The organism is Streptomyces sp. DT224 (assembly GCF_049844595.1).
Taxonomy (GTDB): domain Bacteria; phylum Actinomycetota; class Actinomycetes; order Streptomycetales; family Streptomycetaceae; genus Streptomyces.
Genome location: NZ_JBNCLI010000013.1, coordinates 238,088 through 293,616 on the forward strand (window position 1 = coordinate 238,088; position 55,529 = coordinate 293,616).

The 55,529-nt window shown below is 73.4% G+C and carries 50 protein-coding genes and 2 pseudogenes (1 of these 52 cut by a window edge); 13 read left to right on the top strand and 39 right to left on the bottom strand.

Annotated features, from left to right (window positions below; translation table 11 throughout):
- Positions 1–99 precede the first annotated feature (99 nt).
- From ACLQ2N_RS30520 to ACLQ2N_RS30540, 5 genes are all read right to left on the bottom strand, one after another.
- Positions 100–1,458, bottom strand: coding sequence for an ABC transporter ATP-binding protein (locus tag ACLQ2N_RS30520; RefSeq protein ID WP_425818059.1), 1,359 nt, complete (start codon positions 1,456–1,458; stop codon positions 100–102).
- A gap of 140 nt (positions 1,459–1,598) precedes the next feature.
- Entirely contained in the window at positions 1,599–2,216 is a 618-nt protein-coding gene (locus tag ACLQ2N_RS30525) for a TetR family transcriptional regulator (RefSeq protein WP_425818185.1), read from the bottom strand.
- Between the two features lie 64 nt (positions 2,217–2,280).
- Positions 2,281–3,591, bottom strand: a complete 1,311-nt coding sequence (locus ACLQ2N_RS30530) for a hypothetical protein (protein ID WP_425818061.1) — start codon at positions 3,589–3,591, stop codon at positions 2,281–2,283.
- Positions 3,588–4,385 carry a hypothetical protein gene (locus tag ACLQ2N_RS30535; protein ID WP_425818063.1) on the bottom strand — a complete coding sequence of 266 codons (798 nt, stop codon included), beginning with the start codon at positions 4,383–4,385 and terminating at the stop codon, positions 3,588–3,590. Before ACLQ2N_RS30535 ends, ACLQ2N_RS30530 begins: the two co-directional genes overlap by 4 nt.
- Complete coding sequence (locus tag ACLQ2N_RS30540; RefSeq protein WP_425818065.1) at positions 4,382–6,511, bottom strand: right-handed parallel beta-helix repeat-containing protein; 2,130 nt, start codon at positions 6,509–6,511, stop codon at positions 4,382–4,384. Before ACLQ2N_RS30540 ends, ACLQ2N_RS30535 begins: the two co-directional genes overlap by 4 nt.
- A gap of 119 nt (positions 6,512–6,630) precedes the next feature.
- Between ACLQ2N_RS30540 and hmgA the strand changes: the two genes are divergently transcribed.
- The 3 genes from hmgA to ACLQ2N_RS30555 are packed head-to-tail and all read left to right on the top strand — an operon-like array spanning position 6,631 to position 10,114.
- On the top strand, positions 6,631–7,959 hold the full coding sequence (hmgA, locus tag ACLQ2N_RS30545; RefSeq protein ID WP_425818067.1) for a homogentisate 1,2-dioxygenase: 1,329 nt from the start codon (positions 6,631–6,633) through the stop codon (positions 7,957–7,959).
- Positions 7,960–7,987: 28 nt separating this feature from the next.
- Positions 7,988–8,788, top strand: coding sequence for a GntR family transcriptional regulator (locus ACLQ2N_RS30550; RefSeq protein WP_425818069.1), 801 nt, complete (start codon positions 7,988–7,990; stop codon positions 8,786–8,788).
- Positions 8,789–8,833: 45 nt separating this feature from the next.
- Positions 8,834–10,114, top strand: coding sequence for a type ISP restriction/modification enzyme (locus ACLQ2N_RS30555; RefSeq protein WP_425818071.1), 1,281 nt, complete (start codon positions 8,834–8,836; stop codon positions 10,112–10,114).
- A 231-nt stretch (positions 10,115–10,345) separates the two neighbouring features.
- Here the strand turns inward: ACLQ2N_RS30555 and ACLQ2N_RS30560 are convergent, their stop codons facing one another.
- From ACLQ2N_RS30560 to ACLQ2N_RS30575, 4 genes are all read right to left on the bottom strand, one after another.
- Entirely contained in the window at positions 10,346–10,954 is a 609-nt protein-coding gene (locus tag ACLQ2N_RS30560) for a TetR/AcrR family transcriptional regulator (RefSeq protein WP_425818073.1), read from the bottom strand.
- Between the two features lie 166 nt (positions 10,955–11,120).
- Complete coding sequence (locus tag ACLQ2N_RS30565) at positions 11,121–11,384, bottom strand: hypothetical protein (RefSeq protein ID WP_425818075.1); 264 nt, start codon at positions 11,382–11,384, stop codon at positions 11,121–11,123.
- Between the two features lie 158 nt (positions 11,385–11,542).
- Positions 11,543–12,325 carry an SGNH/GDSL hydrolase family protein gene (locus tag ACLQ2N_RS30570; RefSeq protein WP_425818186.1) on the bottom strand — a complete coding sequence of 261 codons (783 nt, stop codon included), beginning with the start codon at positions 12,323–12,325 and terminating at the stop codon, positions 11,543–11,545.
- Positions 12,326–12,550: 225 nt separating this feature from the next.
- A complete protein-coding gene (locus ACLQ2N_RS30575; RefSeq protein ID WP_425818077.1) occupies positions 12,551–12,925 on the bottom strand; it encodes a GntR family transcriptional regulator in 375 nt (124 codons plus the stop codon).
- A 126-nt stretch (positions 12,926–13,051) separates the two neighbouring features.
- Here ACLQ2N_RS30575 and ACLQ2N_RS30580 point away from each other — a divergent pair.
- Positions 13,052–13,294: pseudogene (locus ACLQ2N_RS30580) on the top strand (GNAT family N-acetyltransferase); the annotation flags it as partial.
- Entirely contained in the window at positions 13,275–13,772 is a 498-nt protein-coding gene (locus tag ACLQ2N_RS30585) for a DUF402 domain-containing protein (protein ID WP_425818079.1), read from the top strand. The pseudogene ACLQ2N_RS30580 and the gene ACLQ2N_RS30585, both read left to right, overlap by 20 nt.
- Positions 13,773–13,788: 16 nt before the next feature.
- On the opposite strand, the pseudogene ACLQ2N_RS30590 reads toward ACLQ2N_RS30585, so the two are convergent.
- The 4 genes and pseudogenes from ACLQ2N_RS30590 to ACLQ2N_RS30605 form a co-directional block, all read right to left on the bottom strand.
- Positions 13,789–14,874: pseudogene (locus ACLQ2N_RS30590) on the bottom strand (methyltransferase domain-containing protein); the annotation flags it as partial.
- A gap of 81 nt (positions 14,875–14,955) precedes the next feature.
- The gene (locus ACLQ2N_RS30595; protein ID WP_425818081.1) at positions 14,956–15,846 is read right to left on the bottom strand and encodes an esterase/lipase family protein; all 891 of its coding nucleotides are present in this window, start codon (positions 15,844–15,846) and stop codon (positions 14,956–14,958) included.
- A 227-nt stretch (positions 15,847–16,073) separates the two neighbouring features.
- Complete coding sequence (locus tag ACLQ2N_RS30600; protein ID WP_425818083.1) at positions 16,074–17,084, bottom strand: DNA polymerase Y family protein; 1,011 nt, start codon at positions 17,082–17,084, stop codon at positions 16,074–16,076.
- Positions 17,081–20,542 carry a DNA polymerase III subunit alpha gene (locus ACLQ2N_RS30605; RefSeq protein ID WP_425818085.1) on the bottom strand — a complete coding sequence of 1,154 codons (3,462 nt, stop codon included), beginning with the start codon at positions 20,540–20,542 and terminating at the stop codon, positions 17,081–17,083. The genes ACLQ2N_RS30600 and ACLQ2N_RS30605 overlap by 4 nt, the downstream gene beginning before the upstream one ends.
- A gap of 184 nt (positions 20,543–20,726) precedes the next feature.
- On the opposite strand from ACLQ2N_RS30605, the gene ACLQ2N_RS30610 reads away from it, so the two are divergent.
- The 3 genes from ACLQ2N_RS30610 (at position 20,727) to ACLQ2N_RS30620 (ending at position 23,035) form a co-directional block, all read left to right on the top strand.
- Positions 20,727–21,749 carry a DUF3533 domain-containing protein gene (locus ACLQ2N_RS30610; protein ID WP_425818087.1) on the top strand — a complete coding sequence of 341 codons (1,023 nt, stop codon included), beginning with the start codon at positions 20,727–20,729 and terminating at the stop codon, positions 21,747–21,749.
- Between the two features lie 114 nt (positions 21,750–21,863).
- Positions 21,864–22,415 (top strand): hypothetical protein, encoded by a 552-nt coding sequence (locus tag ACLQ2N_RS30615; RefSeq protein WP_425818089.1) that lies wholly within the window; start codon positions 21,864–21,866, stop codon positions 22,413–22,415.
- 137 nt (positions 22,416–22,552) lie between these two features.
- Positions 22,553–23,035 (top strand): phospholipase, encoded by a 483-nt coding sequence (locus ACLQ2N_RS30620; protein WP_425818091.1) that lies wholly within the window; start codon positions 22,553–22,555, stop codon positions 23,033–23,035.
- Positions 23,036–23,109: 74 nt separating this feature from the next.
- Here the strand turns inward: ACLQ2N_RS30620 and ACLQ2N_RS30625 are convergent, their stop codons facing one another.
- The 5 genes from ACLQ2N_RS30625 to ACLQ2N_RS30645 all read right to left on the bottom strand — a co-directional run bounded on the left by ACLQ2N_RS30625 (position 23,110) and on the right by ACLQ2N_RS30645 (position 28,544).
- On the bottom strand, positions 23,110–24,009 hold the full coding sequence (locus tag ACLQ2N_RS30625) for a S1 family peptidase (protein ID WP_425818093.1): 900 nt from the start codon (positions 24,007–24,009) through the stop codon (positions 23,110–23,112).
- Between the two features lie 189 nt (positions 24,010–24,198).
- Positions 24,199–24,999: a DUF1684 domain-containing protein gene (locus ACLQ2N_RS30630; protein WP_425818095.1), complete on the bottom strand. Its 801-nt coding sequence runs from the start codon at positions 24,997–24,999 to the stop codon at positions 24,199–24,201.
- A gap of 5 nt (positions 25,000–25,004) precedes the next feature.
- A complete protein-coding gene (locus ACLQ2N_RS30635; protein ID WP_425818097.1) occupies positions 25,005–25,919 on the bottom strand; it encodes an LLM class flavin-dependent oxidoreductase in 915 nt (304 codons plus the stop codon).
- Positions 25,916–26,890: an LLM class flavin-dependent oxidoreductase gene (locus ACLQ2N_RS30640; RefSeq protein WP_425818099.1), complete on the bottom strand. Its 975-nt coding sequence runs from the start codon at positions 26,888–26,890 to the stop codon at positions 25,916–25,918. Before ACLQ2N_RS30640 ends, ACLQ2N_RS30635 begins: the two co-directional genes overlap by 4 nt.
- A gap of 430 nt (positions 26,891–27,320) precedes the next feature.
- Positions 27,321–28,544, bottom strand: coding sequence for a DUF5685 family protein (locus ACLQ2N_RS30645; protein WP_425818101.1), 1,224 nt, complete (start codon positions 28,542–28,544; stop codon positions 27,321–27,323).
- 307 nt (positions 28,545–28,851) lie between these two features.
- On the opposite strand from ACLQ2N_RS30645, the gene ACLQ2N_RS30650 reads away from it, so the two are divergent.
- Positions 28,852–29,295, top strand: a complete 444-nt coding sequence (locus ACLQ2N_RS30650) for a cell division protein SepF (RefSeq protein WP_425818103.1) — start codon at positions 28,852–28,854, stop codon at positions 29,293–29,295.
- Between the two features lie 15 nt (positions 29,296–29,310).
- Here the strand turns inward: ACLQ2N_RS30650 and ACLQ2N_RS30655 are convergent, their stop codons facing one another.
- A complete protein-coding gene (locus ACLQ2N_RS30655) occupies positions 29,311–30,522 on the bottom strand; it encodes an acyl-CoA dehydrogenase family protein (RefSeq protein WP_425818105.1) in 1,212 nt (403 codons plus the stop codon).
- 40 nt (positions 30,523–30,562) lie between these two features.
- A complete protein-coding gene (locus ACLQ2N_RS30660) occupies positions 30,563–32,287 on the bottom strand; it encodes an MFS transporter (protein ID WP_425818107.1) in 1,725 nt (574 codons plus the stop codon).
- A 466-nt stretch (positions 32,288–32,753) separates the two neighbouring features.
- Here ACLQ2N_RS30660 and ACLQ2N_RS30665 point away from each other — a divergent pair, with 466 nt between their 5' ends.
- Positions 32,754–33,779, top strand: a complete 1,026-nt coding sequence (locus ACLQ2N_RS30665) for a phosphatase PAP2 family protein (RefSeq protein WP_425818109.1) — start codon at positions 32,754–32,756, stop codon at positions 33,777–33,779.
- Positions 33,780–33,848: 69 nt separating this feature from the next.
- On the opposite strand, the gene ACLQ2N_RS30670 is transcribed toward ACLQ2N_RS30665, so the two are convergent.
- Positions 33,849–34,064 (bottom strand): I78 family peptidase inhibitor, encoded by a 216-nt coding sequence (locus ACLQ2N_RS30670; protein WP_425818111.1) that lies wholly within the window; start codon positions 34,062–34,064, stop codon positions 33,849–33,851.
- A gap of 622 nt (positions 34,065–34,686) precedes the next feature.
- Here ACLQ2N_RS30670 and ACLQ2N_RS30675 point away from each other — a divergent pair.
- Both ACLQ2N_RS30675 and ACLQ2N_RS30680 read left to right on the top strand, forming a co-directional pair.
- Entirely contained in the window at positions 34,687–35,469 is a 783-nt protein-coding gene (locus ACLQ2N_RS30675) for a hypothetical protein (protein ID WP_425818113.1), read from the top strand.
- 152 nt (positions 35,470–35,621) lie between these two features.
- Positions 35,622–35,957: a hypothetical protein gene (locus ACLQ2N_RS30680; protein ID WP_425818115.1), complete on the top strand. Its 336-nt coding sequence runs from the start codon at positions 35,622–35,624 to the stop codon at positions 35,955–35,957.
- 84 nt (positions 35,958–36,041) lie between these two features.
- Here ACLQ2N_RS30680 and der read toward each other — a convergent pair whose 3' ends face one another.
- The 5 genes from der to aroH form a co-directional block, all read right to left on the bottom strand.
- Positions 36,042–37,511 carry a ribosome biogenesis GTPase Der gene (gene der, locus ACLQ2N_RS30685; RefSeq protein ID WP_425818117.1) on the bottom strand — a complete coding sequence of 490 codons (1,470 nt, stop codon included), beginning with the start codon at positions 37,509–37,511 and terminating at the stop codon, positions 36,042–36,044.
- 64 nt (positions 37,512–37,575) lie between these two features.
- Entirely contained in the window at positions 37,576–38,238 is a 663-nt protein-coding gene (locus ACLQ2N_RS30690; protein ID WP_425818119.1) for a lysophospholipid acyltransferase family protein, read from the bottom strand.
- Positions 38,235–38,951 (bottom strand): (d)CMP kinase, encoded by a 717-nt coding sequence (gene cmk, locus ACLQ2N_RS30695; RefSeq protein ID WP_164400931.1) that lies wholly within the window; start codon positions 38,949–38,951, stop codon positions 38,235–38,237. The genes ACLQ2N_RS30690 and cmk overlap by 4 nt, the downstream gene beginning before the upstream one ends.
- Positions 38,952–39,076: 125 nt before the next feature.
- Positions 39,077–40,162 (bottom strand): prephenate dehydrogenase, encoded by a 1,086-nt coding sequence (locus ACLQ2N_RS30700; protein ID WP_425818121.1) that lies wholly within the window; start codon positions 40,160–40,162, stop codon positions 39,077–39,079.
- Complete coding sequence (aroH, locus tag ACLQ2N_RS30705; RefSeq protein WP_425818123.1) at positions 40,159–40,521, bottom strand: chorismate mutase; 363 nt, start codon at positions 40,519–40,521, stop codon at positions 40,159–40,161. The genes ACLQ2N_RS30700 and aroH overlap by 4 nt, the downstream gene beginning before the upstream one ends.
- Before the next feature lie 142 nt (positions 40,522–40,663).
- Between aroH and ACLQ2N_RS30710 the strand changes: the two genes are divergently transcribed.
- Positions 40,664–41,365, top strand: coding sequence for a nucleotidyltransferase domain-containing protein (locus ACLQ2N_RS30710; RefSeq protein ID WP_425818125.1), 702 nt, complete (start codon positions 40,664–40,666; stop codon positions 41,363–41,365).
- A 7-nt stretch (positions 41,366–41,372) separates the two neighbouring features.
- On the opposite strand, the gene ACLQ2N_RS30715 is transcribed toward ACLQ2N_RS30710, so the two are convergent.
- From ACLQ2N_RS30715 to ACLQ2N_RS30775, 13 genes are all read right to left on the bottom strand, one after another.
- Positions 41,373–42,389, bottom strand: a complete 1,017-nt coding sequence (locus ACLQ2N_RS30715) for an ADP-ribosylglycohydrolase family protein (protein WP_425818127.1) — start codon at positions 42,387–42,389, stop codon at positions 41,373–41,375.
- Positions 42,386–43,120 carry an NUDIX hydrolase gene (locus ACLQ2N_RS30720; protein WP_425818129.1) on the bottom strand — a complete coding sequence of 245 codons (735 nt, stop codon included), beginning with the start codon at positions 43,118–43,120 and terminating at the stop codon, positions 42,386–42,388. The genes ACLQ2N_RS30715 and ACLQ2N_RS30720 overlap by 4 nt, the downstream gene beginning before the upstream one ends.
- Positions 43,117–44,196, bottom strand: coding sequence for an AAA family ATPase (locus tag ACLQ2N_RS30725; RefSeq protein ID WP_425818131.1), 1,080 nt, complete (start codon positions 44,194–44,196; stop codon positions 43,117–43,119). The genes ACLQ2N_RS30720 and ACLQ2N_RS30725 overlap by 4 nt, the downstream gene beginning before the upstream one ends.
- Entirely contained in the window at positions 44,193–44,840 is a 648-nt protein-coding gene (pnuC, locus tag ACLQ2N_RS30730) for a nicotinamide riboside transporter PnuC (protein WP_425818133.1), read from the bottom strand. The genes ACLQ2N_RS30725 and pnuC overlap by 4 nt, the downstream gene beginning before the upstream one ends.
- 125 nt (positions 44,841–44,965) lie before the next feature.
- Entirely contained in the window at positions 44,966–46,123 is a 1,158-nt protein-coding gene (locus ACLQ2N_RS30735; RefSeq protein ID WP_425818135.1) for a pseudouridine synthase, read from the bottom strand.
- Positions 46,123–46,764 (bottom strand): SMC-Scp complex subunit ScpB, encoded by a 642-nt coding sequence (gene scpB / locus ACLQ2N_RS30740; RefSeq protein ID WP_425818137.1) that lies wholly within the window; start codon positions 46,762–46,764, stop codon positions 46,123–46,125. The genes ACLQ2N_RS30735 and scpB overlap by 1 nt, the downstream gene beginning before the upstream one ends.
- Positions 46,761–47,717 (bottom strand): segregation and condensation protein A, encoded by a 957-nt coding sequence (locus ACLQ2N_RS30745; RefSeq protein ID WP_425818139.1) that lies wholly within the window; start codon positions 47,715–47,717, stop codon positions 46,761–46,763. Before ACLQ2N_RS30745 ends, scpB begins: the two co-directional genes overlap by 4 nt.
- Positions 47,718–47,830: 113 nt before the next feature.
- Positions 47,831–48,415, bottom strand: a complete 585-nt coding sequence (locus tag ACLQ2N_RS30750) for a hypothetical protein (protein WP_425818141.1) — start codon at positions 48,413–48,415, stop codon at positions 47,831–47,833.
- Positions 48,412–49,530 (bottom strand): ParA family protein, encoded by a 1,119-nt coding sequence (locus ACLQ2N_RS30755; protein WP_328899509.1) that lies wholly within the window; start codon positions 49,528–49,530, stop codon positions 48,412–48,414. Before ACLQ2N_RS30755 ends, ACLQ2N_RS30750 begins: the two co-directional genes overlap by 4 nt.
- Before the next feature lie 369 nt (positions 49,531–49,899).
- Complete coding sequence (gene ald, locus ACLQ2N_RS30760) at positions 49,900–51,015, bottom strand: alanine dehydrogenase (RefSeq protein ID WP_425818143.1); 1,116 nt, start codon at positions 51,013–51,015, stop codon at positions 49,900–49,902.
- 142 nt (positions 51,016–51,157) lie between these two features.
- Entirely contained in the window at positions 51,158–53,224 is a 2,067-nt protein-coding gene (locus ACLQ2N_RS30765; RefSeq protein WP_425818145.1) for a tetratricopeptide repeat protein, read from the bottom strand.
- A 231-nt stretch (positions 53,225–53,455) separates the two neighbouring features.
- Positions 53,456–54,082 carry an NUDIX domain-containing protein gene (locus ACLQ2N_RS30770; protein WP_425818147.1) on the bottom strand — a complete coding sequence of 209 codons (627 nt, stop codon included), beginning with the start codon at positions 54,080–54,082 and terminating at the stop codon, positions 53,456–53,458.
- Between the two features lie 91 nt (positions 54,083–54,173).
- Positions 54,174–55,529: the 3' portion of a CTP synthase gene (locus ACLQ2N_RS30775; RefSeq protein WP_425818149.1), read on the bottom strand. The gene runs 315 nt beyond the window's last position; 1,356 of the gene's 1,671 nt are visible here — the last part of the coding sequence; its start codon lies off the right edge, out of view — the gene reads right to left on this strand; the stop codon is at positions 54,174–54,176.

Below are 55,529 nucleotides of genomic sequence, written 5' to 3' on the forward strand. Positions count from 1 at the left end.
TGACGGACGGGATCGTCCGGAGCCCAAACTAGCGCTGTTAGTTTTCCGGCGCCAGAGACCCTCCGGAGACCCCCGTCACGTGCCGTGCCCGGCGGCGTCCTACATGTCCAGGCCCGGGACGTCCTTCGGCAGCGGGCAGATGCGGCGGCCCTGGTGGTCGAAGACGTACAGGTGCGCGAGGTCGACCAGGAGGGGCACCTGGCCGCCGGTGCGCAGCATCATGTCGGGCCCGGTCCGCACGACGAGGTCGCTGGCGGTGACGGCGGGGCGGTCCGGGCTGTGCATGCCCGGCGGCAGGTCGTCGGCCTCCGGCGCGTCCAGGACGGCGACGGACCCGCCGACGTAGGAGGTGGCGCGCTCCTTGATCCGCTCCAGCATCCCCGCACCGCCCTGGCCTCCCCGGCGCCTGCGCACGGGGCCCCGGTCGGTGCGGGCCGACTCCAGCTCGGGGACCACGGCGGGCCGGGAGCCGGTGTTGAGGTGGACCAGCGCCTCGTGGCCCTGGTACTCGACGTGCTCCACGATGCCGCTGAGCGCGACCTCGCCGGGGCGGGCGTGGCTGGGCGGGGCGATCCGGACCGCCTCAGAGCGGAGGCCGACGATGATCGGGCGGCCCTGCTGGATGCGCAGGAGCTGGTGGTCGTGGCTGAGCGGTTCGGACAGCGGGAGCCGCTGGCGGCCCAGGTCGATGGACATCCGGCCGTCCAGGGGCGCGTGCACCACGGCCTGGAGCAGGTTGATCCGGGGCGTCCCGATGAAGGCGGCGACGAACACGTTCTCCGGCAGGGCGTATACCTCGCGCGGCGGGCTGACCTGCTGGAGGATCCCACCGCGCATGACGGCGACCCGGTGGCCGAGCGACATGGCCTCGGCCTGGTCGTGGGTCACGTACACGGTGGTGACGCCGAGTTCCTTGGTGAGCTGGGCTATCTCGGCGCGCAGGTGGTTGCGGAGTTTCGCGTCGAGGTTGGACAGCGGCTCGTCCATGAGGAAGGCGGAGGGCTGGCGCGAGATGGCCCGCCCCATGGCGACCCGCTGGCGCTCGCCGCCGGAGAGCTGGCCGGGGAGCCGGTCCAGGATGCGCTCGATCCCGAGCATCCTGGCCGTGTTCTCGATGCGTTCGTTGTGGTCCGCGCGCGGGTTCTCCAGCTTCAGCGGGAAGCCGATGTTGGCCCGGTTGGTCATGGTCGGGTACAGCGCGAAGTTCTGGAAGACCATGGACATCCCGCGTTCGCGCGGGGTGAGGTGTGTGGCCGGTTCGCCGTCGAGCAGGATCTCGCCCTCGGTGATGTCCTCCAGACCGGCGATCATGCGGAGCACGGTCGACTTGCCGCAGCCCGAGGGGCCCAGCAGGACGACGAATTCGCCCGGGTCTATGGAGAGCGAGAGCTGGTCGACGGCGCGCTGGGACCGTCCGTATGCCTTGCTGACGTTGTTCAGGGTGATGGCGCGAGTCATGTGGTTCCGCCCGGGAGGGTTCGTGGTGGAGCGGTGGGGAGCGGCAGCAGTGGCCCGAAATTAACCCACCGCGCCCGGTGAGGGAATGACTCGCGCAAATTTGGGTATCCCCCGCCCCCCTTCCCAGCCGGGGGAAAAGGTCAGTCGAGCCTCCGGGCGAGGTAGGCGTGGATGAGGTCGCGGGTCTCGGCGACGAGCGCGTCGTCGCCGGACGGATCGGTGCGGAAGGCCAGTTTGAGCAGGGCGTCGGCCGCCTCCACGCAGACCAGGACCGCGCGCAGCAGGTCCGCGTCGGCCTCCCGGCCGAACCGGCCGGCGAGAAGTCCGGTGAGCCGGGACGCGACCCGCTGGTTGGCGTCGTCGGCCGGGTCCTCACCGGGCGCCGGGGCCCCGAAGTCCACGAGGGCGAAGCCGGGGACGGTGCGCTTCATCGCCAGGTACTCGTCCAGCACGGCGTCGATCGCGCCGCGCCAGTCGGCTGCTTCGACGGCGGTCAGCCGGGCGGTGATGCGCTCGGCGTAGCTGTCCAGGTTGCGGCGGGCCAGCGCGTCGGCCAGGGACCGCTTGTTGGAGAAGAAGCGGTAGACGGAGCCGATGGGCACCCCGGCCCGCTGGGCCACGGCCCGGGTGGACAGCTGCTCGTAGCCCATCTCGTCGAGGAGTCCGGCGCAGGCGTCGAGAATCCGGGCGAGGCGTTCTGCGCTGCGCTGCTGCACCGGGGCGCGGCGGAGGTTGTTCGTGTCGGGCACGCCTTCCATCATGCCGTTGGACCTCCTGCGGCAAGGGCGGGGGCCGGTCCGGCCCTGATCCGCCGGACAGACCCTAAGCGACGAGCAGGGCGAGACCTCCCACGGTGTACGCGATCATCAGGACGAGCAGCGGGAGCTGTCCGACGACGGCGCGCCGGGGCGGCATGAGCCGTACGGACCTGTCGTGCGCGGCGATGACGCCGAGGACGTGGCCGGTGACGATCGCGACGACCTGGAGGGTGGCCACGCCGCCCGGCCCCAGGGGCGGTTCGGGCACGGTGGGGCGGTCGGCGCCGAACGCCAGGCGCACGGTGTGCGGGCCCTCGGTGGCGAACAGCGTGAAGTAGTGGGCGACGAGGTAGCCGAGGGCGATCGGCACCAGTGAGTGGGCGAACGCGGTGAGCGGGTGGGGCAGCGTGCCGCAGACGAGCCGGGTGGCGCCCGCGCAGAGCCCGTAGAGGGCGGCGACGAGGACGGCGGCGCCGAGCAGCCCCAGGGTGGCGGTGGTGGTACGGCCCAGCTGCGAGGTCTGCACGGTGGCGATCCAGCGCGGTGCGTCGGAGAAGCCGTCGTACGCGGTGGAGCCGAGCATCACGCAGACGGTGGCGACGAGCCCGGGCAGCCGGGGTGTGGCGTCGAGCCCGTTGAACGGGGAGCGGACGACGAGGCGGCCGTCGGCGGGGCGCCGGCCGAGGAGGGAGAGCCGGGCCAGGAGGCCGGAGTAGACCTCGAAGGCGTCGGCGTGGTCGAACCAGTGGGCGCCGTACACCGCCGCGCCCGCGAGGTGGACGGCCGCGTAGACGCCGAGGAACACCAGCAGGGCGGTGGGCGATGCGGGGTCGGGGGCGACGAGTTCCAGCCAGGTGAAGGCGAGGAGCCCGGCCGCGGCGGGCCACATGCCGAGGCGTACGGGGAGGGGCCTGCCCGCATCCGGGTCGCGGTGGAGCGCCCGGCAGGCGAGGAGGTGCGCGGTGCGCAGGGGATTGAGCCGCCGCCAGACGGGCCCCAGGAGCAGCGAGGCGGGGACGAGCCCGACCCACAGCAGGACGTAGACCGCGCCGGGCGCCGGGTTGCGGTCCGGGTCGGCGGGGCCCAGGAGCAGCCACAGGACGACGAAGAGCGCGGCGGCCAGGCCGAGCGCGCGGGCGGTGAACCGGGTGGCGCGGGCGTCGGCCGGGCGCTGGACGGCGGCCGGGAGCGGGCGGCCCGCCGTGTCACCCCTGAACCGGGAGTCCGGCCAGAGCAGGCCGAGCGCGAGGAACGAGACGAAGAGCGCGGCGAAGGCCCCGGCGAACGCGTAGAACGGCGAGAGGGGCAGGTCGTGCTGGGCCCCGATGCCGTGGGCGAGGACGCGCACGGCACCGGGGGCGGGGGCGCCCGTCATCGGACGACGAGCTGGGTCAGCAGGAGGTCCGACTCATGGGTCTCGACCTCGAAGAGCCCGGTGCGGTCGGCGGTGAACGCGACCGTGACGGTCCGTCCGGCGGGGAGCCTCGCCTCCTTGTCGTAGCCGTGGACGTGCAGGACGTCGTCGCGGTCGCTGCGGACCCGCAGGCGCACGGTGCGACCCTTCTCGATCTCGGTGCGGCCCGGGGCCGGGCTCACCTCGCCGCCCTTGACGGCCGTCTCGACCGTGACGGTGTCGCCGTCGGGGCTCGCGGAGGCGTCGCCGAGCGTGGCGGCGGCCCGGACCGGGGCGGAGCCGACGGCCCAGGCGGTGTGGTCGTCGGCGTACAGCCCGGCGGTGAGGTGGGTGCCGCCCCCGGCAGCCCGGAGCAGCGATGCGGGCAGGTGGAACCAGGCGCCGTAGACCCGGGCGAGCGGGTGGCCGTCCAGAAAGAGGCGGGCGTGGCCGTGTCCGGCGAGCGCGCCGCCGCCCACGCTGTCCGGGGTGAAGCGGAAGTTGCGCACGGTGAGGTGGACGTTCCAGCCGTCCTCCGAGTCGGGGCGGACGGCGAGGTCCACCTCGGGGGCGCCGTCGGCGTCGACCTGGCGGAGCCGGTGGCCGTCGCCGTCGTCGGCCTTCAGGAGGCGGCCGTTGCTGCCGGTGTCCTCGGCGTGGCTGGTGCCGGGCTTGTGGTGGGTGGTGGCCCTGCCCCCGCAGGCGCCCGCGCCGAGGACGAGGACGGCGGCGGTGAGCAGGGCGAGGGCCGTGCGGACGGGGCGGGCGCGGGTCATGAGGGGTCGCCTTCCGAAGCGGTGGCGTCGGGCTTCGCGGCGGGCGCGGAGGGGGCGGCGGACACGGGCTCCGGCGCGGCGGCATCGTCCGGCCCCCTGCCGCCCCCGCCGTCGGCGCGCTCCGCGCGCCCCCGTTCCCCGTGCCGGGCGGCGGCCACGACGGCCCAGACGACCCAGACCAGGCCGAGCAGCCCCCGCACCCAGGCCGGGCTCAGCGGAATCCACGGGATCATGAACACGCCCTTGTCCAGCGCGTCGAGCAGCGTCAGCGCGCCCAGAACCACGGTCACCCAGCCGAACACCGGGCGCGCCGGGCGCAGCGCCAGGCCGAGGCCGGTCCACCAGAGCCCGGTGAGCAGCAGTGCGACGGCGGGGACGTAGGTGGCGGCGAGGCCCATGGTGGACCCGGCCACGTCCAGGCCAAGGCCGATGACGCCCAGGACGGACGCGACCGCGGCGAGCCGGCTGGTCCGCAGCCGCCGCCACCAGAGGACCCCGCCGACGAGCACGAGGACCACGGCGATGCCCAGGGCGGCCTGGACCTCGATGCGTTCGATGCCCCGTGCCCCGTACCAGTCGCAGCCGGCCGGCAGCCGGCGGGCCCGTACGTCGTAGTCGGCGCAGACCAGCAGCTGGGCGAGTTTGACGGGTTCGCCGATGAGCCGGTCGGTGGAGCCGGTGACGTCGCCCCGCTTCTCGCCGCAGCCGGGCAGGGAGCGCGGGGTGGAGGCGCCGGTGCCGGACTGCCAGCAGTTGCCGTCGCCCTGGCCGTCCCACCAGACGTCGGTGCCGTTGGGGCGGGAGTTGCCGTTCCTGTCCTCGCCGAGGTGGTTGCCGGCGTACCGGTTGTGGTGCGAGGTGTCGGTCTGCTTGCCGAGGGCGTTCTCGCCGCGGATGAAGGCGGGGACGGCGCTCAGGAAGAAGGCCGCGCGGTCCTGCCCGTAGATCCAGTTGTCCTCGTAGCGGTTCCAGTTGCCGCCCGCGGTGATGATGCCGGTGCCCGGGGGCATGGAGATCTGCGGGCAGACGACACCGTCCTCGTAACCCCGCTCGGCGGGCGGCTCGGCGCAGGTGCCGTCGGCGACGTAGCGGTAGTAGTCGGCGTTGTTGTCGTGGATGAGGTTGCGTGCGAAGCGGGCGTGGTTCTGCGGGAGGCCGGGGTGGCCGGGGAAGGCGCTGTCCATCGAGGCGCCGCCCATGTTGTGGTCGAACTCGTTGTCGTGGACGTAGACGGAGTCCCCGGCGGTGCCGGAGTAGCCGACCATGCTGTGGTGGCTGCGGCAGCCGGTGATCTCGATCGAGTAGCGCGGTACGTCGTAGCCGTAGCCGTCGTTGATGTCGGAGGCGCTGCCGGGGTAGATGCCGGAGTCGCCGTTGCCGTAGGACTCGCAGTCCTTGTACAGGCCGTGGTCACTGGCGAAGGTCAGGAAGCCGTACTCGTCGTTCCAGCGGGTCAGCACGTCGTCGATGACGAAGCCGTCCTGGGCGAGGACGTAGAGCGAGTTGAAGGTGGTGCGCTGGGCGGTGAAGTTCTTGAAGTAGATCCCGTCGGACTTGTCCGAGCGGATCGCGTTGAGCTTGCGGTACTTGGCGTCGATGACGACGTCCGTGCGGGCGGCGCCCGTGCCCTCGATCTGGAGGTCCTTCTTGCCGAGGATCGCCACCAGGTTCTGGTTGTGCGGGCACTGCGCCTGCTGCTCGTAGCTGAGGATCTGGTAGCCCAGCTTGGAGTCGGGGGCCTTCAGGTGGGCGCACTCGCCCTTCGGCGCGGGCAGCGAGGGCTCCTCCTCGTACAGGCCGGGAAGGATCGCGATGGTCTTCCCGGGCCCGTCGACGGCGTCGACCGCCTGCTGGAGGTGGCGGTAGCCGGAGGTGCGGCACCGCTCGAACAGCTTGAGGTTCCTGGCCTTCAGGGCGTCGGGGAAGCCGGAGATCCGGCGCTCGAAGCCGGCCCGGTCGGTCTTGCAGACCAGGAGGTCGGGCTCGCCGGTGCGGTACACGGGGACGCTGCCGGTGCCGTCGGGCAGGGTGACCGGCCGTTCCTCGTGCGCCTGGGCGGCGGGGGCCGTGAGCAGTGCGGCGGCGAGCACCGCCGGAACCGCCAAAAGTCTTCGTGTCCACGACATGTGCGGGAGAGTAGAGCATTGTTCAGCTTTTTGAACCCCTTCTGCACGCCGAATGCCGTTGACTCTCCACGCTTCCATTCCTACGGTTATGCATAGGATTCCTTCGGACGGGAGCGCACATGGGCGGCATCGAGCAGGCGAGAAAGACGGCGGAGGGGCTTGAGTACTCCACCGGTTTCGGGAACCAGCACAGCTCGGAGGCGGTGCCGGGAGCGCTCCCGCACGGGCGCAACTCGCCGCAGCGCGCCCCCCTGGGGCTGTACGCGGAGCAGCTGAGCGGGTCCGCGTTCACCGAGCCCCGCGCCCACAACCACCGCAGCTGGCTGTACCGCATCCGCCCCTCGGCGGCCCATCCCCCGTTCGTCCGCACGGACAACGGCGCGCTGCGCTCGGCCCCGTTCACCGAGACCGTGCCGGACCCGAACCGGCTGCGCTGGGACCCGCTCCCCGAGCCCGCGCCCGGCACGGACTTCGTGGCGGGCCTGTGGACCCTGGGCGGCAACGGCGACGCGGCGCAGCGCACCGGCATGGCCGTGCACCTCTACCACGCCAACGCGGCGATGACGGACCGGGTGTTCAGCGACAGCGACGGCGAGCTGCTGATCGTCCCCCAGCACGGCGGGCTGCTCCTGCGCACCGAACTGGGCCTGCTGCGCGCCGAGCCCGGCCATGTCGCCCTGATCCCGCGCGGCGTCCGCTTCCGGGTCGAGCTGCTGGACGAGAGCGCACGCGGGTACGTCTGCGAGAACTACGGCCGCCCGTTCACCCTCCCCGATCTCGGCCCGATCGGCGCCAACGGTCTGGCCAACGCGCGGGACTTCCTCGCCCCGGTCGCCGCGTACGAGGACGTGGAGTGCCCGGTCGAGGTGATCAACAAGTACTGCGGCAACCTCTGGACGGCGCCCTACGACCACTCCCCGCTCGACGTCGTCGCCTGGCACGGCAACCACACCCCGTACGTCTACGACCTGCACCGGTTCAACGTCATCGGCTCGATCAGCTACGACCACCCGGACCCGTCGATCTTCACGGTGCTGACCTCGCCCTCGGACACGCCGGGCCTGGCCGGGGTCGACTTCGTGGTGTTCGCGCCGCGCTGGCTGGTCGGCGAGGACACCTTCCGCCCGCCGTACTTCCACCGCAACGTGATGAGCGAGTACATGGGCCTGATCGAGGGCGCGTACGACGCGAAGACGGCCGGAAAGGGCGGCTTCGTGCCCGGCGGCGGCTCGCTCCACACCATGATGTCGGCGCACGGCCCGGACCGGGAGACCTTCGAGAAGGCGAGCGCGGCCGAGCTGAAGCCGCAGAAGATCGACGACGGCCTCGCCTTCATGTTCGAGACCCGCTGGCCGATCACCGCGACCGAGCAGGCCGCGACGGCGGACCACCTGCAACGGGGCTACGACGACGTATGGCAGGGTCTGAGCCGCAACTTCAGGCCGTGACGGTCCCCGCCGGGGCCGGCGACGACGCATGCAGGAGGACCAGGTGCCGCAGCCCGCTGCGAACAGCCCCGCGCCCCGGGGCGCCGCCTTCGCGCCCGACTCGCTGGTCCTGAACCGCAAGCTGCCGCTGTGGTACCAGGTCTCGCAGTCGCTGCGGGCGTCCATACTGGGCCGCGCCCCGGACGCCACGCTGCGGCTGCCCACCGAGGAGCAGCTCGCGGCGCACTACGGCGTCAGCGTGCTGACCATGCGCCAGGCGCTCAAGGAGCTGGAGACGGAGGGCCTGATCAGCCGGCACCGGCGGCGCGGCACGTTCATCGAGCCGCACGCCCGCCGGGGCTCGCCGGTCCGGCTGCTCGGCTCGATCGACGCGATCGTCGCCCAGCAGTCGGGCGAGCGCTCCACACTGCTCGACCACGGCCCGGTCCCCGTTCCGGGCGAGGTGGCCGAGCACTTCCCGGGCTGCGCGGAGGTCGTCGGCTACCGCCGGCTGCGGTGCGACGGGACGACCGGCGAGCCGACGAACTGGGCGCAGAACTGGGTGCACCCCGAGGTCGCGGCGGACCTCGACCCGGCGGACCTCGACCGGTGGCCGATGACCAAGGTGCTGCGCGACCGGGTCGGCGTCCCGATCTCCCGGATCACCGACACGGTCGAGGCCCGCCTCGCCGACCCGGCCACCGCCGAGCTGCTGGGCGTCCCGCTGCTGAGCCCGATCCTGTACTACACGGGCGTCACGTACGACGAGAGCGGCCGGGTGGTCGACGTGGCCCGGATCCATTACCGGGGCGACCGCTTCTCGTTCTCGGTGACGGTGGAGGCGCACTGACGTCTTACGGAAGGGCTGCTCCGGACCGGCCGGAGGGCCTTTACGATGCCGGGGAAGGCGGCAGGCGGGGAGGACGACACGGTGGCAGCACCGGCAGCGACCGGGTCCGGCGAGGGCCCACGCGGGCCCCTCCTCGACGACCTCATGCCCTGGTCGGTCCGCCCGCTGCGCACCGGGCGCGCCTGGGTGACCGCCCCGGACGCGGCGTCCCTGCGGGCCCGCTGGGACCGCCTCGTGCGGGCGTCGGGCGAGGAGCGCGAGCGGCTGTTCGCCCCGACCCGCGCGCGTACGCAGCACACCGCCGTGACCGCCCTGCCCGGCCGGTCCGGCGCCACCGGCCGCTTCGCCCGCGAGACGGGCCCCTGCCCGGAGCCGGTGCGGGTGCTGCACGGCCCGTACGACGAGCAGTGGCTGATCCCCGACCACCGCCTCATCGACGCGGCCCGGCCCGAGCTGTGGCGGGTCGCCGACGACCACCAGCTCTTCCTGGTCGAGCACGGCCGGGTGCCGAACGATCCGGGCCCCGCCGTTTCGGTGACGGCGCTGCTGCCCGACGGCCACTCCCCCGCCGGCCGCCCCGGCCGGGTCCGCCCGCTCTACCGCCGCCCCGGCGGCCTCGAACCCAACCTCGCCCCGGGCCTGCTCCCCGTCCTGCGCGCCCGGTACGGGGACGCGGTCACCGCCGAGTCGGTGCTCGCCTGGATCCTGGCGGCGGCCCGGCCCTCACCGGCCGGCTGCGTCGTCCCGCTCCCGGCGGACGCCGGCCGCTGGGCGGAGGGGGTGGACCTGGGCTGCGAGCTGCTGCGGCTCCAGCTGCGCGGCGCGCGCGGGGCGGAGCGCCCCCGGCTTCCGGGCGGGCAGCGCCCCTATGTGCGGGCGGCCGTCCCGCCGGTGCCGGTGCCCCTGTCGTACGACGCCGAGGAGCGGGCGCTCGTCCTCGGCACCGGCCGCGTCGCGCCGGTGTCCGCCGCCGCGTGGGAGTTCCGGGTGAGCGGGGTGCGGGTCCTGGAGCTGTGGTTCGAGCGGCGGGCGGCGGTGTGCGGGGCGCCGGGGGCGGACGCGGCGGGGCTCGACGCGGTCCGGCCGCGCGCCTGGCCGCAGGAGTGGACCTCGGAGCTGCTGGACCTGGTGACGCTCCTCGCCCTCCTGGCCGAGCTGCGGCCCCGTCAGGAGGCGCTGGCCGAGGCGCTGGCCTCCGGGCCGGGGACCGGCGAGGACGAGCTGCGGGCGGCGGGGGTGCTGCCGGTCGGGGAGGCGGCGCGGCGGCCCGCTTCGGTCCTGGACCATCAGGAGGAGGGGCCGGACGGGCAGTTCGCGCTGCTGTGAGCGGGGCCGGCGCGCCTAGGGCGTGTTTCGAAAGTAGCGCCGTCCGCCCGTAGGGCGGGTCCGGCGGCGTCTGGTGCGTGCGATCGCAAGGCGGAGGGTCGCCCCGATACTGGTTGTATCGGGGTGATCCCGACAACGCGGCGAGCAATGGGGCCTCCCCTGCTCGAACGGAGTTGAGAGCTTGGGGAAGTGCCAGGCGTCGCCGGACAGGCGGGACTTTCGAAACACGCCCTAGTCGGCCAGGGCGGCCGGCCGGTCCAGGTCGCCGAGGAGGCGGACGAAGCCCGTCTCCAGGAAGGCGCGGAGCTCGTCCAGGGCGTCCGGCTCGTCCAGCGGCCAGCTGGTGACCGCCTCTTCGGCGAAGGCCAGCCAGGCCCGGGTGGCCAGGGCCAGCCGGGGCGACGGCTCCATCCCGAGCCGGCGCTGCCCCTCCGCGACCCGGCGGGCGAGGGTGGCGCGGGTGGCCTCCACGATGTCGCCGGCGGCGGGGTGGCTGCCGGCGGCGCCCCGGACGAGGGCGCGGTAGACCTTGCGGCGCCCGGTCACGTACGCGACGAAGCCGGCGATGAACGCGCGCATCCAGGCGACCGGGTCCAGCGAGGCGTCGGGTTCGGTGGCGGCGGCGAAGTCGTCGCACTCCTTGCGCACCACGGACCGGTAGAAGTCGCGTTTGGAGTCGAAATAGTGGAAGAGCAGGCCGCGCGATATACCGGCCCGCCGGGCCACGGCATCGGTGGAGAGCTCGTCCAGGGAACAATCGGCGAGCATGTCCACGCCAATCGCCACCAGTTGCGCCCTCCGCTCGTCGGGGCGCAGACGCGCGGCACGCTTCTCGGGCATGGGCACAGTGTAGAAGTAGTTCGACACCGAATTATCTCGGCACCCATGCGGGCCCGTCGGACACAGCGCGTGACCGGACGCGGACATGGCGACGCGCCACTGCCGGCTCCGGGGATGACGGAAGAGCGGGCAGCAGCGCGCTGCGGGAACCAGGACCGCGGTCGGATCAGCGGCGGCTGCCGAAGAGCGAGCGCCGCAGCCGGCGCAGTGGCGCGAAGAGCGACACCCGCGCACTCCTGCTGCGCCGGGCGTGTCCGGCGTCGCGCGAGGTCAGCTCGCGCATCAGCAGCGTCGCTTCCGCCGCCTCGCGCTGCGGCACGACGGGGCCGCCCAGCACTGCGAGATGGCGGTCGAGGCGCGAACTCGTCGCGCTGCTCCCGCATGTAATGGCAGGCACGCGCGCCCTGCTGCGCACCGTTATCTGTTCCATGTCACTCCCCACCCGTACGAGGGCACTCGGCCCGGGCAGGTTAACCCTATCGCCTGCCACCGACACCCGTGTATCCCGGGAGCGGGATTACGCACACACATACGGAGGTTGACGAGGCGTAGGTGAATCTGCCCGATTCCGGAGCGAGTTGGCGGGCACTAGTCGAGCGCGTTCAGGACGGGCAGGTAGCCGCCCGACTGGCCGGCGGCGAAGGGGTGGTAGGACTCGCCGATGTTCAGCCAGTTGAGGCTGTGCAGCCAGGCGCTTCCGGAGCAGATCTCGTGCCCGGTGAAGGCGCTGGTGACGTCGCCGAAGCTGAAGCCGTGGTCGGCGGCACGCTTGGCGGTGGCCGCGTTGAGGTAGTCGGCGGCGCCGTTGATGGCGCCGCGCACCTTGTCGCTCAGTCCGACGACACAGCTGCCGCCGATCTTGTAGAAGCGCGGGTAGCCGAGGACGACGACATGGGCGGCGGGAGCCTTGGCCTCGATCGCGTCGTACACCGAGTTCAGCTTGCCGGGCAGCGTGGTGTCCACGTAGCTGCGGGCGGTGGCGATGCGGTTGAGGCAGGTGGCCTCCGACTGGAGGACACAGGTCGTCATGACGTCGGAGAAGCCCGCGTCGTTGCCGCCGATGGAGATCGTGACGAGGTCGGTCGAGGAGGTGAGCGGTCCGAGCTGACTGGCGATCACATCTCCCGTACGCGCCCCGGAACAGGCGGTGAAGGAGAAGGAGGCGGGCGAGTGGGCGGAGGCCCAGAGCGGGGGGTAGGCGAGGGTGCTGCGCTTGCAGTCGCCGCTGGAGCTGATGTAACTCCCGGAGCCGACGCCCGAGGAGTACGAGTCCCCGAGGGCGACGTAGTCGACGGACGAGGCGGCGTTCGCGGTGGACGCCCCGGTCAGGGCGATGACGGCGCCGAGCAGGAGCGAGGACGAGAATGCCACGAGTCTGGACAGTTTCACGGAATCTCCCTTGAGCGGCCGACAGGATCTCTGCCTACTCAGTGGTAGCAGCGCGGACACCGTTTCCGGAAGTGTTCATGCCAAGTCGAACGGGTGAGCTTTCGCTTACGGTGCCGTGTCGGGCGCGTCACCAACTCCGCTCCTTGGCGCAGGAGTTGCCCGCGTGCCCGCGCGATCCGACGACACGGCCCAGGAGAGGAGGCCCTCTCAGTCGGCGAAGACGGCGCGCACCGCGTCCTCGGCGAGCTCCAGGGCGCGGGCGCGGGAGAGACCCAGGCGGCGGGCCTGCTCGGCGTACGCGCGGGCCGCGGCGGCGGCGTTGCGGTCGGCGGTGTCACCGGCGGCGGCGACGAACGTGCCGTTGCGTCCGCGGGTTTCGATGACGCCGTCCGCCTCCAGTGCCCGGTACGCCTTGGCGACCGTATTGGCGGCGAGGCCTAGCTCCTCGGCGAAGCCGCGTACCGTCGGGAGCCGGTAGCCGACCGGCAGCACGCCGGAGCGGGCCTGTTCGGAGATCTGGGTGCGCAGCTGCTCGTACGGGGCGGTGCCGGAGTCCGGGTCCACAGCGATCTTCAGGGTCACGGGCCGATTGTCCCCCACGGGCGGAAAATGGGAGGCGGTCGGGTCGGCGGCGCGGCTAGCGTGCGGCGCATGGCTGTCCTCGTACGCGACTTCCGGCCCGACGACGCCGAGGGGTGGGTGCGGCGCGCCGCCCGGACCGACGGGGTGGACCGCTACCGGTCGGGGATGACGGGCACCCGGCGGGCGTACCGGGGCCGCGGCCTCGCCAAGCTCGCGAAGAACGACTCACTGCAGCGGGCGCGCGCGGCCGGGTGCACCGACGCCTACACCGGCAACGACGCCGGGAACGAGCCGATGCTGACGGTCAACCGCTGGTTCGGCTACGAGATCTGCGCCACGGAGGTGCGCCATGTCCGCAGGCTCGGCTGACGCCGGCGTGACCGTCGTCCTGGTCAAGGCCGGGAAGACCAAGATCAGGTATCCGGCGGCCCCGGTCGCCGACGACGGCACCCGGATCACCGTCCGGGCCCCCTGGGCCGCCCCGGGCGTCCGGGACTTCGGCTTCGTCCGCTTCGAACCGGGCGACGTCTTCACCGAGCACTACTGGCGGGACGCCTGGTTCGCGGTGAAGGAGGTCCGCTCCGGCTCGGGCGAGCTCAAGGGCTGGTACTGCGACGTGACCCGCCCGGCCGTGCTCCGGGACGGCGAGCTGGTCGTGGAGGACCTGGACCTCGACCTGTGGGTGTCGGCCGACCGCACGGAGATCCTGCGGCTGGACGAGGACGAGTTCGCCGCGAGCGGCCTGGCCGGACGCGACCCCGAGGCGGCGAAGGCCGCGGCGGCGGCCCTGGACGAGCTGGAACGGCTGGCCCGATCCGGGAACGGGCTCGCCCCTCTGCTGACCTGAGCGGCCGCCCTCACCCCCCGCTCACCGGCAGCACCACCGCCCGCCGCTCGCCCTCCGGTTCGTACGCGATCGGGTCGCCGTCCTCGTGCCAGTGGATCAGGAACCGCTCCCCCGCCCGGTAGCCGTCGAGGCCCGCGCGGCAGTAGGCGACCATGTCGTCGGGGAGGGCGTCCAGCGGATACCAGGCCAGCTCGGAGCACTTGTCCGGTTCGCGGTTGTACGGGGGCCGCGCGGGGTCGTACGCCGCCTCGAAGAACCAGCCCGTGCGCGGATCGCCGCCCGGGCCGCGGTGCTGCATGACCAGCGCCACGCGCAGCTCCGCCGGGTCCAGGGCGAGGCCGGTCTCCTCGGCCGCCTCCCGGATCACCGCGGCGCGCACGTCCTCGCCGTCCTCCACATGGCCGGACGGGGCGTGCAGCAGGCCGTCCGCGTATCCCGTGCCGGCCCGGCGGGCGAGCAGGACCTCGGGGCCGCGGCGGAGGATCAGGTGCACGTCGACCACCTCGGTGTGGCGGCGCGTCCCGCGCACCCGGGCCACCAGCGCGTACCGCTCGTCGTCCACGTCCTTGCCCCACAGGTCGCGGTCGTCGGAGAGCCGCTCGTGGTGGACGCGCTCGGTGAGCGGGGCGAGCAGCGCGGTGAGGCGTTCGGCGGAAAGGCCGGTCCCGTTCCACACTCCCTCGACCAGGACCAGCCTGCCGCCGGGGCGCAGGAGCCCGGCCCAGCGGCGCAGGACGGCGGCCGGGTCGGGCAGCGTCCACACCACGTGCCGGGCGAGGACCACGTCGAACCTGCGGTCGCCCACGGGCGGCCGGGCCGCGTCCCCCACCAGCACCTCGGCGCCCGTGCCGGCCAGCTTGGCGCGGGCCCGCTCCACCATGCGCGGCGCGCTGTCGACGGCGGTGAGCCGGTGGCCCTGTTCGGTCGCGAGCAGCGCCAGGCTCCCCGTACCGCAGCCGAGGTCGAGGACGTCGGACGGCCCGGCGGGCAGCCAGCTCTCCAGCCGCCGCGCCCAGGCGGCGCGGACCACCGGGTCGAGCAGCCCGTGGTCGGCCTCGTGGTCGAAGGTGTCGGCGAGGGAGTCCCAGTCGGTCGTCGTCATGATCCGATCGTGCCAGCCGCCACTGACAACGCCCCGTCCCGGCGAGGAGGGACCTCGCCGGGACGGGGGCGCAAAGTAGCTCTAGCCGATGACCGAGGCGCAGTCGGTGTTGGTGGCGTGCGCCGGATCCAGGGCGTTCGCCACCTCGTGGTAGGCGACCCGGTCGATGGTCCCGATGGCCACGTGCTCGGAGAGGTCGACCGGGCACAGGTCCTGGAGCAGGACGTTGCGCACGTCGGGCCCGTTCAGGAACTGCGTCCGATACGGCGTCACGACCTCGTCGTACCGGGTCGCGATGACGGTGTAGTGCACGCCGGGCACGGTGTCCGGCAGGGAGTTGAGCTTGGTGATGAAGGGCGATCCGGCCACCTGGTCGGCGAGTCCGGGCGTACCGGCGTTGAGCAGGTACTCGGCGCCGGGGAAGTACGGCAGGAGCTTGGTCAGGCCGAGCAGCGTGGTGCCGTGGTTGTCGGGGGCGAGCCCGATCATGGCGTTCACCTTGGCCGCCCCGCCCAGGAACTTCAGGTAGTAGTTCGGCATCATGCCGCCCTGCGAGTGGCCCACGATGTCCGCCTTGGCGGCGCCGGTGGAGGCGAGCACCTTGTCGACGAAGGCGGCGAGCTGTCCTGCCGACTTGTCGATCGGGCCGAGGCCGTTGAAGACCGGCACGCCGGGCAGCTGGCCGTAGTCGAGCGAGTAGACGCAGTAGCCCCGGTTCACCAGGTAGGGGGCGAGGACGAGCCAGTTGTCGACCGAGTTCCCGAAGGTCCCGTGGACCAGGACGACGGGGCGGGGGTGGGCGGCGGAGGGCTTGCAGGAGTAGTCGTTCCAGCCGCGCGAGGTGGCGGCCGTCGCGGCGGGGGCGGCCGCGGCGGTCGCCGTGGGGGTGGCGGCCGCGGCGACGGCGAGGAGCAGGGCGGCGAGCGTCCGGCGGGCGCGTGGGGGACGCGGCGCACGGGTCCAGGGCAGCATCGTGGGGTCTCCTTGCGGCTCAAGGGAGTTGCGATGTCTGTGCACCCTGCGGCCCGGACCACAAGTACTGCTGGGTTTCGCACGCTCAGGCTCGGCGTGCTCATGCCAAATTACGCACGAGTAGGGTTCGCTGGGAAGTTACGCGTCGGTAAAAAGTCCGCGGGACGGCCGGGGTCACGCGGCCGGCCCGCGAGCCGTCCGGGCCCGCGCGGCCCCGCGCGCACCGCTCAGGCCGCCAGCCGCCCCGGCATCACGGCACGGGGGCCGAACCGCTCCCGCAGCCGGTCCGCGACCGCCTCGATCCGCCGCGCCCGCTCGTCCACCGGGTCGAAGCTCAGCTGCCGGGCCGCCCGTTCGGCCTCGCCCAGCCCCTCCGCGCGCAGCCCGATCCCCCGCACCCGGGCCCGTTGCAGGCCGAACGAGTCGTGGATGCGGTACGCCAGCGCGGTGAGGTCCGCGGAGTGCGCGGTGGGTTCGCGGAGGGAGCGGCTCCGGGTCAGCGTCGAGTAGCCGGTGCGGTCGGCGTACCGCACGGAGACCGCGAGCGCGCGGCACACCCGGCCCTCGCCGCGCATCCGCGCCCCCAGCTCCTCGGTGAGCGACATGAGCGCGCGGCGCTGCCTCTCCGGGTCCAGCTCGTCGCGCGGGAAGGTGCGCTCGGCGGCGACCGAGCGGGCGGCGGCGTTCGGCCGGACGGCGGTGCGGTCGATGCCGTGCGCCCGCTCCCACAGGTCACGCCCGGTCCGCGTCCCGGTGATCCGTTGCAGGGTGCCGAGCGGGGCGGCCGCGATCCGGCCGACGGAGTCGAGCCCGTACCCGCACAGTGTCCGGGCCGTCGCCGCCCCGACGCCGTCCAGCGCGGCGGCCGGCCGGTCCGCGAGGAAGGCGGCCACCCCGTCGGCGGGCACCACGAAGGTCGTCCCGGGCGCGGCCTGCCGCAGCGCCATCCGGGCCAGCATCGGGTTCGGGGCGGCCCCGATCGCGCAGTCGGCCCCGTGCAGGGCCAGCGCGCGGACCCGGATCACCGAGGCCAGGCCCCGCGCGTCCCGCCCGAAGTAGCGGAGCGCGCCGCGTACATCGGCGAGTGCCCCGTCGGGCGGGGCCGCCTCCACGACCGGGGTGAACGAACCGAGCAGGGCGAGCAGCCCCGCGTACCCGGCGGCGTCCGGGGGCCCGCCGCCGACCCGGCGGAACCGCAGGCAGAGGATCCCGGGCTGCCCGTCCGGCACGCCGTTCATCCCGCGCTCCCCGGGCTCTGGTGCCACAGCTTCCTTCCGGTGGGCAGCCCCTCGCCGGGCGGCTTGAGGTCCGCCCAGGGGTTCATCTCGTAACCGGTGGGCATCCTGATGCGGCGCCCGTCGTCGCCGGCCGGGGCCTCGTCCGGTGCCGGGTCCCCGCCCTCCGGCTCGGGCACCTGCGCCAGCCGTTCGGCGACCGCGTCGAGTCCGCCGGTGCGCCGCAGCTCGGCCAGCTCCGCCAGATTCCAGGCCGCCGCGCCGACCACGCTCAGGCTGCGCGCCCCGCGCCGCTGCACCACCCCGCGCACCAGCAGCAGCCAGGAGTGGAAGACGGTGTGCGCGCAGGCGGCGTGGCTGTCGTCGAAGAAGGCCAGGTCGACCAGGCCCGTACCGTCGTCCAGAGTGGTGAAGACGACCCGGCGCCCGGAGCGGACGGGCGGGGTCTGGGTCGCCGCCTTGGCACCCGCGACCAGCACGGTCTCCCCGTGCCGCGCCTCGCGCAGCCGCTTGGCCGAGACCGCGCCGAGCTCCTTGAGGAAGGCGTGGTGATCGCTCATCAGGTGGCGCGAGACGTCCATGCTCAGCACGCCCAGCTCGGCGCTGAGCCGTTCCGCCTCGTTGAGGTCGGGCAGGCCGGCGGACGCGGTGCGGTGCCCGCCGCCGAGCGGGAGCTGCGCGCCGGAGCCCGCGCCGCGCCGGGCGCGGTGCAGTTCGGAGAGGTGGAGCAGCAGGTCGCGGCGGTTGGCCCCGAAGGCGTCCAGCGCGCCGACCTGGGCCAGTCGTTCGGCGGCCGGCTTTCCCGGACGGGCCCGCTGCCAGAAGTCGAGCAGTGAGCTGTAGGGCTGACCGGCTTCGATCCGGGCCACCTCGGCCTCGCTGATCCCGTGCACGTCGGAGAGCGCGAGCCGCAGGCCCCAGCGCTCCCCCTCCCCCTCCTTGGACACCAGTTCGATTCGATGGGCGGCCGCCGACCGGTTCACGTCCAACGGCAGCACGGGCACCCCGCGCCGCCGGGCGTCGGCGAGCAGCAGCCGCTTCGGGTACATCCCGGGGTCGTGGGTGAGCAGCCCGGCATAGAAGGCCGCCGGGTGGTGCGCCTTCAGCCAGGCGGACTGGTACGTGGGCACGGCGAAGGCCACCGCGTGCGCCTTGCAGAAGCCGTAGCTGCCGAACGCCTCGACGATCTCCCAGGCGCGGGCGATCACCTCCGCGTCGTACTTCCGCGCCGCCGCGTGCTGGGCGAACCAGACCCTGATCCGGGCCTGCGACTCGGGGTCGGAGAGCCCGCGCCTGACCCGGTCGGCCTCGTCGCGGCCGCAGCCGGTCATGATGTCGACGATCTGGATGATCTGCTCGTGGAACACCACCACGCCGTACGTCTCGCGCAGCGGGCCCTCCAGGTCGGGGTGCGGGTAGCGGACCGGGGCGCGGCCGTGCCGGGCCTCGATGAACGGGCGGACCATGTCGGCGGAGACCGGGCCCGGCCGGAACAGCGAGATGTCGACCACCAGATCGTGGAAGTTCTCCGGCTGGAGCCTGCCGACCAGGTCCCGCTGGCCGGGCGACTCGATCTGGAAGCAGCCCAGCGTCTCGGCCGTCCTGATCAGCTGGTACGTGCGCGGGTCGCCCGGCTCCACGGCGTCCAGGTCCACCTCGCGCCCGGAGGCCCGCTTCACCTCGGCGACCGCGTGCGCCATCGCCGACTGCATCCGTACGCCCAGCACGTCGAGCTTGAGCAGCCCGAGGTGCTCCACGTCCTCCTTGTCGAACTGGGACATCGGGAAGCCCTCGCCGCTGGTGGGCACGACGGGGGTGCGGCGCAGCAGCGAGGAGTCCGAGAGGAGGACCCCGCACGGGTGCATGGCGACGCCGCGCGGCAGCGCGTCCAGCGCCTCCACCAGCTCCCACAGCCGCCCGTACTTCTCCCTGGTCCTGGCCACCTCGCGCAGTTCGGGCAGTTCCTCCATGGCCGCGCGGGCGTCGCGGGCCCGGATGTGCGGGAACGCCTTGGCGAGCCGGTCGGTCTCGGCCGGGTTCATGGAGAGCGCGGCGCCGACGTCGCGGATGGCGTGGCGCACCCGGTAGGTCTCGGGCATGGCGACGGTGGCGACCCGCTCGGCACCGAAGCGGCCGATGATCGCGCGGTAGACGTCGAGGCGGCGGGCCGACTCGACGTCGATGTCGATGTCGGGCAGCACGAAGCGGCGTTTGGACAGGAAGCGCTCCATCAGCAGCCCGTGCTCGACCGGGTCGGCGTGCGCGATGCCCAGCAGGTGGTTGACCAGCGAACCGGCCCCGGAGCCCCGGGCGGCCACCCGCACCTTCATCGCGCGTACGTCGTCCACCACCTGGGCGACCGTCAGGAAGTACGAGGCGAAGCCGTGGTGGGCGATGATGTCCAGCTCGTGGTGCATCCGGTCCCAGTACCCGGGCCTGCGGTCGTAGCCGTGCAGCACCATGCCGGCGGCGGCGCGGGAGGCCAGCACCCGCTGGGCGGTGCGCCGGCCCGCGCCGACGAGACCGGGCTCGGGGAAATGGACGGAGCCGAGGCCGATGTCGCCCCCGGGGTCCACCACGCACGCCTCGGCGGTGTGCCGGGTCTCCGCGAGGAGCCGCGCCCCGGCCCCGGCGCCGAGCCCGGCGGCGGCGGTGATCCGCTCGGCGGTCTCCGCCATCGCGGGGGCGTCCTTGAGCCAGCGCTCACCGCTGTCGAGCGGGGCGCGGCGCGGGTCGACGGGGACGAGCCGGCGGGCGGCGTCGAGCACGTCGGCGACCGGGCCCTGCCCCGGGTCGGCGTACCGGGCGGCGTTGGTCAGCACGGCCCGTACGCCCTGCTCGGCGGCGAGGCCGACGGTACGGGCGGCGAGCCGCAGCGAACCGGGCCCGGTGCCGGTCCGCCCGTGGTGGACGGCTTCGAGGCACAGGCCGTCGCCGTACAGCTCGCGCCAGGGGCCGAGGAGGGCGGCGGCCAGGTCGGGGCGGCCCGCCGAGAGCGCCCGGCCCACGTCGGAGGCGGGGCCGAGCAGCACGGTGAGCCCTTCGGCGGGCAGGGCGGCCCGGTCGACCAGGGGGCGGCCGCCCTCGGGGACGGCGGCGTGGGCGGCGGTGACCAGACGGCACAGCTCGGCCCAGCCCCGGGCGCCGTCGCGGGCGAGGAAGGTGACCCGGGGTGCGGATTCATCGACGAAGACACCTCCGCGGGCGGGGGTGCGGGGGCGCCGGGCGGGCCCGTCCCCCGGCCCCGGTCCGACCGCGAGGTCCGCCCCGAACAGCGGGCGCACCCGTGCCCGCTCGCAGGCCCGGGCGAAGCGGACCGCGCCGGCCAGGGTGTCGCGGTCGGTCAGCGCGAGGGCGTCCAGGCCGCGCTCGGCGGCGCGCTCCGCCAGCCGCTCCGGGTGCGAGGCCCCGTACCGCAGGGAGAACCCGGAGGCGGTATGCAGATGCGTGAACCCTGGCACCTGCACCTCCTGAACCGATTCGTACGAGCTGACCCACCCCCTCGTTCTCCACCATAAACCAAGTTTCGAACATGCGTACGATACTCGCTGCCCGCCTCATCTCCCCCGGTCACGCGCCCCTCCCCTTCCGCCGTTCGGCCGCACCCCGACTGCGCGCGCGAGGGGGAGCCCGGAGCGTGGGGGCATGACTTTCGCCGACGAGGTGCGGAACGCCGTCACCCCCCGGGCCGCGCTGCTCGTCATCGGGGTGCTGGCTCTTCAGCTGCTGTTCATCGCGTCCTACATCGGGGCGCTCCACCACCCGAAGCCGACGGACGTCCCCTTCGGCGTCGTCGCGCCCCCGCAGGCGTCCGCCCGGCTCGTCGACCGGCTGGACGGCCTCCCCGGCGGCCCGCTCGACCCGCGTACGGTCTCCGACGAGGCCACCGCCCGCCGGCAGATCCTCGACCGCGAGATCGACGGCGCCCTGATCGTGGACCCCCGGAGCACGAGGGACACCGTGCTGGTCGCCTCCGGCGGGGGCACCGTCCTGGCCACCTCCCTCACGAAGATCGTCAAGGAGGCGGAGGCGACCCAGCGGCGCACCGTGCGCGCCGTCGACGTGGCCCCGGCCTCCCGCCAGGACTTCGACGGGCTGTCCGCGTTCTACCTGGCGGTGGGGTGGTGCGTCGGCGGCTACCTGTGCGCCTCGATCCTGGCGATCAGCGCGGGCACCCGCCCCGCCAACCGGCAGCGCGCGCTGATCCGCACCGGGGTGATGGCGCTGTACTCGATCGCGGGCGGCATCGGCGGCGCGCTCATCATCGGCCCGGTCCTCGGCGCCCTGCCCGGCAGCTTCTGGGGGCTGTCGGGCCTGGGCGCGCTGACCGTCTTCGCGGTCGGCATGATCACCCTCGCCCTGGAGGGGCTCACCGGCATCGTCGGCATCGGCCTGGCCGTCCTGATCGTGGTCATCGCGGGCAACCCGAGCGCGGGCGGCGCCTTCCCGCTCCCGATGCTCCCGGACTTCTGGCGCGCGATCGGCCCCGCCCTGCCCCCGGGCGCCTCGACCTGGACGGCCCGCTCGATCGCGTACTTCCACGGCAACGCGGTGACCGGCCCCCTGCTGGTGCTGTCCGCGTGGGCGGTGGCGGGCACGGCGGGCACGCTGCTGACGGCGATGCGCAGAACCCCGGACCGGCCGACGGTGGAGGCGTCCCGCCGTTAGCGCCGCGTCAGCCAAGGTGTGCCCGGTAAGGAGCGGCGTCAGGTGCGGCGAGAGTGCGTGCATGGCCTCGCGACGGGGCGAACCCCGGCTGACGCGGCACTAGCATCGGCCCCCATGATCACACTGGCCGTCACCATCGGGCTCACGTTCGTCGGCTACGCCCTCACCTACCTCAACGGGCTGCGCCTCGCGCAGCGCCAGGAACGCCTCGCCCGGGTGAACCGCCAGCTCGGCGAGTTCTACGGTCCCCTGTTCGCCCTCACCGAGGCCAACAGCCGCATCTTCGCCGCGTTCCTGGAGCGCAACGCCCGCCCCGACGGCAGGTCTCCCTTCGACCACGAGACGCCACCCACCGAGGAGGAGCTCGCCGAGTGGCGGCTGTGGGTCACGACCGTCTTCCTCCCGAACATCCGGGCCATGCGCGATCTCGTCCTCGCCCACGCCGACCTCCTGAGCGAGCCGGTGATGCCGCCCCTTCTGCTCCAGCTGTGCGCCCATGTCTCGGGTTACGAGATCACGGCCGCCCGATGGTCGCGGGGCAGCCATGAACAGCACCTCTCGGTGGTGTCGTTCCCCAGCCGGGAGATAGCCGCGTACGCGCGCAAGGGCTTCACCGAACTGAAGAGGGAGCAGGCCCGCCTGCTGGGACAGCGGCGCGCCCGCTGACACGTACCCCGCACGGCGCACAGCGCCGAACGGCCACCGCACGCCCCTAGGCATGACAGGTGCATGGCGGCATTCTGGAGCGACCTCGCACACCCGCGAGCTGCCCCAACTGCCCCTCACCCCCACGGAGGTTGCTCATGCGCCGTCGCGTCGCCACCCTGCTCGCCGCTCTCGGACTGTCACTCCCGCTCACCCTGCTGCCCACCGCGTCCGCCTCGGCGGCCCCCGCGGACAAGCCCCAGGTCCTCAGCTCTTGGACGCAGACGAGCGCAGCCAGCTACAACGCGTGGAACTCCGCCCGCAACAACAAGGGCGCGTGGTCCGCGTACGGTTTCGACTGGTCGACGGACTACTGCAGCACCTCGCCCGACAACCCCTTCGGCTTCCCGTTCCAGACGGCCTGCGCCCGCCACGACTTCGGGTACCGCAACTACAAGGCCGCCGGCACGTTCTCCGCCAACAAGGCCCGGCTCGACAACGCCCTCTACGCGGACCTCAAGCGCGTGTGCGCCGCCTACTCCGGCGCCAAGCGGACCTCGTGCGACGCCACGGCCTGGACGTACTACCACGCGGTGGACATCTTCGGCGTGGCACCGGCCGGGGCGGGTGCCAGAGGCTGACCGGCGTCCGCCCCTCTCGACGCGCACATGGCCCCCGGCGGGCCGGGGGCCATGTGTCCGTACGGGGCAGGGCGTCAGTTCAGGCTGACGCCGTACGCGCTCAGCGCCTCGGTGACCGGCTGGAAGAACGTCGTACCGCCGGAGCTGCAGTTGCCGCTGCCGCCGGAGGTCAGGCCGATGGCCTTGCTGCCGGAGTAGAGCGGACCGCCCGAGTCGCCGCCCTCGGCGCACACGTTGGTCTTGATCATGCCGTAGACGACATCGCCGCTGCCGTAGTTGACCGTGGCGTTGAGCCCGGTGACGGAGCCGCTGTGGGTGCCGGTCGTGGAGCCCCGGCGAGTCACCGACATGCCGACCGTGGCGTTGGCCGCGCCGGTGATGGTGACACTGCCGACCCTGCCCGGGTGGGCGAGCGAGGTGTTGTCGTAGCGCACGATTCCGTAGTCGTTGTTCGGGAAGCTGGAGCCGACCGTCGGGCCTATGTAGGTGCTGTTCGAGGAGTTGGTGTACCAGGGCGGGTTGCCGTCGGTGCAGTGACCGGCGGTCAGGAAGTAGTACGTGCTGCCGCTGTGGACGTTGAACCCGAGGGAGCAGCGCCAGCCGGGGGCGTAGATGGCGTCGCCGCCGGCGATCAGCTTGTTGAACGTGCCCGGGGTGTGCTCGATGCGCAGAGCGCCCGCGTTGCCCCCGGCGGAGTCCTTGATCTGCTGGATCTCCGCCGCGGAGACCGTGCTGTCGACGGTGACCACGAGCTTCCCGGTCTTCGCGTCGACGTTCCAGGCGGTGCCGGCGATGTCGGCGCCGAGAACGGCGTCACTGGCGGCGGCGAGCTGGTTGGCGCTGTACGTTCCGCTGGAGTTCGCGTGGGCGGTGGGGGCGGCCAGGGCGGCTACGGCCACCAGGCCCGCCGCGATGGCGACGGCCCTGCTGCGTCTGGCGGTACCGCTGAGGGGGGTGGTGCGCTTGATCCTCACTGTCATTCCTCCCGAGGGGAATCGGGGGCCCGCCTGTGGGGTGGTCGGACCCGTGAGGCGCAGTCGGGCGCACGGGTATCCGTCCGTATTCCGGATACGCCGTGCCCCTGACAAGCGCTGCTCGGGAGTATTCAAGGCGTCAACTTGTCGCGCAAGGGCGCCTTTTGGCCTGAGCTCGCGACAGCCCTCTCAGCCGTCGACGCGATTCCGCTCCCCCGCCTCCACGGCCACAGGAAGGGTGTTGCCCGGCGGCGGGAAGGGGCAGATGAAGTGGTCCGCGAAGGCGCACGGCGGCAGCAGCGAACGGTTGAAGTCGACGGTCACCGCGCCCTCGGCGTCCGGCGCGGCGGGCCGCAGGAACCGGAAGCGGTAACTGCCGTTCCCGCTGGTGGCATCGGCGAAGACGGCCCAGAGCGACCCGTCCGGCTCGACGGCGACCTGGAGCGTGTGCCCGGCCCCGTCCACCTCGAAGGCGATCTCCCCCGCCAGCCCGAGTCCGCGTTCGACACCGTCGGCGTTCTCGACCCGGACGGTGCGCGCGTCCGGGTACGGGCGGAAAGTGCCCGGCAGCACCCAGCGCGGGTCGTACGGGGTCGCGTCGATCGCCCGGAACGCGCGCCGCGCGGGCGAACCGGGGTCGAAGACCCGGACCGCCCACAGACCCTCGGGACTGAGCACGACGAGCCTGCGCCCCTCGTGTGCGACCCGGGACCCGTCGATCGGCCCCCGGTCGGCACCGAGCCGGACCTCGCCGGCGAAGGGCTTGCCGTCGACGGTCAGCCCGTCCTCCGGGACGGCGTCGAGCACCAGCGCGCCGCCCTCCTCGCGCCACCGCCCCGGGACGGCCGGAATTCGCCCCTCCGGGTAATCCGCGAGCCAGTGGGTCCCGGTGAGGGAGAGCGGTCCGTACGGCGCCGCGACCGTGGCGGTCCGCTCCTCGTGCCAGCGCTCCCAGTCCCGCGCTGCCTGCTGCTGTGCGTGCGTGCTCATGGTGGTCAACCCTTCCATACGGGGGCGGTGCTCCCGAAATGCGACCGCAATGTGGAACCGGTGTACGCACGGCGGAACGCCCCCCGGTCCTGGAGGAGCGGAACGACCCGGTCCACGAAGTCGTCGAGGCCGCCGGGGGCATCCGGGACGAGGAGGAAGCCGTCGGCGGCGCCCTCCGCGACGTACTCGGTGAGCAGCGCGGCGACGGCGGCCGGGCTGCCGGTGACTGGCTCCTGCACGCCGATGCCGTCCGTGTCACCGAGTACGAAGGCGACGCGGAGCATGACCTTCAGCTCGTCGTGCGCCCGGCCGTGGACCGCGAGCCGCCCCTTCACCTCCGCGTAGCGGGCGCGGGCCGCGTCGAACGTGGTGTGCGGGACGAGGACGACGTCGGCGGCGGACGCGGCGAGTTCCCGGTCCTCCGGCGAGTCGCCCGCCAGGACGGTGACGGGGTGGCCCTGCGGACAGCGCTCCACGGTGAACTCGCCCTCCACCGCGAAGTACCGCCCGTGGTGGGCGACGGGGCGCGGGGTGCCGTCGGGCGTCCAGGAGTCCCAGAGCGCGCGGGCGACGGCGGTGAACTCGGCGGCGCGCGGGTGCTCACCGGCCGGGGGGTGCGCGTGCCACGCGGCCCGGCCGGCGCTGAGGTGGTCGAGGGTGGCGAGGCGGCGGGCCAGTTCGTAGGGCTCCCCGAAAGCGGCGCCGGCGGCGAGACCGAGGCGGTCGGTGCCTGCGGCGAGGGCGGCCAGCAGGGTGAGCGCATCGGGCCCGCCGGCCGCCCCCTCGGCGACGAGGAGGAAGTCGAACAGGCCCCGCTCCGCCGTGCGCGCGAGGTGTTCGTACGAGGCGAACCCGGCCCGCTCACCGGCTCCGGGGTCGCACGCGGCGAGGTGCATCCGCCGGGGCGGCGCGGTCGTCATACGCCCGCTCCGGCCTGTGCGTACCGACGGGCCGGCCGGGCCAGCCCCAGGTGCTCGCGCAGGGTGCCGCCCGGGTAGAAGGTCCGGAACAGGCTGCGGTGCTGGAGCAGGGCCACCGTGCCGTTGACGATCCGTTCGAGGTCGCGCCCGGGGGTGATCGGGGTGAGGTGGAAGCCGTCGACCGCGCCGGCCCGGTACCACCGGGTGATCAGCGCGGCCAGGTCGACCGGACCGCCCCGGTAGTAGGTGCCCCGGTCGGCCGGTGGCGGCTCGTCGGGCAGCCCCGGTTCCGGTGCCGTCTCGGCGTCGCCGAGGTCGACGGTGAGCGCGGCGAGCACCCGCAGCGCGTCGGGGTCCCGGCCGTGCGCGGCGGCACGGCGGCGCACGTCGTCGCGGATCGCGGCGGTCCGCTCCGGGGTGGCGGCCCGTACGAGGACGACGTCGGCGTGGCGTGCCGCGGCCGCCCTGGCCGGTTCGGGCGTGCCGTCGACGACGACCACGGGGTGGCCCTGGGGCGGCTCCCAGCGGTGCCGGTCCCGGGCGCAGACCTCGGCGCACGCCCCGGCCCGGTCCCACAGGGCGTCGGCGGACACGGCGGGGCGGCGGCCGAACAGCCGCGCCTCGGCCTCCGCGGCCGACACGCCGACGCGCCAGCCCGCCCGGCCCCGGCTGACCCAGTCCAGGGTCGCCACGGCGGACGCCAGGCGGGACGGCTCGGCGTGGGTGGCGGTGAGCGTCGGCACGAGGCCGATGCGGCGGGTGGCGGGGGCCACCCGGGCGAGGACGGCGAGCGCGTCGGGGCCCGGCCGGGCGAAGGAGTCGCCGAGGGTGACGAAGTCGAGCGCGCCGCCCTCCGCGAGCCGGGCGAGGCCGGTGTGGTGGGCGGCGTCGTAGCGGGGCGGGCCGCCGATCTCGGCGGCCAGGTGGAGGGGCCGGAGGGCAGGACGGGATGCGGATGTACGCGCGGGCATGCGGAGGCTCCGTGGATACGGTGAACACGGGGCGCGCCCTCGGCGCGGACAGCGGAAAGCAGCAGCGTGGAACGGGACGGACGGGCCCCTCAGCCCGGTCCTCGCCCGAGACAAGCGCTGTCCGGGGCGAGCTGTCAAGCCTGTCCACACTGTGAGCACTGCGTCTCAGGGCAGTTGACGGGTCGTCGGATGGCTGTTCCACTGGGACCATGCAATCGCAGCAGTGGCTGGTCAAGCGCTCCCACATCGACTTCGGTCGCGTGTGGTCCTGTTCCTGTTGAGCCGACGCCCTGCTCTCCGCGCCCGCCCTGTCCTTGTCCAGGCGCGCCCTCGCACATCCGGCACAGCAGCACACCCTCCCCTCGCTCCGTCCCGCTCCGCCCTGCCGCGGAGCGGGACGCAGGGATGACGACGCCCAGGTGACACCGCCTCAGCAGTCGCACCCGCAGTCACAGCCGTCACAGCAGTTGCAACAGTCGCAGCAGTTGCTGCACGCGTCGCAGCCGTCACAGCAGTCCCCGCAGTCGCACTGGCTGCACAGCCCCTCGCGCCGCTGACGCGACCAGGGGTCCTCGAAGGTGCCGCAGCACATCTGGCAGGTGCAGGCGAGCCCCGCCCACACCAGACAGCCCATGACGAGCCCGCGCCGGTCGCGCGGCGGCTCGGGCGGCCGGGGGCCGGAGGGCCCGCCCGGTCCCGTGGGTGCGTACGGATTGCCGGGCGGCGGCCCGAAGGATCCCGTGGGCAGCGTTCCTGACGGTTCGCCGGTCAGCAGCCCTCCGGACCGGTGCGAGCAGACGTCCGTGGCGAAGGCCCGGTCCACCGAGCGCCGGAGTTCGTGGGTCAGCAGCACATGGGTGAGCCTGCCGTCGGTGAACTCCGCGTCCGCCAGCGCCAGCCGTATGCCCTTCAGCGCGTCGTCGCACAGCCGCCGGGCCTCCGCGCGCGAGGTGCCGGTCGCGGTGAGCGGGTTCCAGGCACCCGACGCCGCGTCGGCTTCCTGGTCCTCCACGGCGTCCAGCAGGTGCGCGAGGCGTCCGAAGAGGCGCCCGGCCTCGGCGAGCGGTTCGGCGTTGTGCGGCTTGCCCGCGAGGACGGCGGTGTGCGCGAAGGCCGCGGCGGTGGCGGTCTCGGTGGGCTCGGTGACGGTCAGCAGCGGGGTGCCGGGGCCCGCGAGGAGTTCGATGCCGGTCTGCCGGTCGACCGCGTCGACCAGGAGCGCGGTGTCGAAGCCGAGCCGGGCGCCGGTGCGCGCCCCGGCCCGGTCCCAGCTCGCCGCGACGCGGCGGGCCGCCGCCGCGACCGGGCGGCGCGCCAACAGGCCGTCCCGGTCGGCGACGTGGTCCCGTACCTTCGCCGAGGCCAGCACCAGCGAGACGGCGGCGGCCAGCCGGGCGCCCTCGCCGCGCGCGACGGGCGCGGTGCGCATGGAGCGCAGGGGGCAGGGCCCGGCCGTGCGGCGCTGCGCGGGGGTGCGCTCGGTCTGAGCTTCCGTCAGGACCGAGACGATCAGGCCGTCGTAGTTGGTGACGACCCGGGCGAACTGCCCGTGGTCGGAGCGGAGCGCCAGACAGAGCCCGCAGAGGTGGGCCATCCACTCGGTCTTGAGCCTCTCGGAGAGGCGGTGCGTACAGGGCCTGACTATTCCGAACACGGCCGTCCCCCCGGGTTTCGTTCGCGTGTGCGCCGCACTCGGGCGCGGGCGCGACGGCATCGTACCCAGCGCCCCGTTCACCCGTACGTCCCCCATGTCACCCGTACGGCCCGGGGCATCATATTTTCTTTCTTCAGGCCCCCTTACCGGCCCGAAACCTGACGAATCGCCACATCCTCTGCACCAGTACCGTCACGAATGCCCTGCGCGCCGCCTATCCCCTTGGCGCACGATCCGCATCATGGACGACCATAGGGATACGAAAGAGATGCGGAACACCAGGGAACCGCGGTGAGAGGAGGCGTCCATGGGATCGGTGCGCAAGGCGAGTGCCTGGCTGGGCCTCGTAGAGGACAACGACGAGCGGTACTACGACGACGACGAGTACGCCGAGGGTGCACGGACCGGTACCGGTCAGGCGTGGGTGACCGATCCCCGGGTGCGCGTGGCCTCCGAGACCGCCGAGGAGACGGGCCGCCGGATCGCCACCGTGACGCCGGACAGCTTCCGGGACGCCCGCGCCATCGGCGAGCTCTTCCGGGACGGCGTCCCGGTGATCATGAACCTCACGTCCATGGACTCCGCCGACGCCAAGCGCGTGGTGGACTTCGCCGCGGGCCTGATCTTCGGACTGCGCGGGTCGATCGACCGCGTCGCCACCCGCGTCTTCCTGCTGACCCCCGCCGACACCCAGGTGATGAACGGCGGAGCCGCCGGCCGGCCGGCGGACGGCTTCTTCAACCAGAGCTGACCGATCTCCGGGCGCTCATCGGAACGCGTCCAGGCCGGTGAGCGCCTTCCCCAGGACCAGCTGGTGCATCTCCACGGTCCCCTCGTAGGTGAGCACCGACTCCAGGTTGGTCGCGTGCCGCATCACCGGGTACTCCAGCGAGATCCCGTTGGCGCCGAGGATCGTGCGCGAGGTGCGGCAGATCTCGATGGCCTCCCGCACGTTGTTCAGCTTCCCGAAACTGACCTGCTCGGGGCGCAGCCGCCCCGCGTCCATCCGCTGCCCGAGGTGGTGGGCGAGCAGGATGCCCTTGTGCAGCTCGACGGCCATGTCGGCCAGCTTGGCCTGGGTGAGCTGGAAGCCGCCGATGGGCTTCCCGAACTGCTCCCGGGTGCGCGCGTAGTCGACGGCCGCCTCGAAGCTGGACCGGGCCGCGCCCATGGCGCCCCAGACGATGCCGTAGCGGGCGTGGCTCAGACAGCTGAGCGGTCCGCGCAGCCCGGTGACCCCGGGCAGGACGGCGTCGGCGGGCAGCCTCACCTCGTCCAGGATCAGTTCGCTGGTGACCGAGGCGCGCAGCGACCACTTGTGCCGGATCTCGGGCGCGGAGAAGCCCGGCGCGTCCGTCGGGACCACGAAGCCCCGGATGCCGGTACCGGCCGGGCCCTCGTCGGTCTGCGCCCAGACGACCGCGACGCCGGCGACCGAGCCGTTGGTGATCCACATCTTGCGGCCGCTGAGCACCCAGTCCTCGCCGTCGCGCTTGGCGTACGTGCGCATGGCGGCCGGGTCCGATCCGTGGTCCGGCTCGGTCAGGCCGAAGCAGCCGATGGTCTCGCCCGCCGCCATGCCCGGCAGCCACCGCTGCTTCTGCTCCTCGGAGCCGTAGCGGTGGATCGCGTACATCGCGAGGGAGCCCTGTACGGAGACGAGCGAGCGGATGCCGGAGTCGGCCGCCTCCAGCTCCAGGCAGGCCAGCCCGTACTGGACGGCCGTCGCGCCGGCGCAGCCGTAGCCCTCGAGCGACATGCCGAGCGCGCCGAGTGCGCCGAGTTCGCGGGCCAGCTCGCGGATGCCGGGCAGCTCGCCGTTCTCGTACCACTCGGCGATGTGCGGCAGGACGCGGTCGGCGGCCCAGGTGCGGACGGTGTCGCGGATCGCGAGGTCCTCGGGGCTCAGCAGGTCGTCGACGCCGATCGGGTCACGGGGGTCGAAGGGCGGAAGCTTCGAGGTGGGGGCGGTGGACATGAGGGTGCGCCTCCGGCGGGGTGCTCGAAAACTAGCAGCGTTAGTTGCGGTGCCGTGCCGACGTTACGACCCGGTGTGCCGGACGTCCAGAGCGTCCGGAGCCCGCCGCTCCGCCCGGCCGGCGGCGCGCGGGCACCCGCGGCGGCGCGTCGAGCCGGTCCACGCCCTCGCGCGACGGCGCGGCCGGGCGCCCGGCCGGCTCCCGGGGCTCGCAGAGCTTCGGGGTGCACTCCATCACCCGGGGCAGCCGCAGCGCGGCCAGCGCCCCGAGCAGCAGGAGCCCGGCGCTGACCAGCAGGGTCACGTGCAGCCCGTCGATGAAGGCGTCCCGGGCCGTGGTGCGCAGGACCGCGCCGAGCGGCCCGCCCAGGAGCGCGGCCTCCTCGTACGCCTCGCCGAGCGAGTGGGCGGCCCCCGCTGCGGCGGACGCGGGGACACCGTCGGCGTGCAGCCCCGCGAGGCCGGGCGTATAGGCGGCGTTCATCACACTGCCGAGGAGCGCTATCCCCATCCCGGCGCCCAGCTGGTAGGAGGTCTCCCCGATCGCGGCCGCCCCGCCCGCCCGGTCGGCGGGGGCCTCGTTGAGCATCGACTCGTACGCGCCGAACAGCGTGGACTGGAGCCCGAAGCCGAGGGCGACGAAGGCGGCCGCCAGCAGGACGGGCCGGTCGTCGCGGCCCATCGCGGTCAGCGTCAGCACCGCCGCGGCCGTCACGACGAAGCCCCAGCCGACCATCCGGCGCGGCCCGAACCGGCGCAGCGTGTGGGAGCCGGTGGCGCCGGCGGCCATCGCGGCGAAGGTGAGCGGCAGCAGCCTGAGGCCGGTCTCCAGGGGGCTGAGGCCCAGAACGAGCTGGAGGTACTGGACGGCGACGAGTTCCAGGCCGACCAGGGCGAGCATGGCCAGGACGATGCAGCCGACGGCGGTCGAGAAGGCGGGCCGGGCGAACATGCCGATGTCGATCAGCGGGTGGGTGCGCCGTTTCTGGCGGCGCACGAAGGCGACGAGCAGTACGGCCCCGAGCAGCAGCGGCGCCAGGGTGGCCGGACCGGTCAGGCCCTCGCCGGTACCGGCCCGCTTCACGCCGAGGACCACGCCGAGCACCCCGGCGGCGGCCATCAGCGCGCCGAGCACGTCCCAGGGTCCGTCGTCGTTGCCCCGGGACTCGGGGAGCAGCAGCCGGCCGACCGGCAGGACCAGGGCCATCAGCGGGATGTTGATCAGGAAGACCGAACCCCACCAGAAGTGCTCGACGAGGAAGCCGCCGACGACGGGCCCGGTGGCGGCACCGACGGCGGCCACGGCGGACCAGACGCCGATCGCCACGGCCCGTTCCCGCCGGTCGGGGAAGACCTGGCGCAGGATCGAGAGGGTCGCGGGCATGATCATCGCCCCGCCGACCCCGAGCAGGGCCCGTGCCGCGATGAGCACGGCCGCGCTGTCGGCCAGGGCCGCGACGGCCGAGGCGACGCCGAAGAGGGCGTAACCGAGCAGCAGGACGCGCCGGCGTCCGACCCGGTCGCCGAGGGTGCCGAAGAGGATGAGCAGCGAGGCGCAGACGAGCGGGTAGGCGTCCACGATCCACAGCAGTCCGGCGGCGCTGGGCCGCAGGTCCTCGGTGACGGCGGGGACGGCGACGTGCAGCACCGTCGCGTCCAGCGCGACGAGCAGCAGACTGAGGCAGAGGACGACCAGGACGACCCAGCGGTTGGCACCGTCGGCGGCTGCGCGCAGGCGGATTCGGGCGGTGGGCGTCCCGGACATGCATCTACCTCCCAGATGGTCCCCTCGCTCTCGGCGGGCCCACGGGACGCGGTGTCCGGGCCCGGCGTCGACGGGCGAGTGATCCGTCAGCGTACGCGAGTCCGGCGGGGCCGCACGTGGCCCATCTCATACCGCCCGACCCACCGGAGTGTGGCGTACGCCACTGCGCGGACGACCCGGCGACCCCGCACGACCCCCCGCCCGAAGCCGTACGGTAACCGGACTGACACCCTCCGTTCCGCTCCGCCGCACCATGGATAAACACGCTCCGGGATCTCCGGAATTCTTCGCAAGTCTCAGCGAATTACTTCTCGAACAGGCATCGCATAACGGCCCGAAAAGAATGGGAGAGCCATTCAGGAACCCCGGGAAAACCCGGCGGCTGAGACATACTCCACATCACATCGTCATCACAAAGGGCCCGGATCGACAGGCGCGCCCACTCACTCCCTGTAACGTCGATTGGGTGCGTACCGACATCTTCGCCCGGCTGGACCGGGAGCCGGAACCGCCGAAGATAGAGACACCGCGGATGAGCCGTCACCGCATCGCTCTCTTCGGCGGGACGTTGGCGTTCTATCTGGCCATCGTCATTGCCGTGCTCATGTCGTCCTGGCTGGTGGCCCTGGACTGGAAGGTCATGCTCTTCCGGCCCTACCAGCAGTGGCCCGAAATCCACGCCGCCCTCGACTACTACGTGGTCCTCGGCCAGCGCGGGCCCACCGCGGTCATGGTCGCCTGCTGGCTCGGCTGGCGCTCCTGGCGGCAGCACACCCTGCGTCCGCTGCTGACGCTCGGCGCCTCGCTGCTGCTGCTCAACCTGACGGTGGGCGCGGTCAAGATCGGCCTCGGCCGGCTCGGCCCGCACTACGCGACCAGGATCGGATCGGCCGAGCTCTTCGCCGGCGGCGATATATTTCCCTCCGGCCACACCGCCAACGCCGTTGTGACCTGGGGAATCCTCGCCTATCTGGCCGCCACCCCGAGGGCCAGGCGCTATCTGTCGGCCATGTCCGCCATCGTCTCGCTCGGCGTCGGCCTGACGACGGTCTACCTCGGTACGCACTGGCTGAGCGACGTGCTCCTCGGCTGGGCGGCGGGCCTGCTGATCCTGCTGGGCCTGCCCTGGGTGGAGCCGCTGATCACCCGCGCCGAGAACTGGATCTTCGCCGCCCGCGCACGGCTCGGCGCGCCCGGCAGCCGCCCCGCGGCCCCGGTGCCCGCCGCCGACGCCCCGGCGCCCGTGCCGGCCGCGCAGCCCGCCGTGCAGCCGCCCGCGCAGGAGCCGGCGGCTCAGGGCCCGGCGCGTGGCCAGTCCGGCCGCGCGCCGGCCGCGAGCGGCCGCCCGCGGGCCCATCCCGCGCCGGCCGCGGCCCACGCGCTGCGCTCGGAGCGGTCCCCCGTGACGCCGGCCGGCAGCCGGCGCCCGCCGCACGCGGACCGCGCCCCGCGCGGCGGCACGGCCCCGGCCCGGCCGGTCGCCGGCGGCTGACCCCGGCGTACGCGTGAGGGGCCCCGACCGAACGTGGTCGGGGCCCCTCACGCGTACGGTGCGGACGGCTCAGCCGGTCCAGCAGCGCCTGACGACGCCGCCGTCGACCTCGAAGTTGATCCGGCCCGCCTGGTACTCCATGGTGATGACCGTGCCCGGCGCCAGGGACCGTACGGTGGACCAGCCGCGCTCCCGGGCCCGCTGTTCGGCGGCCTCTGCGGAGAGCCCCACATAGGCGCCTGCGGCGTCGTCGGGCTGGACGGGGGGAGTCGGTAGGGGTGCCATACCCCTCACCGTAGGCGCCCGGGCGCGGAGGCGGTAGCCGGGACCGCGCACGGGCACACGGCATCCGCACGTCGCTCACCGGTCACACTTGTGTCACAGGATCCCGACACGTCTCCCCCGCGGCCCCCTTCACCCGAACGTGCGATTCACAACCGGACGCACAGTAATCGCACAGGCCGGTGAACGATCATCGGACCGGGTTCCGGAAGACAGGGAAACCAGCGCGATTTCCGCCTCGGGGCGGGGCTGAATTCCCTTCGGGAAAACCTTCCGCGAGACGGGCTTCGCCGGTAATTCACCATCCCTTATCGCACCCTTATCCCAGAGGGCCGACAGGCATACCATCCGACGGGCCCGCCCGGTGCCGCGGGACCGTATAGCGGACAACCCGGTTCCGCGCATTCCGACGGGCGGCCGGGCAGCGGTCCGCACCCCGCGCCCGCCCCTCCGCACCCGTCCCTGCGGGCGGCTTTCTCCCCCTTTGTCGGCCGATCCTCCGCCCTCCCGGCGTGCCCGGGCCCGATTACGTACGGCTTCCCGCGTGACCCCGGCAGCGGCTCGCCCGTTGTCATCTCTGAGCCGGGAACCGCCCGGCGCACGTACCGAGTTCGAGGAGCCACCCGTGCCGCGCATGCTCGACGTCAGCGAGGACGTACGCGCCGAGATCGGCGACGCCGAAGCCGACCGGCTGCTCGTCGGCGACAACGCCCCGGGCAGTTACGACTGCACCTCCTGCCGCACCCCAGGCGACTCCGAGCAGGAGCGCACCAGCACGGTGCTGTTCGTCGGCGACGAGACCGCCGTGCTCGCCTTCGCGCACGCCAGCTGCATCCCCTCGCAGGTGGTCCAGGTCGCCGAGGAGCAGCTTCAGGGCGCCGTCCGCAGCATCACCGCCGGAGACCAGGGCGAGCCGGAGCGGATCGTCCCCGAGCAGGCCGTCCTCGGCATCACCAGCGGCCTCGTCCTGATCGACGACGAGCTCCACCCGGCCCTGGTCGTCGAGCCGACCGGCGCGATCGCCCGCCCCGGGACGGACGGCCGGGACGGCGACCAGTTCCTCCAGCTGCTCCTGGAACAGGGCTTCCAGCCGGTCCACCGCATGGAGCAGGTGCCGGAGGTGCTGCACGGCTGGTCGATCCTGCTCGCCATGGGCCAGCTGCACGCCGTGCTCCAGCCGGGTACGGGGGGCGGCACCCCGGTCGCCTGGTGGCAGGCGCACGCACCGCTCCAGGTCACCGAGGGCTGGCGGACCGCCGCCAACAAGTCCCAGACCGTGCTGGTCTACGCCGCCCCGGCGGGCTCGATCGGCCAGCAGCCCCGCGAGGACCTGCTGCGGGACGCGCTGGAGAAGGCGTCGGCCGCCGGGCTGCTGGTCGCCGCCGCCATGCCACTGGCCGGGACCTGATCGTGACCGCGGTTCCGGTACGCCGGCGGCGAACAGTTGTCTGTCCGACGGGTGTTTCCGCGGCGGGCCCGCATCCGACGGCCGCCGGTGTCGTTGGCACCTACGTGCACTCATACGACCCCTCCCACCAGCGTCCGAGCCCGATCCCTGCCATGCGTCCCTCGCAGGACCCCTCGGGCGGCCCGTCCCACACCCCGATCTACGACGCGCTGTACTCCGAGTACCGCCGCTCGTTCCGGGCGTTGCCGGGGGACAGGACCGGTGAGGAGAGTCTGGGCCTCCAGGCGCTCGGCCTCGGCCTCTTCGGCTCGCGCGCCCCGCTGCGCGGCCACTCGGGCCACTCCTCGCCCGGCGGTACGGTGACGACGGCGGGCGACCGCTCCGGCACGGGCAGCCGCGCCGGGAGCCTCGGCGGCTGGCAGCGGGTCGGCCGCCATGCGGGGCGCGCCCGGCCCGCGGCGCTGCCGCCCGGCTCACGGGACGCCTGACCTCCCGTACGCGACAGCCCCGGAGTGCTCGGTGACCGAGCACTCCGGGGCTGTCGCGTACGGTTGCGCGCGCCGGGACGGGGGCTACTTCTTGCGGCCCCGCTTCTCGCGGACCCGGACCGAGATGTGGATCGGGGTGCCCTCGAAGCCGAACTCCTCGCGCAGGCGGCGCTCCACGAAGCGCCGGTAGCCGTGCTCCAGGAAGCCGGAGGCGAAGAGGACGAAGCGCGGCGGCTTGGTGCCCGCCTGGGTGCCGAACAGGATGCGGGGCTGCTTGCCGCCCCGGACCGGGTGCGGGTGGGCGGCGACGATCTCGCCCAGGAAGGCGTTGAGCCGGCCGGTCGGGACGCGGGTCTCCCAGCCGTCGATCGCGGTCTCGATCGCCGGGACCAGCTTCTCCATGTGGCGGCCGGTGCGGGCCGAGACGTTGACCCGGGGGGCCCACGCGACCTGCGCGAGCTCCGTCTCGATCTCGCGCTCCAGGTAGTAGCGGCGCTCCTCGTCCAGCGTGTCCCACTTGTTGAAGGCGAGCACGACGGCGCGGCCCGCCTCCACGGCCATGGTCACGATGCGCTGGTCCTGGACGCTGATCGACTCGCTGGAGTCGATCAGGATGACCGCGACCTCGGCCTTCTCCAGAGCGGCGGCGGTGCGCAGCGAGGCGTAGTAGTCCGCGCCCTCCTGGAGGTGGACGCGGCGGCGGATGCCGGCCGTGTCGATGAACTTCCAGGTGACGCCGCCCAGCTCGATGAGCTCGTCCACCGGGTCACGGGTGGTGCCCGCCAGCTCGTTGACGACGACGCGGTCCTCGTTGGCCACCTTGTTCAGCAGCGAGGACTTGCCGACGTTCGGGCGGCCGATGAGCGCGATGCGGCGCGGTCCGCCGACTGCCGTGCCGAAGGACTGCGGCGGGGCCTCGGGCAGCGCCTCCAGGACGGCGTCCAGCATGTCGCCGGTGCCGCGGCCGTGCAGCGAGGAGACCGGGTGCGGCTCGCCGAGGCCGAGCGACCAGAGGGCGGTGGCGTCCGCCTCGCCGCTCTGCCCGTCGACCTTGTTGGCGCAGAGCACGACGGGCTTGCCGGCCCGGCGCAGCAGCTTGACGACGGCCTCGTCGGTGTCGGTGGCGCCGACGGTGGAGTCCACGACGAAGACGACCGCGTCGGCCGTCTCGATCGCGTACTCCGCCTGGGCGGCGACGGAGGCGTCCAGGCCGAGGACGTCCTGCTCCCAGCCGCCGGTGTCCACGACCTTGAAGCGACGGCCGGCCCACTCGGCCTCGTAGGTGACGCGGTCGCGGGTGACGCCCGGCTTGTCCTGGACGACGGCCTCGCGGCGGCCGATGATCCGGTTCACCAGGGTCGACTTGCCGACGTTGGGCCGGCCGACGACGGCGAGGACGGGGAGCGGGCCGTGACCGGCCTCGTCCAGCGCGCCCTCGACCTCCTCGGGGTCGAACCCCTCCTGCGCGGCGAGCTCCATGAACTCCGCGTACTCGGCATCGCCAAGCTCTCCGTGCTCGTGGTCCGAGCCGCCGGAGTGAATCTGGTCGTTCATGAAGTCCGTTCCTCTTTGCATCTTCATCGATGGACCACGCAGCGTGCGGTCCACTACTCACGTCTTATCCGGTGCGCCCGGTGAGGCGCCCGGCGTGCTCCAGGTGGCCGGTGAGCCGGGCCCGGATGCGCAGCGTCGCCTCGTCCAGCGCCTTGCGCGTACGCCTGCCGCCCTTCTCACCGGCTTCGAAGGGCGCTCCGAAGACGACATCCACGCGGCTGCGCAGCGGCGGCAGTGCCGATATCAACCGTCCGCGGCGCTCGGTGCTTCCCAGGACGGCCACGGGGACGATCGGCGCCCCGCTGCGCACCGCGAAGTACGCGAGCCCGGCACGCAGCGAGGCGAAGTCTCCGTCGCCCCTGGTGCCCTCGGGGAAGATCCCGAGCACCCCGCCGTCCTCCAGCACGCCGAGCGCGCGGGTGATGGCGGTGCGGTCGGCGGTCGTACGGTCCACCTCCAGCTGCCCGATTCCGCGCAGGAACGGGTCCAGGGGGCCGACGAACGCCTCTTTCTTGATCAGGAAGTGGACGGGCCTGGGCGCGGTGCCCATCAGCATCGGCCCGTCGATGTTGTGCGAGTGGTTCACCGCGAGTATGACGGGTCCGGAGGCCGGGACCCGCCAGGCACCGAGGACACGGGGCCTGAAAAGTCCGTACATCAGCCCGATCCCGATGCCGCGCCCGACCGCCGCGCCACGCGGCGAGGGCGCGCTCGTGGTGTCGGTCACTTCGCGGCCCGCTTCTCCCCGACGAGGGTGACGACGCACTCGATGACCTGCTGGAGCGTCAGCTCGGTGGTGTCCACCTCGACCGCGTCGGCCGCCTTGGCCAGCGGGGAGGTCTTGCGGCCGGAGTCCGCCGCGTCCCGCTTGATCAGCGCCTCCTTGGTGGCGGCGAGATCGGAGCCCTTGACCTCGCCGCTGCGGCGGGCGGCACGGGCCTCCGGCGACGCGGTGAGGAAGATCTTGATGTCGGCGTCGGGCAGCACGGTGGTGCCGATGTCGCGGCCCTCGACCACGATGCCCTTCTCGGCCTCGGCGGCGATGGTGCGCTGGAGCTCGGTGATCAGGGTGCGCACCTCGGGGACGGCGCTGACGGCGCTGACCTTGGAGGTGACCTCCTGGGTGCGGATCGGGCCGGAGGCGTCCTCGCCGTCGACGGTGATCGTCGGGGCGGCCGGGTCGGTGCCGGATACGATGACGGGCTTGGCGGCGGCGGTCGCGACCTGCGCGGCGTCGTGCACGTCGATGCCGTTGTTCAGCATCCACCAGGTGATGGCGCGGTACTGGGCGCCGGTGTCCAGGTAGCTGAGGCCGAGCTGGGCGGCGACGGCCTTGGAGGTGCTGGACTTGCCGGTACCGGAGGGGCCGTCGATGGCGACGATCACTGCGGCCGGGGCGGTCCGGACGGCGGCGCTTACGGTTTCCACGGTGGTGGACACCTTCCTGGTGCTCGGGGCGGGCTGGACGGGACGCGTGAACCCGCCCCGCACAAGGTTACCGAGTGCGCGGACGGGTCCGGCCACCCCTGTGGACAAGTGTGCGACCGGCCATGGTCGCACGGTTCCTACTGCCGGATCGACCAGCCCCGCTCGCGGAGGGCCGCGACGAGGACGGGGGCGGCGCTCGGGTCGACCATGAGCTGGACGAGACCGGCCTGCTGGCCGCTGGCGTGCTCGATGCGCACGTCCTCGATGTTGACCCCGGACCGGCCCGCGTCGGCGAAGATGGCGGCCAGCTCGCCGGGCCGGTCGCTGATCAGGACGGCGACCGTCTCGTACGCGGCCGGGGCGGCGCCGTGCTTGCCGGGCACCCGGACCCGGCCCGCGTTGCCCCGGCTCAGGACGTCGCGGATGCCCTCGGTGCCCGCGCGCCGCTTCTCCTCGTCGGCGGACTGGAGCCCGCGCAGCGCGGTGACCGTCTCCTCCAGGTCGGCGGCGACGCCCGCGAGGACGTCGGCGACGGGCCCGGGGTTGGCGGACAGGATCTCCACCCACATGCGCGGGTCGGACGCCGCGATCCGGGTCACGTCCCTGATCCCCTGCCCGCACAGCCGCACCGCGCTCTCGTCGGCGTCCTGGAGCCGCGCCGCGACCATCGAGGAGATCAGCTGCGGGGTGTGCGAGACGAGCGCCACGGCCCGGTCGTGGGCGTCGGCGTCCATGACGACCGGGACGGCCCGGCACAGCGCGACCAGCTCCAGCGCGAGGTTCAGCACCTCGGTGTCGGTGTCCCGGGTCGGGGTGAGCACCCAGGGCCGCCCCTCGAAGAGGTCCGCGGTCGCGGCGAGCGGCCCGGAGCGCTCCTTGCCGGCCATGGGGTGCGTGCCGATGTACGGGGTGAGGTCGATCCCCAGCGCCTCCAGCTCGCGGCGCGGGCCGCCCTTCACGCTGGCGACGTCGAGGTAGCCCCGGGCGACGCCGTCGCGCATGGCGGCGGCGAGCACGGTCGCGGTGTGGGAGGGCGGCACGGCGACGACCGCCAGGTCGACCCGCCCCTCGGGCGGCTCGTCCGTACCGGCTCCGAGCGCGGCCGCGGTCCTGGCGGACTCGGGGTCGTGGTCGGCCAGGTGGACGGTGACGCCCCGGCCCGCGAGGGCGAGGGCCGCGGAGGTCCCTACGAGGCCGGTGCCGATGACGACGGCTGTTCTCACTGGGCGATGTCCTTGCGCAGGGCGGCGGTGGCGCCGAGGTAGACGTGGTTGATCTCGGCCTTGGACAGATAGGTCTCGACGTGCGCCAGGATCCGGACCACCCGGGGCATGGCCCCCTCGATGTCCAGTTCCTGGGCGCAGATCAGCGGCACGTCGACGATCCCGATGGCGCGCGCGGCGGCTGCCGGGAAGTCGCTGTGCAGATCGGGTGTGGCCGTGAACCAGACGCTGATGAGGTCGTCCGCGACGAGCTCGTTGCGCTCCAGCACGGCGGTGAGCAGGGCACCGACCCGCTCGTGCAGGTGCCCGGTCTCGTCCCGGTCCAGCTGGACGGCGCCCCGGACCGCTCGTACCGCCACGTCGTACTCCTTGCCTGTCCGTACCGCTTCGTGTCCGTGAGTGGCTTGCAGAAGCTTCAGCGTAGAGGGGCGGCGGGGTCCCGTGCCCGCCTGCCCTGTTTATGAGACGCGCCCGCGCCGGTCCCTCGCGTACCCTCCCGGCATGATCACGCCGACCGACGAGGACCTGGTACGCCGCCACACGGTCTACTCCTGTGTGATGGGGTCGCGCGCCTTCGGTCTCGCCACCGGGACCAGCGACACCGACCGGCGGGGCGTGTTCCTGGCACCGACCCCGCTGTTCTGGCGCTTCGAGAAGCCGCCCACGCACATCGAGGGCCCGGCGGACGAGCAGTTCTCCTGGGAGCTGGAACGCTTCTGCGAGCTGGCCCTGCGCGCCAACCCGAATGTGCTGGAGTGCCTGCACTCGCCGCTCGTGGACCACGTGGACGACACCGGCCGGGAACTGCTCGCCCTGCGCGGCGCGTTCCTCTCCCGCCGGGCGCACGACTCGTTCGTACGCTATGCCCTGGCCCAGCGCCGCAAGCTGGAGGCGGACGTGCGCCAGTACGGCGCCCCGCGCTGGAAGCACGCGATGCACCTGCTGCGGCTGCTGGCGAGCTGCCGGGACCTGCTGCGCACCGGCGAACTGACGATCGAGGTGGGCGAGGCCCGCGAAGCCCTCCTCGCGGTCAGGCGCGGCGAGGTCCCCTGGCCCGAGGTGGAACGCCGCATGACCCGCCTCGCCACCGAGAACGACGAGGCGGCGGACACCTCTCCCCTGCCGGCCGAGCCGGACCGGGCCCGCGTCGAGGACTTCCTGGTCCGCACCCGGCGGGCGTCGGCGGTGGCGACCACCGGCTGAGCGCGGCTCAGGCGTCCCAGAGCGCCCCGAGCTCCAACAGCTCGTCCCGGTACTCGATGCGCTCCACCCACGCCGCCAGCCAGGCGTCCGGGCCCAGGTGAGCACCGGCCAGCGCGCCGGTCAGGCAGGCGATGGAGTCCGAGTCGCCCCGGGTGCAGGCGGCGCGGCGCAGGGCGGTGACGGGTTCGTCCGGGAAGAGCAGGAAGCAGTGCAGGGCGGTGGCGAGGGCGTGCTCGGCGATCCAGCCGTCCCCCGTCCGCTCGCAGGGGTCCGTCTCCGGCGAAGGGGCGCGCAGGGCGTCCTGGACGGTCTCCAGCGCGGCCAGGCACTCGTCCCAGCCCCGGCTGATGAACGCCTCGGGCGAGGCGTCGTGCGTGTGGCGCCAGAGGTCGCCGAGCCACCGGTCGAGGTAGCGCTCGCGGTTCTCGAAGGCGTACGAGCGGAGTCGGCCGATCAGGCCGAGCGGTTCGGCGCCCTGGGCCAGCAGGTACACCGCGCGGGCCGTCAGGTCGGAGGCGGCGAGCGCGGTCGGGTGGCCGTGGGTGAGGGCCGACTGGAGCTGGGCGGCCCCGGAGCGCTGCTCGTCGGTGAGGCCGGGCGCGAGTCCGATGGGCGCGACGCGCATGTTGGCGCCGCAGCCCTTGGAACCGGTCCGGCTCGCCTCCTGCCAGGCGCGGTCGCTGTCGAGCAGGTGGCAGGCTTCCAGGCAGGTACGGCCGGGGGCGCGGTTGTTGTCGGGCGAGTGGTACCAGTCGACGTACTCCTCGCGCACCGGGCGCGCCAGCCGCAGCCCGGTGAGCGGACCCCGGTCCATGGCGGTGCGCAGGCCCCGGCCCAGGGCCAGGGTCATCTGGGTGTCGTCGGTGACGAAGGCCGGCTTCGGCAGCTCCATCTCCCGCCAGGGCCCGCACGTGGCGAGGATCGACGGCACGTCGTTGAACTCGGTGGGGAACCCCAGCGCGTCGCCGAGCGCGAGCCCGGTCAGCGCGCCGGTCGCGGCCCTCTTCGTACGGGTGGTCGTCATGCCTGCCGTCCTTCCGGTCGCAGCAGCGGGGGGTGCAGTGTCGTGGCGTCGCCCGCGCGGTACAGGGCGGCCGGCTTGCCGCGGCCGCCGGTGCGGCGCGGGGCCCCCTCCGCCGGCTGCACGAAGCCCGGCGTGGCGAGGACCTTGCGGCGGAAGTTGGGGCGGTCCAGGTCGACGCCCCAGACCGTCTCGTAGACCTGTTGCAGCTCGCCCAGGGTGAAGTGCGGCGGGCAGAACGCGGTGGCCAGGCAGGTGTACTCCAGCTTGGCGCCGACGCGGTCGCGGGCGTCCGCGAGGATGCGGTCGTGGTCGAAGGCGAGCGGGCCCGTCCGGGCCGCGTCCCACCAGCGCGCCCCCGCCGCGTCACCGCCGCCGCGCGGCTCGGGCAGGTCCGGGACGAGCGCGGTGTGGGCGACGGAGACGACGCGCATCCGGGGGTCGCGGTCCGGGTCGCTGTAGGTGCGCAGCTGCTCCAGGTGGAGGCCGGAGACGGTGGCGTCGCTCAGCCCGGTCTCCTCGGCCAGCTCGCGGCGGGCGGCGGCCGCGGCGGACTCGCGGGGCAGCAGGAAGCCGCCGGGGAGCGCCCACTGGCCCCGGTACGGCTCCGCGCCGCGTTCGACCAGCAGGACGTGCAGCCGGGACTCGCGGACCGTGAAGACCGCCAGGTCCACGGTGACCGCGAACGGCTCGAAGGCGCTCGGGTCGTAGCCCTCGGGGGCGGCGGCGCTCATCGGTGCTCCGGGAGGGGCGCGGCGAAGTCCCAGCCCTCGGCGAGCAGCGCGTCGACGGCCTCGACCGCGCGGGCGAGGCGCGCCTCACGGCTGCCGGTCAGCTCGATGAAGGGCCGGCCGGTACGGGTGAGCTCGGCCCGGAAGCGGTCGGTCATCCAGGGCCGCAGCTCCTCGCCGTCGCGCAGCCCGTCGTCCTCGAAGGCGACGCCCTCGTGGTCGGTGAGCAGCCACAGGTGGTGGCGGGCCCGGTCCGCGACGCGCTCGACGAGGGGGTTGCGCCCGCCCACGTACCGCTCGTGCCAGACGGTCGTGGCGAAGGAGTCCGTGTCGCAGAAGAGCACCGGGGAGCCGGTGCGGGCCGCCTCCTCCTCCCGGGCGTTCTGGACCTCGGCGATGTGCGGGAAGTCGTGGGTGGAGAGGATGACGTCCTCCCACTGGGCCCGGGGCCACCGCTCGCGCAGCTCGGCCAGTTTCCGTTCGCTGAACTCGCGCCCGTACTCGGCCACGTACCCCGTGTGCGCCCAGACCCCGCCGCGCTGCCGGTAGTGGGCGGCGAGCGCCCGGGCCAGCGTGGTGGTGCCGGTGGACTCCGCGCCGAGGACGACGACGCGGCGGGCGAGCGCCGCCCGCACCGGTGCTTCGAGGAAGCCCCAGCGGCCGGCCGGGTCCGCGCGGACGGCGGTGCCGGAGACGGGGTACGCGGTGCGGTCCGGGTCGACACAGACGGACTCGGCGCCGAAGCGGCGGGCCAGCTCGTCCCCGTACGGCTCCGAGGTGAAGACGGCGTCCACCCGCTCGGGCACGGCGGCCGTGAAGACGGCCATGTGGGCGTCCCAGATCGCCGGGTCGTGCAGGTCCATGCGGGTGTCGTCCATGGCGCCGACCACCGTCACGCCGGGGTGGGCCTGCCGCATCCAGTCGACCCGGTCGGCGAGCGGGACGGACTCCACCGACGCGGCGCAGACGAGGACGGTCAGCCGGTCGCAGCGGGCGGCGGCGGTGCGGACGAGGTGGTGGTGGCCGGCGTGCGGCGGGTAGAACTTGCCGAGCACGAGTCCGTGCGGGTAGCGCGTCATGCCAGGGTCCCAGCTCGCGGGGTGGACGGGGTGAGGTCGCGGCGCCAGTTGCGCAGGCCGGTCAGGCACAGCGTCAGGAAGCCGACGTACAGCAGCGAGGTCAGGTACAGCTCCTTGTACGCGTACAGCGGGATGTACACGAGGTCGGCGGCGATCCACAGCCACCAGGACTCGACGAGCTTGCGGCACTGCCCGTAGGTCGCCGCGAGCGAGAGCGCGGTCGTGAGCGCGTCCCAGAACGGAACGGTCGAGTCGGTCGCCCGGTCGAGCAGGACGGTCAGCGCCACGGTCCCCACCGCCCCCGCCGCGAGCAGCCCGGTCCACTCGGTGCGCGTGGTGCGCCGCACCGGCAGGTCCGTCCCTGGTCCACCCCCTTGGGTCCAGGTCCACCAGCCGTACGCGGCGAGGGCGATGAAGACGATCTGGAGTCCGGCGTCGGCGTACAGGCCGGACTGGGTGAACAGCAGGATGAAGAAGAGGTTGTTGGCGATGCCGATCGGCCAGTTGGCGAGGTGCTGGCGGGCCACGAGCCAGACGCACAGCGCGCCGCTGCCGAAGCCCAGCACCTCGGTCCAGCTGACCGGGGTGTCCAGGACCGTCACCAGGGGCTGTTGCAGGGGATCGAGTATGTCCGCGAGACTCACGCCCGCCTCCTTAATGGTCACTGTGACTATAAAGGCTCGGCCGGGCATGCGAAAGGCCCGCGGCCGGTTCCTCTCCGGGACATTCCGGGGAACCGGCCGCAGGCCTTGTGGGTGTCGGGGCCGGACTACAGGCCGACCTCGCGCATCAGCATGCCCACCTCGGTGTTGGTGAGCCGGCGCAGCCAGCCCGACTTCTGGTCGCCCAGCGCGATCGGACCGAAGCCCGTGCGCACGAGCCGGTCGACGGGGAAGCCCGCCTCGGCCAGCATGCGGCGCACGATGTGCTTGCGGCCCTCGTGCAGGGTCACCTCGACCAGGTAGTTCTTGCCGGTGTTCTCCACGACGCGGAAGTGGTCGGCGCGGGCGTACCCGTCCTCCAGCTGGATGCCGTCCTTGAGCCGCTTGCCCAGGTCGCGCGGGAGGGGGCCCTGGATGGCCGCCAGGTACGTCTTCTTCACGCCGTACCGGGGGTGGGTGAGACGGTGGGCCAGCTCACCGTGGTTGGTGAGCATGATGATGCCCTCGGTCTCGGTGTCCAGCCGGCCGACGTGGAAGAGCCGCGTCTCGCGGTTGGTGACGTAGTCACCGAGGCACTGGCGCCCGTCCGGGTCCTCCATGGAGGCGACGACACCGGCCGGCTTGTTCAGCGCGAAGAACAGGTAGGACTGGGTGGCGACGGTCAGCCCGTCGACCTTGATCTCGTCCTTGTGCACGTCGACGCGCAGGCCCTGCTCGACGACGATCTCGCCGTTCACCTCGACCCTGCGCTGGTCGATCAGCTCCTCGCAGGCGCGGCGCGAGCCCATGCCGGCGCGCGCCAGGACCTTCTGCAGCCGCTCGCCCTCCTGCTCGGCGCCCGGGTGCGTCTTGGGGGTCTTGATCTCGGGCTTGTTCGCGTACCGGTCGCGGTTGCGCTGCTCGATCTTGGCGTCGAGCTCGCGCGGGCGCGCCGGGGCGCCGTACGGACCGCGCCGGGCGCCGCCCTTGGCCCCGCCCTGCGGGCTCTTCGGACCGCCCTTGGCGCCGCCCCGGGCCGCGGCACCGCGGCCCTTGCGGGCGCCGTCGGTGCCGGGCTTGTCGGAGCCCACGTCGTAGCGGCGCTCCTCGGGCCTGGGCTTGCGGGGGCGCTCCTCGTTCCGGCGGTCCTCGCGCTCCGAGCGGGGGGTCCGCGCGTTGGGGTTGCTGTTCCTGCCGGTGCCGCTGGTGTTCCTGCCGCTCCGGCCCCCGCCGCTGCCGCCGCTCCTGCCGCCGCCGCTACCGCTGTTCCTGCCACTGCTTCGCATCAAAAGTCCGTCTTGTCGTCTGCGTGAGTTCCCGGGGTGTCCGGTGCGTCCGGATCGAACGACGGCACACCCTCTGGCGTCTCGGCCTCGATCGCGTCCGCCTCGGGGAGGAAGGGCGCGAGCTCCGGGAGCTCATCCAGGCCACGCAGGCCCATCCGCTCCAGAAAGTAGTTCGTCGTCCTGTACAGGATCGCACCTGTTTCGGGTTCCGTGCCCGCCTCCTCGACCAGGCCCCTCTGGAGCAGGGTCCGCATGACCCCGTCGCAGTTCACCCCGCGCACCGCCGAGACCCGCGACCGGCTCACCGGCTGCCGGTACGCGACCACCGCCAGGGTCTCCAGCGCCGCCTGGGTCAGCCGGGCGTGCTGGCCGTCCAGGACGAAGCCCTCCACCGCCGCCGCGTATTCGGGCCGGGTGTAGAAGCGCCAGCCGCCCGCGACGAGCCGGAGGTCGAAGCCGCGCCCCTGCACGGTGTACTCGTCGGCGAGCTCCCGCAGCGCGGCGGCCACGGCCCGCCGGGGGCGCTCCAGCACCTTGGCCAGGTGCTCCTCGGTGGCGGGCTCGTCCACGACCATGAGGACGGCCTCCAGGGCGGGCTTGAGGTCGAGGCCCGCGACCGCGGAGCCCGCGGGGTCCGTCATGGCGTCTCCTCGGGGGTTGCGGAGGCGTCCGGGGCCTCCTGGTCGAATTCGTCCGTCACGACGGGCTCTGCGCCCGCCTCACCGGCCCAGCGCACCATCAGCTCGCCGAGCGCCACCTCCTGGTCCAGGGCGACGGCCTTCTCGCGGTACAGCTCCAGCAGGGCGAGGAAGCGGGCGACGACGGTGAGGGTGTCCGGCGCGTCCTCGGTCAGCGCCCGGAAGCTCATCTCGCCCGCCTCACGGACCCGGGCGACCACGATGCCCGCCTGCTCGCGCACGCTGACCAGAGGGGCGTGGATGTGGTCGACGTACACCTGCGGCGCGGGCTTCGGCTGCATCGCTTTCACGGCCAGCCGGGCGAAGCCCTCGGCGCCGATGCTGATGACGACGTCCGGCAGCAGCGCGGCGTGGTGCGGTTCGAGGCCGACGGTACGGGGGAAGCGGCGGCCCTCCGATTCGAGCCGGCCGCTGAAGATGTCGGCGACCCGCTTGTACGCGCGGTACTGGAGGAGCCGCGCGAAGAGCAGGTCCCTGGCCTCCAGGAGCGCCAGGTCCGCCTCGTCCTCCACCTCGGCCGCGGGGAGCAGCCGGGCGGCCTTCAGGTCGAGGAGGGTCGCGGCGACCACCAGGAACTCGGTCGTCTGGTCCAGGTCCCCGTCGGGGCCCATCGCCCGGATGTGGGCCATGAACTCGTCGGTGACCTTGGACAGGGCGACCTCGGTCACATCCAGCTTGTGCTTGGCGATCAGCTGGAGGAGCAGGTCGAAGGGCCCCTCGAAGTTCGCGAGGCGCACGGTGAACCGGCCGTCGCCGGCGGGGGCCGGTGTACCGGGAGCCGCCTCGGGCCCGGGTGGTCCGGCGGGGGCCGGCGTCTCCACCGGCACGCCCCCCGCCCCCGGCCCGCGCCCGAGGGGGCGGCGGGCGGTGCGGGCGGGCTCGTCGGGTGTCGGCATGGAGTTCCAGGGTGCGCGGGCGGGCTACGGCGGCGGGCGGCGGCCCGTACGGAAGGGAGGCGGGCCGCACGACGGCGGCGGTCCTTCCGGGCAGGCTACCGGCGCCGTACCGGTCAGCGGCCGCGCAGCCGCCGCACGAGGATGCTCGCGTCGCCGCGCGACTCCAGGTCCGCCAGGACGACGGCGACCGCCTCGCGCACGATCCGGCCCCGGTCCACGGCGAGGCCGTGCTCGCCGCGCAGCACGAGGCGCGCGTGCTCCAGGTCCATCAGCTCCTCGGCGGAGACGTAGACCGTGATCTTCTCGTCGTGGCGCTCGCGCCCGCTGGGCCGCCGGTTCGCACCGCGTCCCCCACCGCGCCTGCGCTGCTGCTGCACGACGGGCGCCGGGGCGGGCTCGGCGGGCTGCTGCGGGCGGCGGGCGGCCTGGGCGGCGACGGCGACCCGGTCGCCCTCGGCGGACCGGCTGCGCGAGTCGCCGGCGTCGGCGCCGGCCGCCGCGTGCTCCGGGCGGGCGGGAGCGGTGCCGGGGTCCGGGGCGGTCTCCCCCGGTGCGTCGGCCCCGGGTTCGTTCTCACCGGCCGGAGCCGGGACCCGGGCTTCGCCGTTCGCCTTGCGCCTCCGCTCCGCGGGCGACGAGGACTGGAGCCCCATCCCCCCGGTCGTACGGAACAGTTCGTCGGCCCCGGGCAGACTCACTCGGCGTGACACCGGGCGAGCACCTCCCTGGCGAGCTGGCGATAGGCGGCGGCACCGACCGAGTTGGAGGCGTACGTGGTGATGGGCTCACCGGCGACCGTGGTCTCCGGGAAGCGGACCGTGCGCCCGATGACCGTGTGGTAGACGTGGTCGTCGAACGCCTCGACCACCCGTGCCAGGACCTCGCGGCTGTGCACCGTACGGGAGTCGTACATCGTGGCGAGGATGCCGTCGAGCTCCAGATCCGGGTTGAGCCGCTCCTGGACCTTCTCGATCGTCTCGGTGAGCAGCGCCACACCGCGCAGCGCGAAGAACTCGCACTCGAGCGGGACTATCACCTTGTGCGCGGCGGTCAGCGCGTTCACCGTGAGCAGGCCGAGCGAGGGCTGACAGTCGATCACGATGTAGTCGTAGTCGGCCATCAGCGGCTTGAGGGCGCGCTGGAGCGTGGACTCGCGGGCCACCTCGCTGACGAGCTGCACCTCGGCGGCGGAGAGGTCGATGTTGCTGGGGAGCAGGTCCATGTTGGGGACCGCGGTCTTCAGCAGGACCTCGTCGGCCGCCATGCCCCGCTCCATGAGCAGGTTGTAGACGGTGAGGTCGAGCTCCATCGGGTTGACCCCGAGACCGACCGAGAGGGCGCCCTGCGGGTCGAAGTCGACCAGCAGCACGCGCCGGCCGTACTCCGCGAGCGCGGCGCCCAGGTTGATGGTCGACGTGGTCTTGCCGACGCCGCCCTTCTGGTTGCACATCGCGATGATCTTCGCGGGGCCGTGGTCGGTCAGCGGGCCCGGGATCGGGAAGTAGGGCAGGGGGCGGCCGGTCGGGCCGATCCGCTCGCGGCGCTGCCGGGCGGCGTCCGGCGCGAGCGTGGCCGCGTACTCCGGGTCGGGCTCGTACTCGGCGTCGGGGTCGTAGAAATGCGCCTGGGGCGTCTCGGCGAAGTCGGCGAGGGGGGCGGTGTCCCGGCCACTCTCGTTGCCGGCCATGGCGTTCACGTGTAGGCCGTCCATCATCTGGGGGGCTGTCGTCATGTGCTGGTGGGTGGAGAAGGTGCGGACAGCGACGGAGCCGACAGCCTCCAGCCCGTTCGGGCTCTGGCCCCGTGCAGGCATCCCTGGTTGAACACCCCCGGGAGTAATTGTCGACTCATTCACAAGTCGTCTTACCTCCTTGGACGTGACCAGGAAACTTTATCGATAGGTCAGCGTGGCACCATGCCGACGATTGGCGACTCTATGGCGTGTCCCCTGTCCGCAGCAACACAATCCGCCGCACCCGGCCCGTTGTGTCGGCAATCGAACGCCCCGCTGTCAAGGGCGCGCAACCCTCGGTACACACTTTTCCCGGGTGTACGAAACGGTTAAAGGGTTACGTTCGAGACGAGTTGCTCGGGGGCGCGCGCGGGCCCGGCATGCCTCCGGCCGGACCTTGACAACAAGGTCCGGCCGGGCGCACGGAGTTGACGAAGGGGTTGACCCCGGTCAGCCGATGAGCGTGTTCAGGTCGACGTGGTCGAGGCCGTGCGCCTCGGCCACCTCGCGGTAAACGACCTGCCCGTCATGGGTGTTGAGCCCCTTGGCGAGCGCGGCGTCGCGGCGCAGCGCCTCCGCCCAGCCCCGGTTCGCGAGCTCCACGATGTAGGGCAGCGTCGCGTTGGTGAGGGCGTACGTCGAGGTGTTGGGCACCGCGCCGGGCATGTTCGCCACACAGTAGAAGACCGAGTCGTGGACCCGGAAGGTCGGCTCGGCGTGGGTCGTCGGGTGCGAGTCCTCGAAGCAGCCACCCTGATCAATTGCAATGTCGACAAGTACACTTCCGGGCTTCATCTTGGCGACGAGCTCGTTGGTGACCAGCTTCGGGGCCTTCGCGCCGGGGATGAGCACGGCGCCGACGACGAGGTCGGCCTCGACCACGGCCTTCTCCAGCTCGAAGGCGTTGGAGACGACGGTCTGCACCTTGGTGCCGAAGACCTTGTCCGCCTCGCGGAGCTTGTTGATGTCCTTGTCGAGCAGCGTGACGTGGAAGCCGAGGCCCACGGCGATCTGGGTGGCGTTCCAGCCGGAGACGCCGCCGCCGATCACGACGGCGCGGCCGGCCGCCGTACCCGGGACGCCGCCCGGCAGCACGCCGCGGCCGCCGGCCGAGCGCATCAGGTGGTAAGCGCCGACCTGCGGGGCCAGCCGGCCCGCCACCTCGGACATCGGGGCGAGCAGCGGCAGCGCGCGGTTGGCCGTCTCGACGGTCTCGTACGCGATGGCGGTGGTGCCCGACTCCAGGAGCGCGTCGGTGCACTCGCGGGAGGCGGCGAGGTGCAGGTAGGTGAAGAGGGTCTGCCCCTTGCGGAGACGGTGGTACTCCTCGGCGACCGGCTCCTTGACCTTGAGCAGCAGGTCGGCCGCGGCCCAGACCTCGTCGGCGGTCGGCAGGATCTCCGCACCGGCCGCGGCGTACTCCGCGTCCGTGATGGACGAGCCCGCTCCGGCGTTCCGCTCGACGACGACCTGGTGGCCGTGGCGGACGAGCTCATGCACACCGGCAGGCGTGATCGCCACGCGGAACTCGTTGTTCTTCACTTCGCGGGGGATGCCGACCAACATGTCGATCACGGTCCTTGGCTCAGAGGGTAATCCGGGCACAGCAATGCAAAAAGGGTAGATGCATCACATGTGAAGGCACCGCGAACGGCCGCGGTACAGCCAGTCTAATGAAGGGTTTCCCGCTGTCTAGCCTTGCAAAGCATTATTTTTCCGACGAAGCACTGTCGGTTTCGCAGGCCATTCCCTCTTCGCCCAGCAATCTGTCGGCCGCGCTCCGGTGCAGCCCGGCCGCGGCGGGATCACCGAGCCGGTCCAGGGTGTCCGCGAGCCGCAGCTCCAGCGCCGCCTGAAGCCGTACGTCCTTGGCCCGCCGTGCCCACTCCACCGCCTCCCGGCAGGTGCGCAGCGACTCCTGCGGCCGGCCCGCGTACTCCTGGACCCGGGCCATCTCGCTGAGCGCCCGGGCCTGGGCCGGGAGGTCGCCGAGCCTGCGGTGGCCCGCCGCGGCGGCCCGCCAGTTCCGCAGCGCCTCGCCGTACCGCCCGGCGTAGGTGTGGACGGCGCCCAGCCGCCCGTACAGGCGCGCCGCCTCGGCCGGCTCGCCCTGGGTGAGGCGCTGGGCGAGCGCCCGTCCGTACCAGTCCGACGCCCGGTGGTAGTCCCCCAGCTCCGCGTAGGCGCCGCCGACGGACTCCATGGCCCTCCCGGTGGCGTACGGGTCCTTCGCGGCCCGCCCGGCGTCCAGCGCCTCCCGGTAACGGGCCAGCGCCTCCCGGGTGCGGCCGGTCCCGGCGTCCAGGTCGGCCAGGTTGAGCAGGGCCGCCGCCCGCTCGCGGGGCAGGTCGCGGCGTTCGGCGACGGCCAGCACCAGGCCGTGCAGGGCGTAGAGGTCGGGGGCGGCGGCGTCGGTGCCCTCGTGCGCGGCGAGCGCCCGCACCAGCGCGGCGACCAGCCGGCGGGCCAGCGTGTCGAGCTCCCCGTCCTCGACGGCGATCCGGGCGGCGGCGAGCAGGGCGGGCCTGCGGGCGCGCAGCCAGGCGGCGGCGGTCTCCGCGTTCGGGAAGCGCAGGGTGCGCGGGAGCCCGGCGAGCTTGCGGCGGGACGGCGAGCCCTCCGGGTCCGTGACGGCGCGGCAGGACTGGAGCAGGCGCACGGTGCGCTCCAGCATCCTGGCCCGGGCGAGCTGGATCTCGGCCGGGCGGTCCCGGTCCTCCAGGAGAGCCCGCAGGAGCCCGGCGAGGCAGCCCGGCACCTCGTACTGCGGTTCGTCGGTGTCCTCCCGGCGCAGCAGGCCCAGGGTCACGAAGTCGTCCAGGGTGGTCCGGGCGGCCGAGACGGAGCAGCCGGCAAGCGCGGAGGCGGTGTGGGCGTCGGCGAGGCCGCCGGGGGCGAGGGAGAGCAGGCGCAGTATCCGGGCGGGGGTGGCCGGCAGCGAGTCGTGGACGAGGCGGAAGGCACGGGTCAGCGGTCGTGTCCCGGCGGGCGCTTCCGGGTCGTCGGGCAGCGCGCGCAGCTGCCGTCCGGCGTCGGCCACCGAGGCGGTCGGGCGGGTGGCGAGCCAGCCGCCGATCAGGACCAGGGCGGCCGGCTGCCCGCCGCACTCCTCGGCCAGGGTCTGGGCGGTCAGCGGGTCGACGGTGATCCTGACCTGGCCGGTGGCGCGGCCGAGGAGCTGGACGGCGGAGCCCGCGTCCAGGCCGCCGATGGTGCAGGGCCGGACGCCGGGGATGCCGGTCAGCGGGCCCTCGGACGTGGCGACGACGAGGCAGTCCGGGTTGTCGGGGAGCAGCGGGTCGACCTGTTCGGCGTCCGCCGCGTCGTCCAGGAGGAGCAGGACCCGGCGGACGGCCAGGGCCTCGCGGACCATTTCGGTCAGCTCGTCGGCGCCGGCGCCGGGCGGTCCGGCCAGGCCGAGCCGGCCGAGGAGGTCGCGGGCGGCTCGCTCCGGGGGGACGGGGGCGCCGCCGGTCTCGGCGAGCCGGACGCGGAGCAGGCCGTCGGGGTAGTCGCCGGTCTCCAGGAGCCGGCGGGCGAGTTCGGAGGCGAGCGCGGTGCGGCCGGAGCCGGGACGTCCGGCGATCAGGAGGACCCGGGCGCGGGCGCTGCGGCGGCCGGCCATGGTGTCGAGCCCGGCGCGCTCGATGTCGTCGCGGAGTTCCTTCAACTCCCGTTCGCGGCCGAAGAAGAACCGGGTCGGCTCCGGGGCGGGCGGCTCCTCGGTCCCCGCTGCCTCGGCCGGGCCGCTGGTGTCCACCGCCTGATCCGTCACGGGCCACGCTCCACTTCGCTGCACGCGTCGCCCTGCGGGACTCCGGTCAGGGCATTCGAAGCGTAGTTCAGGCGGGTGGCCGGAGAAGGGGGAGCGCGACCCGGGCATCCCCCGATCGGATCAGCATTTCTTACGATCGGGGGATGCGTGGGAGTGACCGTGCGGGGCGCTCCCATCGACCGCCCGGCAGGGTTTCGGACGGCCCGTCAGGCGCCGAACGGGCGGGCGCCGTCAGGCGTCGAAGGGGCGGGCCGGCCAGGGCGCGTCGGCGGGGCGCAGCGCGTCGACGCCGTCACCCGCGAGGGCCGCGGTGAGCGAGAGCACGCCCACGACCAGGCAGCTGTTGTGCAGGTCGCCGGCGAGCACCTTGCGCACGAGGTCCTGGAGCGGCACCCGGGCCAGCTCCATGTCGGCCTCCTCCTCGGCGACCTCGAAGCGCTCGCCGTCCGCCTCGGAGACGTCCCGGGCGAGGAAGATCCGTACGGCCTCGTCGGAGCCGCCGGGCGAGGTGTAGATGTCGGTGAGCACCCGCCAGTCCTCGGCCTTGACGTGCGCCTCCTCGTACAGCTCGCGCTGGGCGGCGTGCAGCGGGTTCTCACCGGGTACGTCGAGCAGCCCGGCCGGGATCTCCCACAGCTTGTGGCGGACCGGGTGGCGGTACTGGCGCAGGACGAGGACGCGGCCCTCGTCGTCCAGCGCGAGCACGGCGACCGAGCCGGGGTGCACCTGGTAGTCGCGGTGGGCGACCGTACCGTCGGGCATCTCGACGTCGTCGGCGCGGACGCTGGTCTTCTTCCCCCGGAACGGGGTCGCGCTCTCGGTGACCCGCCATTCCTCGGGCGTGTCCTGGAAACCCATCTGCGTCCTCCCACGAAAAAACGGTGACCGGGGCCCGCGTCCCTGCTCGGACGCGCGCCCCGGTCAACCGTAACGCCTGCGGAGGTACCGCCTACTTGCCCTGCTCGCCCTGGGCGGCGCCCGTCTTGCGGGCGACGGCCGCCTTCACCAGGCCGGCGAAGAGCGGGTGCGGGCGGGTGGGCCGGGAGCGCAGCTCCGGGTGCGCCTGGGTGGCGACGAGGTACGGGTGGACCTCGCGCGGGTACTCGACGTACTCGACCAGCTTGTTGTCCGGGGAGGTGCCCGAGAAGACCAGGCCGGCCTTCTTCTCCAGCTCGGCGCGGTAGGCGTTGTTGACCTCGTAGCGGTGGCGGTGGCGCTCCTCCACGTACGGCTGGTCGTCGTACGCCTCGCGGACCAGCGAACCCTCGGCGAGCTTCGCCGGGTACAGGCCGAGCCGCATGGTGCCGCCCAGGTCACCGGCGCCCTCGACGTACGCGAGCTGCTCCTCCATGGTCGAGATGACCGGGTGGCCGGTCGCGGCGTCGAACTCGGTGGAGTTGGCGTCGGGGATGTCGGCGAGGTTGCGGGCCGCCTCGATCACGATGCACTGGAGGCCGAGGCAGAGGCCGAGCAGGGGCACCTTGTTCTCGCGGGCGTACCGGATCGCGCCGACCTTGCCGACCACGCCGCGCTCGCCGAAGCCGCCGGGGATGCAGATCGCGTCCACACCGGCGAGGGCCTTCTGCGCGCCGGCCGGGGTCTTGCAGTCGTCGGAGGCGACCCACTCGACCTTGACCCGGGCCTTGTTGGCGAAGCCGCCGGCCCGGATGGCCTCGGTGACCGAGAGGTAGGCGTCGGGCAGGTCGATGTACTTGCCGACCAGGGCGACGGTGACCTCGTGGTCGGGGTTGTGGACGCGGTCCAGCAGGTCGTCCCAGGTGGTCCAGTCGACGTCCCGGAACGGCAGGTCCAGCTTGCGCACGACGTAGGCGTCCAGGCCCTCGGTGTGCAGCACCTTGGGGATGTCGTAGATCGACTTGGCGTCCACGCAGGCGACCACGGCCGCCTCGTCCACGTCGCACATCAGGGAGATCTTGCGCTTGATGGCGGTCGGCACGTCGCGGTCGGCGCGCAGCACGATGGCGTCCGGCTGGATACCGATGTTGCGCAGGGCCGCCACGGAGTGCTGGGTGGGCTTGGTCTTCAGCTCACCGGAGGGGCCGATGTAGGGCAGCAGCGAGATGTGCACGACGAAGACGTTGTCCCGGCCGACCTCGTGACGGACCTGGCGGACGGTCTCCAGGAACGGCAGCGACTCGATGTCGCCGACGGTCCCGCCGACCTCGGTGATGACCACGTCGACGTCGTCGGTGGCCATCCGGCGGATGCGGTGCTTGATCTCGTTGGTGATGTGCGGGATGACCTGCACCGTGTCGCCGAGGTACTCGCCGCGCCGCTCCTTGGC

What these genes read in the sequence shown, in the direction of transcription:
- ACLQ2N_RS30520 (WP_425818059.1), bottom strand. Translation starts at nt 1,458, where the DNA reads ATGACTCGCGCCATCACCCTGAACAACGTCAGCAAGGCATACGGACGG.
- ACLQ2N_RS30525 (WP_425818185.1), bottom strand. Translation starts at nt 2,216, where the DNA reads ATGGAAGGCGTGCCCGACACGAACAACCTCCGCCGCGCCCCGGTGCAG.
- ACLQ2N_RS30530 (WP_425818061.1), bottom strand. Translation starts at nt 3,591, where the DNA reads ATGACGGGCGCCCCCGCCCCCGGTGCCGTGCGCGTCCTCGCCCACGGC.
- ACLQ2N_RS30535 (WP_425818063.1), bottom strand. Translation starts at nt 4,385, where the DNA reads ATGACCCGCGCCCGCCCCGTCCGCACGGCCCTCGCCCTGCTCACCGCC.
- ACLQ2N_RS30540 (WP_425818065.1), bottom strand. Translation starts at nt 6,511, where the DNA reads ATGTCGTGGACACGAAGACTTTTGGCGGTTCCGGCGGTGCTCGCCGCC.
- hmgA (WP_425818067.1), top strand. Translation starts at nt 6,631, where the DNA reads ATGGGCGGCATCGAGCAGGCGAGAAAGACGGCGGAGGGGCTTGAGTAC.
- ACLQ2N_RS30550 (WP_425818069.1), top strand. Translation starts at nt 7,988, where the DNA reads ATGCAGGAGGACCAGGTGCCGCAGCCCGCTGCGAACAGCCCCGCGCCC.
- ACLQ2N_RS30555 (WP_425818071.1), top strand. Translation starts at nt 8,834, where the DNA reads ATGCCGGGGAAGGCGGCAGGCGGGGAGGACGACACGGTGGCAGCACCG.
- ACLQ2N_RS30560 (WP_425818073.1), bottom strand. Translation starts at nt 10,954, where the DNA reads ATGCCCGAGAAGCGTGCCGCGCGTCTGCGCCCCGACGAGCGGAGGGCG.
- ACLQ2N_RS30565 (WP_425818075.1), bottom strand. Translation starts at nt 11,384, where the DNA reads ATGGAACAGATAACGGTGCGCAGCAGGGCGCGCGTGCCTGCCATTACA.
- ACLQ2N_RS30585 (WP_425818079.1), top strand. Translation starts at nt 13,275, where the DNA reads ATGTCCGCAGGCTCGGCTGACGCCGGCGTGACCGTCGTCCTGGTCAAG.
- ACLQ2N_RS30595 (WP_425818081.1), bottom strand. Translation starts at nt 15,846, where the DNA reads ATGCTGCCCTGGACCCGTGCGCCGCGTCCCCCACGCGCCCGCCGGACG.
- ACLQ2N_RS30600 (WP_425818083.1), bottom strand. Translation starts at nt 17,084, where the DNA reads ATGAACGGCGTGCCGGACGGGCAGCCCGGGATCCTCTGCCTGCGGTTC.
- ACLQ2N_RS30610 (WP_425818087.1), top strand. Translation starts at nt 20,727, where the DNA reads ATGACTTTCGCCGACGAGGTGCGGAACGCCGTCACCCCCCGGGCCGCG.
- ACLQ2N_RS30615 (WP_425818089.1), top strand. Translation starts at nt 21,864, where the DNA reads ATGATCACACTGGCCGTCACCATCGGGCTCACGTTCGTCGGCTACGCC.
- ACLQ2N_RS30620 (WP_425818091.1), top strand. Translation starts at nt 22,553, where the DNA reads ATGCGCCGTCGCGTCGCCACCCTGCTCGCCGCTCTCGGACTGTCACTC.
- ACLQ2N_RS30630 (WP_425818095.1), bottom strand. Translation starts at nt 24,999, where the DNA reads ATGAGCACGCACGCACAGCAGCAGGCAGCGCGGGACTGGGAGCGCTGG.
- ACLQ2N_RS30635 (WP_425818097.1), bottom strand. Translation starts at nt 25,919, where the DNA reads ATGACGACCGCGCCGCCCCGGCGGATGCACCTCGCCGCGTGCGACCCC.
- ACLQ2N_RS30640 (WP_425818099.1), bottom strand. Translation starts at nt 26,890, where the DNA reads ATGCCCGCGCGTACATCCGCATCCCGTCCTGCCCTCCGGCCCCTCCAC.
- ACLQ2N_RS30650 (WP_425818103.1), top strand. Translation starts at nt 28,852, where the DNA reads ATGGGATCGGTGCGCAAGGCGAGTGCCTGGCTGGGCCTCGTAGAGGAC.
- ACLQ2N_RS30655 (WP_425818105.1), bottom strand. Translation starts at nt 30,522, where the DNA reads ATGTCCACCGCCCCCACCTCGAAGCTTCCGCCCTTCGACCCCCGTGAC.
- ACLQ2N_RS30660 (WP_425818107.1), bottom strand. Translation starts at nt 32,287, where the DNA reads ATGTCCGGGACGCCCACCGCCCGAATCCGCCTGCGCGCAGCCGCCGAC.
- ACLQ2N_RS30670 (WP_425818111.1), bottom strand. Translation starts at nt 34,064, where the DNA reads ATGGCACCCCTACCGACTCCCCCCGTCCAGCCCGACGACGCCGCAGGC.
- ACLQ2N_RS30680 (WP_425818115.1), top strand. Translation starts at nt 35,622, where the DNA reads ATGCGTCCCTCGCAGGACCCCTCGGGCGGCCCGTCCCACACCCCGATC.
- der (WP_425818117.1), bottom strand. Translation starts at nt 37,511, where the DNA reads ATGAACGACCAGATTCACTCCGGCGGCTCGGACCACGAGCACGGAGAG.
- ACLQ2N_RS30710 (WP_425818125.1), top strand. Translation starts at nt 40,664, where the DNA reads ATGATCACGCCGACCGACGAGGACCTGGTACGCCGCCACACGGTCTAC.
- ACLQ2N_RS30715 (WP_425818127.1), bottom strand. Translation starts at nt 42,389, where the DNA reads ATGACGACCACCCGTACGAAGAGGGCCGCGACCGGCGCGCTGACCGGG.
- ACLQ2N_RS30720 (WP_425818129.1), bottom strand. Translation starts at nt 43,120, where the DNA reads ATGAGCGCCGCCGCCCCCGAGGGCTACGACCCGAGCGCCTTCGAGCCG.
- ACLQ2N_RS30725 (WP_425818131.1), bottom strand. Translation starts at nt 44,196, where the DNA reads ATGACGCGCTACCCGCACGGACTCGTGCTCGGCAAGTTCTACCCGCCG.
- ACLQ2N_RS30735 (WP_425818135.1), bottom strand. Translation starts at nt 46,123, where the DNA reads ATGCGAAGCAGTGGCAGGAACAGCGGTAGCGGCGGCGGCAGGAGCGGC.
- scpB (WP_425818137.1), bottom strand. Translation starts at nt 46,764, where the DNA reads ATGACGGACCCCGCGGGCTCCGCGGTCGCGGGCCTCGACCTCAAGCCC.
- ACLQ2N_RS30745 (WP_425818139.1), bottom strand. Translation starts at nt 47,717, where the DNA reads ATGCCGACACCCGACGAGCCCGCCCGCACCGCCCGCCGCCCCCTCGGG.
- ACLQ2N_RS30755 (WP_328899509.1), bottom strand. Translation starts at nt 49,530, where the DNA reads ATGCCTGCACGGGGCCAGAGCCCGAACGGGCTGGAGGCTGTCGGCTCC.
- ald (WP_425818143.1), bottom strand. Translation starts at nt 51,015, where the DNA reads ATGTTGGTCGGCATCCCCCGCGAAGTGAAGAACAACGAGTTCCGCGTG.
- ACLQ2N_RS30770 (WP_425818147.1), bottom strand. Translation starts at nt 54,082, where the DNA reads ATGGGTTTCCAGGACACGCCCGAGGAATGGCGGGTCACCGAGAGCGCG.